This window comes from Rhizobium sp. 'Codium 1', from assembly GCF_020889605.1.
Classification (GTDB): domain Bacteria; phylum Pseudomonadota; class Alphaproteobacteria; order Rhizobiales; family Rhizobiaceae; genus Allorhizobium; species Allorhizobium algae.
In genome coordinates this window covers 56903-112507 of record NZ_JAJGPW010000006.1, presented here as the reverse complement: position 1 = coordinate 112507, position 55605 = coordinate 56903, and the positions used below count along the sequence as shown (strand labels likewise).

The 55605-nt window shown below is 61.0% G+C and carries 54 protein-coding genes (1 of these 54 running past the window's edge); 27 read left to right on the top strand and 27 right to left on the bottom strand.

Annotated elements, in window-relative coordinates; translation table 11 throughout:
- Positions 1-30: 30 nt before the first annotated feature.
- From LJE98_RS15465 to LJE98_RS15445, 5 genes are all read left to right on the top strand, one after another.
- Complete coding sequence (locus LJE98_RS15465; RefSeq protein WP_229576257.1) at positions 31-1263, top strand: ABC transporter substrate-binding protein; 1233 nt, start codon at positions 31-33, stop codon at positions 1261-1263.
- 42 nt (positions 1264-1305) lie between these two features.
- Entirely contained in the window at positions 1306-2991 is a 1686-nt protein-coding gene (locus LJE98_RS15460) for an ABC transporter permease (RefSeq protein ID WP_229576256.1), read from the top strand.
- Positions 2992-2993: 2 nt separating this feature from the next.
- Positions 2994-3656, top strand: coding sequence for an ATP-binding cassette domain-containing protein (locus LJE98_RS15455; protein ID WP_229576115.1), 663 nt, complete (start codon positions 2994-2996; stop codon positions 3654-3656).
- Positions 3649-4752 carry an FAD-dependent oxidoreductase gene (locus LJE98_RS15450; RefSeq protein ID WP_229576114.1) on the top strand — a complete coding sequence of 368 codons (1104 nt, stop codon included), beginning with the start codon at positions 3649-3651 and terminating at the stop codon, positions 4750-4752. The genes LJE98_RS15455 and LJE98_RS15450 overlap by 8 nt, the downstream gene beginning before the upstream one ends.
- A 263-nt stretch (positions 4753-5015) precedes the next feature.
- Positions 5016-5405, top strand: coding sequence for a RidA family protein (locus LJE98_RS15445; protein WP_229576113.1), 390 nt, complete (start codon positions 5016-5018; stop codon positions 5403-5405).
- A gap of 14 nt (positions 5406-5419) precedes the next feature.
- On the opposite strand, the gene LJE98_RS15440 is transcribed toward LJE98_RS15445, so the two are convergent.
- From LJE98_RS15440 to LJE98_RS15415, 6 genes are all read right to left on the bottom strand, one after another.
- Positions 5420-6001 carry an NAD(P)H-dependent oxidoreductase gene (locus LJE98_RS15440; protein ID WP_229576112.1) on the bottom strand — a complete coding sequence of 194 codons (582 nt, stop codon included), beginning with the start codon at positions 5999-6001 and terminating at the stop codon, positions 5420-5422.
- A 235-nt stretch (positions 6002-6236) separates the two neighbouring features.
- Positions 6237-7646, bottom strand: a complete 1410-nt coding sequence (locus tag LJE98_RS15435; RefSeq protein WP_229576111.1) for an FAD-binding oxidoreductase — start codon at positions 7644-7646, stop codon at positions 6237-6239.
- Between the two features lie 2 nt (positions 7647-7648).
- Entirely contained in the window at positions 7649-8962 is a 1314-nt protein-coding gene (locus tag LJE98_RS15430; protein ID WP_229576110.1) for a cytosine deaminase, read from the bottom strand.
- Complete coding sequence (locus LJE98_RS15425; protein WP_229576109.1) at positions 8962-9756, bottom strand: ABC transporter permease; 795 nt, start codon at positions 9754-9756, stop codon at positions 8962-8964. The genes LJE98_RS15430 and LJE98_RS15425 overlap by 1 nt, the downstream gene beginning before the upstream one ends.
- On the bottom strand, positions 9756-10577 hold the full coding sequence (locus LJE98_RS15420; protein ID WP_229576108.1) for an ABC transporter ATP-binding protein: 822 nt from the start codon (positions 10575-10577) through the stop codon (positions 9756-9758). The genes LJE98_RS15425 and LJE98_RS15420 overlap by 1 nt, the downstream gene beginning before the upstream one ends.
- A gap of 183 nt (positions 10578-10760) precedes the next feature.
- Positions 10761-11777 (bottom strand): ABC transporter substrate-binding protein, encoded by a 1017-nt coding sequence (locus LJE98_RS15415; RefSeq protein ID WP_229576107.1) that lies wholly within the window; start codon positions 11775-11777, stop codon positions 10761-10763.
- A gap of 176 nt (positions 11778-11953) precedes the next feature.
- Between LJE98_RS15415 and LJE98_RS15410 the strand changes: the two genes are divergently transcribed.
- Positions 11954-12907, top strand: a complete 954-nt coding sequence (locus tag LJE98_RS15410) for a LysR family transcriptional regulator (RefSeq protein WP_229576106.1) — start codon at positions 11954-11956, stop codon at positions 12905-12907.
- 16 nt (positions 12908-12923) lie between these two features.
- Here LJE98_RS15410 and LJE98_RS15405 read toward each other — a convergent pair whose 3' ends face one another.
- Positions 12924-13724, bottom strand: a complete 801-nt coding sequence (locus LJE98_RS15405) for a creatininase family protein (protein ID WP_229576105.1) — start codon at positions 13722-13724, stop codon at positions 12924-12926.
- Complete coding sequence (locus LJE98_RS15400; protein WP_229576104.1) at positions 13699-13887, bottom strand: hypothetical protein; 189 nt, start codon at positions 13885-13887, stop codon at positions 13699-13701. Before LJE98_RS15400 ends, LJE98_RS15405 begins: the two co-directional genes overlap by 26 nt.
- Positions 13888-14055: 168 nt before the next feature.
- Here LJE98_RS15400 and LJE98_RS15395 point away from each other — a divergent pair, with 168 nt between their 5' ends.
- Entirely contained in the window at positions 14056-14403 is a 348-nt protein-coding gene (locus tag LJE98_RS15395; RefSeq protein ID WP_229576103.1) for a thiol-disulfide oxidoreductase DCC family protein, read from the top strand.
- Between the two features lie 26 nt (positions 14404-14429).
- Here LJE98_RS15395 and bcsN read toward each other — a convergent pair whose 3' ends face one another.
- From bcsN to bcsA, 4 genes are read right to left on the bottom strand one after another with little or no spacing between them, the layout of a single operon-like run.
- On the bottom strand, positions 14430-15224 hold the full coding sequence (bcsN, locus tag LJE98_RS15390) for a cellulose biosynthesis protein BcsN (RefSeq protein ID WP_229576102.1): 795 nt from the start codon (positions 15222-15224) through the stop codon (positions 14430-14432).
- The gene (locus LJE98_RS15385; protein ID WP_229576101.1) at positions 15221-17272 is read right to left on the bottom strand and encodes a tetratricopeptide repeat protein; all 2052 of its coding nucleotides are present in this window, start codon (positions 17270-17272) and stop codon (positions 15221-15223) included. Before LJE98_RS15385 ends, bcsN begins: the two co-directional genes overlap by 4 nt.
- The gene (locus LJE98_RS15380; protein ID WP_229576100.1) at positions 17269-19551 is read right to left on the bottom strand and encodes a cellulose biosynthesis cyclic di-GMP-binding regulatory protein BcsB; all 2283 of its coding nucleotides are present in this window, start codon (positions 19549-19551) and stop codon (positions 17269-17271) included. The genes LJE98_RS15385 and LJE98_RS15380 overlap by 4 nt, the downstream gene beginning before the upstream one ends.
- Positions 19544-21793: a UDP-forming cellulose synthase catalytic subunit gene (bcsA, locus tag LJE98_RS15375; RefSeq protein WP_229576099.1), complete on the bottom strand. Its 2250-nt coding sequence runs from the start codon at positions 21791-21793 to the stop codon at positions 19544-19546. The genes LJE98_RS15380 and bcsA overlap by 8 nt, the downstream gene beginning before the upstream one ends.
- Before the next feature lie 479 nt (positions 21794-22272).
- On the opposite strand from bcsA, the gene LJE98_RS20240 reads away from it, so the two are divergent.
- The 9 genes from LJE98_RS20240 (at position 22273) to LJE98_RS15330 (ending at position 32354) form a co-directional block, all read left to right on the top strand.
- Positions 22273-22533, top strand: a complete 261-nt coding sequence (locus LJE98_RS20240; RefSeq protein ID WP_229576098.1) for a DUF4212 domain-containing protein — start codon at positions 22273-22275, stop codon at positions 22531-22533.
- A gap of 12 nt (positions 22534-22545) precedes the next feature.
- Positions 22546-24312, top strand: a complete 1767-nt coding sequence (locus LJE98_RS15365; protein WP_229576097.1) for a sodium:solute symporter family protein — start codon at positions 22546-22548, stop codon at positions 24310-24312.
- An 87-nt stretch (positions 24313-24399) separates the two neighbouring features.
- Positions 24400-26226 carry a DUF294 nucleotidyltransferase-like domain-containing protein gene (locus LJE98_RS15360; RefSeq protein ID WP_229576096.1) on the top strand — a complete coding sequence of 609 codons (1827 nt, stop codon included), beginning with the start codon at positions 24400-24402 and terminating at the stop codon, positions 26224-26226.
- Positions 26227-26237: 11 nt separating this feature from the next.
- Entirely contained in the window at positions 26238-26759 is a 522-nt protein-coding gene (locus LJE98_RS15355; RefSeq protein WP_229576095.1) for a hypothetical protein, read from the top strand.
- Between the two features lie 7 nt (positions 26760-26766).
- On the top strand, positions 26767-28836 hold the full coding sequence (locus tag LJE98_RS15350) for a 3'-5' exonuclease (RefSeq protein WP_229576094.1): 2070 nt from the start codon (positions 26767-26769) through the stop codon (positions 28834-28836).
- Between the two features lie 248 nt (positions 28837-29084).
- Complete coding sequence (locus LJE98_RS15345) at positions 29085-30029, top strand: Bug family tripartite tricarboxylate transporter substrate binding protein (protein ID WP_229576093.1); 945 nt, start codon at positions 29085-29087, stop codon at positions 30027-30029.
- A complete protein-coding gene (locus tag LJE98_RS15340) occupies positions 30026-30520 on the top strand; it encodes a tripartite tricarboxylate transporter TctB family protein (RefSeq protein ID WP_420710160.1) in 495 nt (164 codons plus the stop codon). The genes LJE98_RS15345 and LJE98_RS15340 overlap by 4 nt, the downstream gene beginning before the upstream one ends.
- A 10-nt stretch (positions 30521-30530) precedes the next feature.
- On the top strand, positions 30531-32048 hold the full coding sequence (locus tag LJE98_RS15335) for a tripartite tricarboxylate transporter permease (RefSeq protein WP_229576091.1): 1518 nt from the start codon (positions 30531-30533) through the stop codon (positions 32046-32048).
- Between the two features lie 141 nt (positions 32049-32189).
- Entirely contained in the window at positions 32190-32354 is a 165-nt protein-coding gene (locus tag LJE98_RS15330; RefSeq protein WP_172450246.1) for a hypothetical protein, read from the top strand.
- A 112-nt stretch (positions 32355-32466) separates the two neighbouring features.
- Here LJE98_RS15330 and LJE98_RS15325 read toward each other — a convergent pair whose 3' ends face one another.
- Positions 32467-34347, bottom strand: a complete 1881-nt coding sequence (locus tag LJE98_RS15325) for a sensor histidine kinase (RefSeq protein ID WP_229576090.1) — start codon at positions 34345-34347, stop codon at positions 32467-32469.
- A 207-nt stretch (positions 34348-34554) separates the two neighbouring features.
- On the opposite strand from LJE98_RS15325, the gene LJE98_RS15320 reads away from it, so the two are divergent.
- Positions 34555-35682 carry a PAS domain-containing protein gene (locus LJE98_RS15320; RefSeq protein WP_229576089.1) on the top strand — a complete coding sequence of 376 codons (1128 nt, stop codon included), beginning with the start codon at positions 34555-34557 and terminating at the stop codon, positions 35680-35682.
- Positions 35679-36089: a response regulator gene (locus LJE98_RS15315; RefSeq protein WP_229576088.1), complete on the top strand. Its 411-nt coding sequence runs from the start codon at positions 35679-35681 to the stop codon at positions 36087-36089. Before LJE98_RS15320 ends, LJE98_RS15315 begins: the two co-directional genes overlap by 4 nt.
- A gap of 76 nt (positions 36090-36165) precedes the next feature.
- Here the strand turns inward: LJE98_RS15315 and LJE98_RS15310 are convergent, their stop codons facing one another.
- The 4 genes from LJE98_RS15310 to denD all read right to left on the bottom strand — a co-directional run bounded on the left by LJE98_RS15310 (position 36166) and on the right by denD (position 40602).
- Positions 36166-36834: a BA14K family protein gene (locus LJE98_RS15310; RefSeq protein WP_229576087.1), complete on the bottom strand. Its 669-nt coding sequence runs from the start codon at positions 36832-36834 to the stop codon at positions 36166-36168.
- Between the two features lie 108 nt (positions 36835-36942).
- On the bottom strand, positions 36943-38727 hold the full coding sequence (locus LJE98_RS15305; protein ID WP_229576086.1) for an IlvD/Edd family dehydratase: 1785 nt from the start codon (positions 38725-38727) through the stop codon (positions 36943-36945).
- The gene (locus LJE98_RS15300) at positions 38714-39622 is read right to left on the bottom strand and encodes an NAD(P)-dependent oxidoreductase (RefSeq protein ID WP_324255851.1); all 909 of its coding nucleotides are present in this window, start codon (positions 39620-39622) and stop codon (positions 38714-38716) included. The genes LJE98_RS15305 and LJE98_RS15300 overlap by 14 nt, the downstream gene beginning before the upstream one ends.
- Positions 39619-40602, bottom strand: a complete 984-nt coding sequence (gene denD / locus LJE98_RS15295) for a D-erythronate dehydrogenase (RefSeq protein WP_229576084.1) — start codon at positions 40600-40602, stop codon at positions 39619-39621. Before denD ends, LJE98_RS15300 begins: the two co-directional genes overlap by 4 nt.
- Positions 40603-40765: 163 nt before the next feature.
- On the opposite strand from denD, the gene LJE98_RS15290 reads away from it, so the two are divergent.
- From LJE98_RS15290 to LJE98_RS15265, 6 genes are all read left to right on the top strand, one after another.
- A complete protein-coding gene (locus tag LJE98_RS15290; protein ID WP_420710159.1) occupies positions 40766-42223 on the top strand; it encodes an FAD-binding oxidoreductase in 1458 nt (485 codons plus the stop codon).
- 33 nt (positions 42224-42256) lie between these two features.
- Complete coding sequence (locus LJE98_RS15285) at positions 42257-42985, top strand: FadR/GntR family transcriptional regulator (RefSeq protein WP_229576083.1); 729 nt, start codon at positions 42257-42259, stop codon at positions 42983-42985.
- Positions 42986-43141: 156 nt separating this feature from the next.
- Positions 43142-44311 carry a fumarylacetoacetate hydrolase family protein gene (locus tag LJE98_RS15280; RefSeq protein ID WP_229576082.1) on the top strand — a complete coding sequence of 390 codons (1170 nt, stop codon included), beginning with the start codon at positions 43142-43144 and terminating at the stop codon, positions 44309-44311.
- A gap of 7 nt (positions 44312-44318) precedes the next feature.
- On the top strand, positions 44319-44852 hold the full coding sequence (locus tag LJE98_RS15275; protein WP_229576254.1) for a TRAP transporter small permease: 534 nt from the start codon (positions 44319-44321) through the stop codon (positions 44850-44852).
- Positions 44852-46129, top strand: a complete 1278-nt coding sequence (locus LJE98_RS15270; protein ID WP_229576081.1) for a TRAP transporter large permease — start codon at positions 44852-44854, stop codon at positions 46127-46129. The genes LJE98_RS15275 and LJE98_RS15270 overlap by 1 nt, the downstream gene beginning before the upstream one ends.
- Before the next feature lie 46 nt (positions 46130-46175).
- Complete coding sequence (locus tag LJE98_RS15265) at positions 46176-47180, top strand: TRAP transporter substrate-binding protein (protein ID WP_229576080.1); 1005 nt, start codon at positions 46176-46178, stop codon at positions 47178-47180.
- A gap of 85 nt (positions 47181-47265) precedes the next feature.
- On the opposite strand, the gene LJE98_RS15260 is transcribed toward LJE98_RS15265, so the two are convergent.
- Both LJE98_RS15260 and LJE98_RS15255 read right to left on the bottom strand, forming a co-directional pair.
- Positions 47266-48189: a DMT family transporter gene (locus tag LJE98_RS15260; RefSeq protein ID WP_420710158.1), complete on the bottom strand. Its 924-nt coding sequence runs from the start codon at positions 48187-48189 to the stop codon at positions 47266-47268.
- Positions 48176-48451, bottom strand: a complete 276-nt coding sequence (locus tag LJE98_RS15255; protein WP_229576079.1) for a hypothetical protein — start codon at positions 48449-48451, stop codon at positions 48176-48178. Before LJE98_RS15255 ends, LJE98_RS15260 begins: the two co-directional genes overlap by 14 nt.
- Before the next feature lie 238 nt (positions 48452-48689).
- Between LJE98_RS15255 and LJE98_RS20180 the strand changes: the two genes are divergently transcribed.
- Complete coding sequence (locus tag LJE98_RS20180) at positions 48690-48824, top strand: hypothetical protein (RefSeq protein ID WP_267499075.1); 135 nt, start codon at positions 48690-48692, stop codon at positions 48822-48824.
- A 180-nt stretch (positions 48825-49004) separates the two neighbouring features.
- Here the strand turns inward: LJE98_RS20180 and LJE98_RS15250 are convergent, their stop codons facing one another.
- The 4 genes from LJE98_RS15250 to LJE98_RS15235 form a co-directional block, all read right to left on the bottom strand.
- On the bottom strand, positions 49005-49163 hold the full coding sequence (locus LJE98_RS15250; protein ID WP_229576078.1) for a YqaE/Pmp3 family membrane protein: 159 nt from the start codon (positions 49161-49163) through the stop codon (positions 49005-49007).
- A gap of 168 nt (positions 49164-49331) precedes the next feature.
- The gene (locus tag LJE98_RS15245) at positions 49332-50051 is read right to left on the bottom strand and encodes a Bax inhibitor-1/YccA family protein (protein WP_229576077.1); all 720 of its coding nucleotides are present in this window, start codon (positions 50049-50051) and stop codon (positions 49332-49334) included.
- Positions 50052-50071: 20 nt separating this feature from the next.
- The gene (locus LJE98_RS15240; RefSeq protein WP_229576076.1) at positions 50072-50845 is read right to left on the bottom strand and encodes an anti-sigma factor family protein; all 774 of its coding nucleotides are present in this window, start codon (positions 50843-50845) and stop codon (positions 50072-50074) included.
- The gene (locus LJE98_RS15235) at positions 50832-51377 is read right to left on the bottom strand and encodes a sigma-70 family RNA polymerase sigma factor (RefSeq protein ID WP_229576075.1); all 546 of its coding nucleotides are present in this window, start codon (positions 51375-51377) and stop codon (positions 50832-50834) included. Before LJE98_RS15235 ends, LJE98_RS15240 begins: the two co-directional genes overlap by 14 nt.
- A gap of 302 nt (positions 51378-51679) precedes the next feature.
- Here LJE98_RS15235 and LJE98_RS15230 point away from each other — a divergent pair, with 302 nt between their 5' ends.
- Positions 51680-51859 carry a hypothetical protein gene (locus tag LJE98_RS15230; protein ID WP_229576074.1) on the top strand — a complete coding sequence of 60 codons (180 nt, stop codon included), beginning with the start codon at positions 51680-51682 and terminating at the stop codon, positions 51857-51859.
- A gap of 70 nt (positions 51860-51929) precedes the next feature.
- Here the strand turns inward: LJE98_RS15230 and LJE98_RS15225 are convergent, their stop codons facing one another.
- Positions 51930-53033: a DUF475 domain-containing protein gene (locus LJE98_RS15225; RefSeq protein WP_229576073.1), complete on the bottom strand. Its 1104-nt coding sequence runs from the start codon at positions 53031-53033 to the stop codon at positions 51930-51932.
- A 341-nt stretch (positions 53034-53374) separates the two neighbouring features.
- Between LJE98_RS15225 and LJE98_RS15220 the strand changes: the two genes are divergently transcribed.
- Entirely contained in the window at positions 53375-53812 is a 438-nt protein-coding gene (locus LJE98_RS15220; protein ID WP_229576252.1) for a DUF1810 domain-containing protein, read from the top strand.
- Here the strand turns inward: LJE98_RS15220 and LJE98_RS15215 are convergent.
- From LJE98_RS15215 to pbpC, 3 genes are all read right to left on the bottom strand, one after another.
- Positions 53809-54225, bottom strand: coding sequence for an OsmC family protein (locus tag LJE98_RS15215; RefSeq protein WP_229576072.1), 417 nt, complete (start codon positions 54223-54225; stop codon positions 53809-53811). The two genes, LJE98_RS15220 and LJE98_RS15215, sit on opposite strands and share 4 nt — an antisense overlap.
- A gap of 61 nt (positions 54226-54286) precedes the next feature.
- The gene (locus LJE98_RS15210) at positions 54287-54688 is read right to left on the bottom strand and encodes a hypothetical protein (protein WP_370660283.1); all 402 of its coding nucleotides are present in this window, start codon (positions 54686-54688) and stop codon (positions 54287-54289) included.
- 83 nt (positions 54689-54771) lie between these two features.
- Positions 54772-55605 carry the final stretch of a penicillin-binding protein 1C gene (pbpC, locus tag LJE98_RS15205; protein ID WP_229576071.1) on the bottom strand. 1254 nt of this gene lie beyond the right edge of the window, so 834 of the gene's 2088 nt are visible here — the last part of the coding sequence; its start codon lies off the right edge, out of view — the gene reads right to left on this strand; the stop codon is at positions 54772-54774.

Here is a 55605-nt window from a genome sequence, read left to right as displayed (position 1 = left end):
TCATCTGATCTCTATCAAGGGGAGTGGCAGATCATGCGTCTGATGAAACGAATTCTTGCTGCGGGCGTGATCGCCGGTGTCAGCGGCTTGCAGGCCATTGCGGCCGGGCAGGATTTGGCAGACTGGACTGCTGTCGAGAAGGCCGCCTCCGGCCAGACGGTCTATTTCAATGCCTGGGGCGGATCTGAGAACATCAACGCCTATCTCGAATGGGTCGGCGCCGAAATGCAGGCGCGCTACGGTGTCACTGTCGTTCAGGTCAAACTCGACGATACCGCGAGCGCCGTCGCCAAGGTGATTGCTGAAAAATCGGCCGGAAAGGATGAAGGCGGTTCTGTCGACCTCATCTGGATCAACGGCGAAAATTTTGCCTCGATGAAGAAGCAGGGCCTGCTTCTCGCACCGGGCTGGGCGACGTCACTGCCCAATTGGCGCTATGTCGACATCGAGAACCAGCCCACCATTCTGACCGATTTCACCGAGCCGACGGAAGGCCTCGAAAGCCCCTGGGGCGGTGCGAAAATGGTCTTCTTCTACGACAAGGCTCGTACTGATGCCACGGCACTGCCGGACAATGCCGCGCAACTGCTCGACTGGGTCAAGAAGAACCCCGGTCGCTTTTCCTATCCCGCTCCGCCGGATTTCGTCGGATCCTCTTTCTTGAAGCAGGTGCTGAGCGAGGTGATTGATGATCCGGCCAAGCTGGCAAAGCCGCTGAAGGAGGAGACGTTCGAGCGCGACGTCGAGCCGCTCTTTGCCTATCTTGATCAGTTGCATCCGGTCGCCTGGCGCTCGGCGAAAACCTTTCCGCAGAATTATCCGGACATGAAGCAGAAGCTGGCCGACGGCGAGCTGGACATCATCTTCGCATTCAATCCTTCGGAAGGTTCCGCAGGCATCAAGGCGGGGGAGCTGCCCGATACGGTGCGCTCGTTCACCTTCTCGGGTGGCACGCTCGGCAATACCCATTTCGTTGCCATTCCCTACAATGCCAATGCAAGGGAAGGAGCGCTGCTGACGGCGAACTTTCTGATCTCGCCGGAGGCACAGTTGCGCAAGCAAGACCCCGTTTCCTGGGGTGACCCGACCGTTCTTGCCATGTCAAAACTGCCGGAGCCGGATCGCGCGGCCTTTGCTGCCCTTGACCTCGGTGTCGCAACCCTTGCGCCGGACGAGCTCGGACCAGTGATTGCCGAACCGCATGCAAGCTGGATGGAGCGCATCGAAGTCGAGTGGCGTCGGCGCTACGCAAGCGGCAACTGATCCGTGGCAGCCCGACTGGCCGATCACGCCCTCGTCGACCGACTGACCGCACTCCTTCCCCGGAGTGTGGTCGTGCTCACGCTCGGGCTCTTGCTGCTGCCGATCACTTTCGGCCTCTTCGGTACGCTGCTGCCGGCCTTTGGATTTTTCCCGGCTCTCGGGGGGCATGCACTCAGCCTCGACCCGTTTCGTAATCTTCTGGCGACGCCGGGGCTTCCTACTGCCGTAGTCCTGAGTGTGGCAACGGGTCTTGGCGCCACGGTCATCTCTCTCGGCGTGACGCTGATCTTTGTTGCCAGCTACGCGGGCACGCCGACGCTGTCACGGCTGCAGCATCTGCTTTCGCCCCTGCTTGCGGTCCCTCATGCAGCCGCTGCCTTCGGTTTTGCCTTCCTGATTGCGCCGTCAGGCTTCCTTATCCGCCTCGTTGCCCCTCTCGTGGGCATCGACCGTCCACCGGACGTTCTCATCCCGCATGATCCCATGGGGCTCACGATGATTGCGGGTCTGGTGATCAAGGAAACGCCGTTCCTGTTTCTCGTAACGCTCGCGGCCCTGCCACAGGTCGACCTTCCTGCTGCCCGCAGGCTCGCGGCCTCCTTCGGTTATGGTCGGATCGCCGGCTTCGTCTATCTGCTCTGGCCGGCGCTCTACCGACAAATGCGTTTCGCGGTCTATGCCGTCATCGCCTATTCGTCTTCCGTCGTGGATGTCGCCTTGATCCTCGGTCCCAACCTGCCGGGCACACTCGCCACTCGCCTCGTTCAGTGGATGAACGATGCGGACCTTTCCGCGCGGTTCCTCGCCTCGGCTGGTGCTGTGCTGCAACTGGCCGTGACACTCGGGGTCCTGCTGGCTTGGTTCGGTCTCGAGCGGCTCTTTGCCATTCTGCTCCGTGTATCGAGGGAAACGGGGCGGCGGTTTGTCAGGGACCGTTTTCCGCGCCTTGCGTCAATCCTGGTGGTCGGTCTGATCGGTGCCGCCGTTTTCGCGGGTCTTGCGGTTCTGGCCATGTGGTCGCTCGCCGGCCTCTGGCAGTTTCCCGATCTCCTGCCACAGAGTTTTACGCTGCGGAGCTGGATGAATGCTCTGCCGCGTGTTGCCGATCCACTGGTGACGACACTGGTGACGGGATTTGCCTCGACGCTGCTCGCCGTCCTCCTCGCCGTGGGCTGTCTGGTGCGCGAGAACCAGACGGGACGGACCGGTGGGGAGAAGGCATTGCTCATGCTCTACCTGCCGCTGATTGTCCCACAGGTCACCTTCGTCTTCGGCCTGCAACTCCTCTTCATTGGTAGCGGCAGCGAGCAGCGCCTTGCGGCCCTCGTCCTCGTTCACCTGGTTTTTGTCTTGCCGTATGTCTTTCTATCGCTTGCCGATCCGTGGCGGGCGCTGGATCGCCGCTACGAGATCATCGCAACGGGGCTCGGTCGGTCTCGGTTTGCGGTGCTTGTCTCCATCCGCCTTCCCATGCTGCTCCGCCCGATCCTCACGGCCGCAGCCGTTGGCTTCGCCGTATCGGTCGGGCAGTATCTGCCCACGCTCCTGATTGGCGAGGGGCGTTTATCGACCATCACAACGGAGGCCGTCGCGCTCGCCTCCGGCAACAATCGCCGCGTTATCGGAGTTTATGCCCTGCTGCAAACGATCCTGCCTTTCCTCGCCTTCGCGCTCGCCATCCTTTTGCCCGCCGCGCTGCACCGCAATCGTCGGGACATGAGGGTTTGACAATGCTTCACCAGACCGTCGCAACCGGCCTGTCCCTTTCGAATGTCGTGATCCGTCTGGGCCGGAACAGCTTGATCGACCTTACGGCCGAGGTCCCTCCGGGTGCGGTCCTGACCGTCATGGGACCGTCGGGGTCTGGAAAGTCGACGTTGCTGTCCTTTGTCGGTGGGTTTCTCGATCCCGTTTTCGATGCGTCTGGGACGGTTTCCGTCGATGGTGCCAACCTTCTTTCTCTTCCTCCGGAAGCAAGAAGGGCTGGCATCCTCTTTCAGGATCCGCTTCTCTTTCCGCATATGACGGTCGGCGCCAATGTCGCCTTCGCAATCCCGGCGGAGATTTCCGACCGGTCACAGCGCCGACGGATCTCTGCCGAGATCCTCGCCGAGATGGATCTCGGAGGCTTCGAAGGCCGCGACCCGGCAACGCTTTCCGGTGGACAGAAGGCACGGGTCGCACTCGCCCGCGTTCTCGTTTCCCGGCCCCGACTGCTGTTGCTGGACGAACCCTTTTCCAAGCTCGACATGGATTTGCGCGCCCAGATGCGGTCCCTCGTCTTCGAGCGCGCGCGGGGAGCCGGCCTGCCGGTCATTCTCGTGACTCATGACGAGGCTGATGCCGAGGCCGCTGGCGGGTTCGTGCATCGGATCGGAGCAGCCAATGGCTGACGCCGGCACAATGGGGCAATCCGTGATCCTTCTCGGAGGTGGGCACGCGCATGTGGAGGTCGTGCGCCGGCTGGGGCGGCTTGGCCTCGGTGCGCAGATCTCGCTCGTCTCGCCGTCACGCCATGCGCCCTATTCCGGCATGTTGCCGGGTCATGTTGCCGGCGAATACGAATTCGACGACTTCCACATCGATCTCGCTCACCTCTGCGCGCGCAACGGTGTCACCTTTATCGAGACCGCAGCGATTGGCATCGATGCCCACCTCAAAAAGGTGTCGCTCGCATGCGGCGGCGACCTCGCCTATGACCTGCTTTCGATCGATATCGGCTCGACGCCCTCGCTTCCGGAAGGGATCTCCGGCGGCCTTTCCGTAAAGCCGATCTCGAGCTTCACGGACCGCCTGTCGCGCCTCGATGCCCTGGTTGCGGAGGGGCGCCCCCTTTGCCTCGCCGTGATCGGACAGGGGGTCGCAGGCGTGGAGATCGCCTTTGCGCTCAGGCGTCGTTTCGAGGGGCGGGATATCCGGATCGCCCTCGCCGGCCGGGCGGCCGGGCCGGTTCCAGAACGCAGCCGGCGGGCAAGGCTGCTCGTGGAACGGGCGCTGCATGCGGCGGATATCGCCCATTATCCCGCTTTCGATGTCATTGCCTTCGAGGATAACGTACTGACAGCCCGCGACGGGCGCCAACTGGCTGTGGACGCGGTCGTCTGGACCACCTCAAGCGGCGCGCCCGCATGGTTGCGTCAGACAGGGCTTGCCCTCGACGCAGGCGGCTTCATCAAGGTCGATCACATGCTGCAGTCAGTGTCCCAACCGCATGTCTTTGCCGCTGGCGATGTCGCCTCGCTGCCGGATCCTCGCCCGAAGGCGGGCGTATTTGCCGTCCGGCAGGGACCCGTTCTGGCGGAGAACATTCATCGGTACCTGTTGGGAAGGCCGCTGACGGTCTATCGCCCACAACGGTTCTGGCTGGTGCTGATCTCGCTCGGATACGGGCGTGCCATTGCAGACAAATGGGGCATGGCGATCTCCGGAAACTGGGTGGCCCGGTGGAAACATCGGACCGACAGCCGTTTCATGCAGCGCTATCGCTGAGGCGGGGGGACGGCTGATTGCGATCCGGTGTTTGCGAGAGATTGTCGGTAACGCAAGAGCAGTTTGCATTCGCAGGCGTGGTTCCCATCCGTGAAGGCTCCTGCCCGACAGCGACGCATACCAAACCGTTTCAATGAACCTGGGGGTGGCCTCGAGATATGGCGAATTCGGTGGAGCGACGTGAGTGTTTCTGTTGTTCGCAAAGGGCTGCGGACCCATGGATTACCCTTCCGCGGCGGGCGTTGCCGCGCTAGGCTCTCGCCATGAAAAAGATCTTAAATCCTGCCTCCGTCCGCCGTCCTTTCGGGCATTACAATCACGGTCTGCTCGTGCCGCCGGGTGCGAGCCTGCTCGTAACCTCCGGCCAGCTCGGCATTGGCCCTGATGATACGATCCCGCCCGATGTGACCGCGCAGGCCGAGCTGTGTTTCGAGGCGGTCAAGGCCATTCTCGAAGCGGCAGACATGACGTTCGCGGATGTGATCCGCGTCTCCGGCTTCGTCACGCGACGGGAAGATTTTCCAGCCTATATGGCGGTGCGCGATCGCTACACGCTCGATCCGAAGCCGGTCTCGACGCTCCTGGTGGTCGGTGGCTTCACGCGACCGGAATTCCTGGTCGAAGTCGAGGTGACAGCGGCCAAGGTCGTCTGACCGCCAGTCTTCTCTCAGAAGTTTTCCATTTCCCGGCGCACCTTCGCCATGAAGGCAGCGCGGGTTTCTTCCGTGCAGTTGTTCATGTCGTAATGGGCGAGGTATTTCACCGGTGCGCCGATCCCGATCTGGGCACGGAGCACCCGCTTGACGATTTTCTTCGGCGGGTTTCCGGCGAGGAAGGCGCGCATGGGGGTGGCGCCATAGGTCATGACGGCAGTGAGCTTCCTGATGTGGCGCAGCGTCGGCGTCAGCTTGCCGTCCACCAGATCAAAGGAAACTCCGGGCAGCCAGACGCGGTCGAAATAGCCTTTCAGCATCGCCGGAAAGCCGAAATTCCAGACGGGGGTGACGATGACAAGCGCTTCCGCCTTCTTCAGTCGATCGACATAGGGCTGAACCAGCGAAAGGTTGTCGGGAATGTCGTGATAGACGCGGCGATCATGGGCCGAGAGCACCGGGTCGAAACCCTCCTCATAGAGATTGCAGCCGTCGACTTCATGGCCGGCCTTTTCCAGGCTTTCGCAGGTGAGTTTGTAAAGCGCCCGGCCGAAGCTTTCATCAAGGGGATGAGAGTGGAGAACGAGTACGCGCATGTCAAAAGCTCCAAGTCGTTGCCCGCCGCTTTCGCAGTCGGGGTCCAGTTGAAAACTTCCGCGCCGTTTGTCCCAGAATCCCAGTCCTTCGCCGCCTGATGCCGAGGGATGGGGGATGCCATGTCGTGTGTCGCATGAGCCGGTGGGCCGGCCGGGAGTACCTTCGGAATGGGGTCGTTCCGGCGGTTATTCGCTGCGGCTCCGGAACGGGAAGCCGCAACGCATCTCGTGATCCCTATGAGGCTTCGGAAAGAACCTCCAGCCCGGGGAACAGGTAGTTCTTGCCGGCGGAGAAATCGAAGTCCGGGTTCTCCCAGGCGATCATCTTGCCGGGGTTGAGGAGGCCCTTCGGATCGGTTTCCTTCTTGAAGGCCAACTGGACCTGGTCGGTCTGCTTCATTCCCCCTTCCTCCAACGTGTAGCGGTGCGGGTTGAAGATCGGGCAGCCGTTTTCTTCGTGAATGCGGATAATCTCTTCCAGCCGCTCCTTGGTGGTGTAGCGCACCAGCGGCAGGCCGGCACACTGGATGTGGCCGTCAAACTTGATGAATTCCAGATGGCCGATCACCTCGTCTGGAAAGAGTTCGGTCATTACGCGGACCTTCTCGACATGGTCCGGGCCCGGATACTGCACCTGCAGATAGGTGATGTTGGTGTCGAGCTTCAGGGCGCGGAGCGTCGTGTGATTCCAGGCCAGCTCATAGGCATGCGGGATGCCCTTCATGCTCTCGACCGTGTCGGAACGGAAACGCACGTTCCCCTTCATCTTGTCGGCGAGCGCCAGGAAGGCTTCCATCGAATGGGGTGCCACCATGAGCACGACAACCGACTGACCTTCCTTCAGCCAGGGCTTGTGGCGGGTAAAGTAGTCGTAGGGAATGGGGGCGGCGATCGGGGCGACTTCCTTCAAGAGGATGCCGTTCTTGTGGGCGAGCGTATCCGCAAATTTCACCGCGTCCATGAAGTCGTCATAGCCGACGATGACGTCGACCCACTCGTAAGCCGGGGCGAGCGGCATCTCGACCTCGGTGATGATACCGTTGGTGCCATAGGCGTGGGAAACCTTCTGCAGGTCCCAAGCGGACAGTTCAAGCACGCGCGGTTCGGCTTCCATCGTGACGACGCGAAGGCGCAGGATATTTCCGAGGTCGCGCAAGCCGCCCCAGGTGATCGAGCCGACACCGCCGGAGCCGCCTGCGATGAATCCGGCAATGCTTGCTGTCTGCTTGGTCGAGGGGTGGAAGCGCAGTTCCTGGCCGGAATGTTCCTTGGTCTGGCGGTCAAGCTCGGAGATGATGATGCCGGGTTCGCATATGACGCGACCGGGCAGGATCTCCTTCACCTTGTTCATGTTGATGAGGTTGAGCACGATGCCGCCTGACAGGGGCATGGCCTGGCCGTAATTGCCGGTGCCACCGCCGCGCGGGGTAACAGGGACGCCATGGGCAAAGGCGACCTTCAAGGTGCGGATGACCTCTTCCTCGGTGGTCGCTGAAACGACGAGGTCACCGACGACATTGTCGAGTTCTTCCTTCAGGATCGGCGAATACCAATAGAAGTCACGGCTCTTCTGTTTGACCAGCGCCGGATTGTCCTCGACGGCGATGCCTTCCAGCTCTTCGATGATTTTGGCGTAGTCAGCCATGTCTAAACTCCAAGCAACGGGTCAAGTTCGCGGTAATCCGGCAGGCTGCGGTCGATGCCCATGCCATTCCGCATCACGATGCGGTCGGCCTGCGGACGGGAAAGAAATTCGCTCCAGCGGCGGGCACTGAAGAGGACGAGATCGGCGCGGCCGCCGACCGCAATGCGGCCGTGGTCAGGGCGCTTGAGGATGTCGGCCGGCGTGCGGGTGACGACCCTTGCTGCGGTGTCGAGCGGATGATCGAGATGGATGATGCGCACCGCTTCGCGGAAGACCTCGACGGGATCGAGATCACCATAGGCGTAGAAGGGATCACGGGTGTTGTCGGAGGAAACGGCGGTTGCCACACCCGCAGCTGACAGCTCGTGGAAGAGGGTAACGCCGCGTTGGCGGGGTGTGCGCCCGGACACGCGGTCCTGCAGATACATGTTGCACATCGGCAGTGACACGACCGCGAGGCCAGCTTCCGCCACCAGATCGATGGTGCGTTTCGCCAAATCCTCGTCCTGCCGGGCGAGCGAGCAGCAATGGCCGACGGTGACCGAACCCTCGAAACGGTTGCGGAGCTTGGCCTCGGCGATTGTCTTCAGTGTCAGAGTTTCCTTGTCCTGCGTCTCGTCTACATGCAGGTCGATATCGAGGCTGTTTTCCGAGGCTGTGCGGAAAAGGATGTCGAGCTTCTGGTCGAGGTCCGGCATCAGATAGGTGACGCCGCCGAGCAGGCCTCTATGCGCGACGATCACGTCGATGAGGTCCTTGAAGAAGGCCTCGTCGGTGATCTGGTCGAAGGGGAAAAGGGCTGAGGCCTGCAGGTCGATTTTGCCGGCCCAGGCGTCGCGGACTTCCGCGAAGACCTCGAAGGAGATGCGGTGCTGGGGCGCCAGGCTGTCGAGATGGGTGCGGATCAGGCTGGTGCCATGGGCGTAGGCCGTGCGCAGCGAGAATTCCATGCGGGCCTTGACGTCGGAAGCCGTCCAGTTGGCCTCCCGGTCGGATTTTACGGCTTCCAGCGCGCCCATGAAGTCGCCTGACGGGTTCGGACGGCGCTCCCAGATATGGCCCTTGTCGAGATGGGTGTGCATGTCGACGAAGGTCGGCCAGACCATGCCGTTCCTGAGATCGGTGGAAGGCAGGCCGGCAGGGGCTTCTCCCGGTCTCAGGATCGCCTCGACCTTGCCGTCTGCGACGACGATGTCGGCGTTGATCAGGCCCTCGCAGGCGGGGGCCTCCAGCCCGTCGACACAAATCTCGGGCAGTGTCGCATTGGCGAGAACGAAGCGCTTGGCGGCAGGGAGGGCGGTAATCGGACTCGACATCAGTTTTCTCGTTTCAGGCTGCTCTCGTGCCAGCGATGCAGCGCCAGCCAGGAAATGAAGGAGGTGATGGCAAAGATCACGACGCCAAGGCAGGAGAGCAGGAAGAGGGCGGCAAACAGGCGCGGAATGTTCAGACGGAACTGTGCCTCAAGCAGGCGGAAGGCAAGCCCCGAACCGGCGCCGGCCGAGCCTGCCGCGAATTCGGCGACGACGGCGGCGATGAGCGCGAGGCCGCCGCCGATCCGGAGACCCGTCATGAAATAGGGGAGCGAGGCCGGCAGCTTCAGATAGAGCAGCGTCTGCCAGCGCGAGGCGCCGTAGAGGTCAAAGAGATTGAGCAGGTTATGATCGACGCTCTTCAGGCCCTGGATCATGTTGGAAAGGATCGGGAAGAAGGCGACGAGAAAGGCGCAGATCAGCAGTGCCACCTGGGTCGAGGGCGAGTAGATCAGGATCAACGGCGCAATGGCGACGATCGGCGTGACCTGCAGGATGACGGTGATCGGGTAAAAGGCGATCTCGATCCATTTCGACTGCACGAGCGCGACAGCGATGCCGACGCCGCCCAGAAGTGCCAGCCCCAGCGACATCAGGGTGATCTTGGTGGTGACCCAAAGTGCCGGCGACAGCGTGCCCCAGTCTTTGAACAGGGCGCCGGCGACCACAATCGGGCCGGGCAGGATGTATTGCGGAACGCCGCTCACCCAGACGCCGACTTGCCAGACCACGATCAGCAGACAGACGACGATGATGGGGACGAGGATTTTCAGTAGCGTTTCGGCCGGCCCGGTCATCAGTGATGCTCCCCGTCCATGGCTTCGATGAGTGTTTTGGATACGGTTTCACAGGCCTGGCGATAGTCTTCCGAGGTCCGATAGAAGGCATCGCGGTCGAGGCTGGTCTGCAGCGGGAAATCCGCGTGCACGCGGCCGGGGCGCGCCTTCATCACCACGATGCGGCTCGAAAGGTAAGCGCTTTCGAACACCGAATGGGTGACGAAGATGACGGTGATGCCGGTTTCCTTCCAGAGCTTGAGCACATCATCGTTCAGCTTCTGGCGGGTGATTTCATCCAGTGCGGCAAAAGGTTCGTCCATGAGGAGGAGTTTCGGCTTGGTCACAAGCGCGCGGGCGATCGAAACGCGCATCTTCATGCCGCCGGAGAGTTCGCGCGGATAGGCGCCGGTGAAATCCTTCAGACCAACGCGGTCGAGTGCTGCCAGGATGTCTGCCGTGGCGGCGGCCTTCGAGATGCCGCGGAGCTTCAGCGGCAGGTAGACATTGCCGAAGACGGTTGCCCAGGGCATCAGCGTCGGCTCCTGGAAGACGAAGGAAACATCGCCTTCGGGCAGGCCCTTGGAGTTGATGCGTGAGCTTGGCCAATCGATCGTGCCGGTTGTTGTATCGCCCAGGCCGGCGATGATCCGGAGCGCGGTCGACTTGCCGCAGCCGGAGGGGCCGAGAAGGCTGACGAATTCACCACCGTTGACGGTGAGCGACATGCCCGTGAGTGCCGCCGTACCGTTGGAGAAGACCTTGGACACGTCCTTCATCACTACGAGCGCCCGGCGCTGTTCGGGAGGGGGCGGGGTGAAGGGGGATTCGGAACGTGACATTGACAGCCTTGGTATCTGAATGAACAGGAGTGCTCGGAATTTGCCCCTCACCTTACCGTCTCTCCGCATGCGGGGAGAGGGATGTCACCACATGCCGGCCCGGAACTCCTTCTCCCCGCAAGCGGGGAGAAGGTGGCGGCAATTCAGGCGCAACGCGTTGCGCCCGGGATGAGGGGCTGCCCCTTACTTCTTCAGCGCCATGCCAACGCCCTTGCAGACGAACTGCGTGGTGTAGGCCTTCTTGTAATCGAGGTCGGCCGGCTGGACACCGATCTGGACCATGGAGTCGAAGAAGGCCTTGTATTTCTCATCGGTCATGCACCCGATGCCCTTGTCCATCGCCTCACCGGACTCGACGATGCCGTATTCCTTCATCTTGGCGATCGAGTACTCGATCTGCCCATCGGTCATTTCCGGGTTGTCGACCTTGATCAGATCGTTGGCAGCCTTGTTGTCGCCGTAGAGGTAGTTGTACCAGCCTTCAGCCGAGGCATCGATGAAGCGCTGCACGACATCGGCCTTGGTTTCGACCATGGTCGTCGTGGTCGTGATCATGGTGGAATAGGGGTTGTAGCCGTTGTCGGCGAGAAGGAAGACCTTCGGCGCCCAGCCGGCCTGCTTCTCGATCTCATAGGGTTCCGACGTCAGGTAGCCCTGCTGGGCGGACTTCGGATCTGCAATGAAGGGGGCCGGGTTGAAGGTGTAGGGCTTGTACTTCTCGTCGGTGAAGCCCTCGAAATTCTTCTTCATCCACTCGTAATAGGTGACGTAGCCGTCCTTGCCCATGAAGATGCTGTCGAGCTTGGCGAGGTCCGCGAACGTCTCGATGCCCTGGTCGGGATGGGCGAGCAGGACTTGCGGGTCCTTCTGGAAGATTGCCGCGACATCGATCAGCGGGATGCCTTCCTTCACCGCGTCCATTTCGCCGAGCGGGCTGCCCATGTAGAAATCCACCTTGCCGGCGATCAGAAGTGCGCGGTTGGCTGCCTGCGGGCCGCCCTGGATAACCTTGACCTTCAGGCCGTACTTCTCATAGGTGCCGTCTGCCACGGCCTGATAGAATCCGCCGTGTTCCGCCTGGGCCAGCCAGTTGGTGCCGTAGGTGACCTCATCGAGGGCCAGCGCTGCGGAGGTGGAGCCAAGCGAAGCGGCAAGGCCCATCAGGGCAAAGAGGCTGGTCTTGGTGAGCATGTCGCGCATTGATTGTTCCCCTGTTCGTTGGAGGGCCCGTTCCGGGCTCCTTTTTAATCATTTGATCGAGTGTCATGCGCCTTGAAAAGCATCAAAATTCGCCCGCATCGATGCTTTTTTTGCACTGGTCGCATGAATGCTGCATAGTGATGCGGCATGGCTAAATTTTACGCAGCGGAGGTCCCGTGCTGCACTCCAGAAAGCTTCTCTACATCAATGAAATCGTGCGCTGTGGCTCAATCCGCAAAGCCGCCGCGCGCCTCAATGTCGCATCATCAGCAGTCAACCGCCAGATCCTCGCATTCGAAGAGGAGCTGGGTGCGCCGATCTTCGAACGCCTTCCCAAAGGTCTGCGCCTCACGGCCGCTGGCGAGCTCTGCGTAGAGCATATTCGTGACGTGCTGAAGAACTACGAGCGCCTGGAGGGGCGCATCCGGGGCCTCAAGACACCGCATGCCGGCAAGGTTTCGCTCGTGACGACCGTTGGCCTCGCCTCAGGCCCTCTGCCGGCAATTCTCGCGGGCTTCATTGCCGAACATCCCCGCGTGCAGATCAAGCTGCGCAATGACGGCGGCTCGACGACAATCAACCCGGTCCTGACCGGCGAGGTGGATCTCGGTCTCGGCTTCAACATCCCGGCAACGCCCGGCATTCGCACGCTTGCCAATTTCGATGTGCCCGTCGGCGTCGTGCTGCCGCCCGGGCATCGGCTGGCACGCGAAGAGGGGCCGGTCGATCTCGTTGAGGTGGTGCAAGAGCCGTTGATCCTCGCGCAGTCCGGTACCAGCCTTCGCAACATCATCGATCTCGCGCTCGCGCCGCTGCCGCTGCTGGTCGAGCCTGTGGTGGAGACGAACTCATCGGAGCTCATGAAACAGCTGGTGAAGGCTGGGACGGGCCTCACCTTGCTCAATCCGCTCGATGCTGTGGCGGAGTGTCGGCGCGGTGAGCTGATCTTCCGGCCGCTGACCGAGGCGCATATCCGCCATCAGCCAATGAAGCTGTTTGCCCGGGCGCGGGCGCCACTCGATTCTGCGACCAGTCTCTTTGTCGAGTATCTGATGCAGGAGCTGCTGGCACAGGTTCAGGATCTGAAAGCGCAGGGGCACATCCCCGAGACCATTCGCGGTCAAGGCTGAGGTTCGCTGGGGCGCCTTAGTCGGGAGCGTAGAGACTGGAGAGCGGGTATTCCGCGAGATCGCGCAGGAGCTCGATGAAGCCTGCGACCTGGTGCTTGCAGATCGCTTCGCCCTTTGCCGCCGTGCCCTTCGAGGCATCGCCGACCACGCCCTGCGGGTTGAGGTCATGGGCGATCCAGGCGAGGGAATGTGGCGGGAGGGGCGTGAGGAACTTTGAATTTGCTCTCATCTCCTCGGCCCTGGAGACAAAATTCTGAGCCTTGTCCATGCGCACCAGTTCGGGACGAAAATGCAGCATCAGCGAGGTCTCTACCTCCCCACCATGAATGCCATAGCGGCTTTCATGCTCGGAGATCATGCCGTCCGGATTGCCGAAGCGGCCCCATTGGGTGGAGACGACGGCCATCTGGTGGCGGACGCGCAATTCGCGGGCGACGATGCTCATGACATCGACATTGCCGCCATGGGAGTTGACGATGACAAGCTTGCGGATGCCAGCTTCTGCGACCTTGGTGCCGATCGCGGTCCAGGCGGGGATCAGGATTTCCGGACCGAAGGAAAGGCTGCCGGGGCCGTAGACGTGTTCATTGGCCTTGCCAATTTCCTGTGTGGGCAGGACGAGAAAGTCGAGGTCATCGGGACGTTGAACCATCAGTTCGGCCAGCATGCCGTTCGCAATCGCGACATCGGTTGCGATCGGCAGATGGGGGCCATGCTGCTCGGTCGAGGCGATCGGCAAAATGGCGATCGTAGTATCCGCAGGCAGAGTGGCGAAATCCGTCGTGGTCAGTTCATTCCAGAAAAAGGGTTTCGCCATGGCCGTGCCTCGCTGTCTCGTTCTTCCGATCGATAAGACAAAACAGCGGGCTGCGAAAAGCATCATATTCAGTGCGGGCCGTTGCCTTATTGCGCTCGCAGACGAGTGCGCTGGCCTCCCTGACGCTGCGCATGGCGTCAAAAGACGAAACCGGGATGTTCATTCCCGGTGCTTCCTTTTTGTCTCGCCCTGTCGCGCTGTCGCCCTGAATGCGCAGCGCTCACGCTGGAGCACGCTTGCGAGGGAATCGCGACGCGAAGACGCATTGTCGATGTGCCTGCTCCGCCCCAGATAACGATCGCGTCTGTACTTCAACTGTGGAAAGCCGATCATGCACCCCGAGGTCACCGTCTGGTTCGACAGCAGTTGCCCGCTGTGTCAGCGCGAGATTGCATTCATGCGACGCCTCGACCGGCGCGGGGCGATCCAATTCCTGGATGCCTGCGATCCTACGGTCGGCTGTCCGGTCGATCGTGCCGAGATCCTCACTCGCTTCCATGCGGAGGAGAATGGCCGGCTTTTGTCCGGGGCCGCGGCCTTCGCCGCGATGTGGCGGGCCATTCCCGTGCTCCGTCCGCTTGGGATCGCGGCCGGCTGGCCAGCTCTCACACCGGCCTTCGACGCGGCTTATCGCGGTTTCCTTCGGATCCGGCCTCGGCTTCAACGACTGTTGCGCTGAAGCCTGAGAGGCCGGGGACAATTCTTTCACTGAGGCATTGGAATTGCCGTGGCCGTTGACGGTAGTGCTTGCTCGCTCGAAGCCACGGCCTGCTGAGGCTGGTCGCGAGATGGCTCACTGCGTGAGACGGAGGCTGGTGTTCTTGTGGGTGCCGCGTCGGCAGCCGGGGCCGAATAGGCATAGGTGGTTGTGGTCTGGTGAAGCGATCCCAGTGCCAGTCCGGGCTGTGCCCCTGCACCTCCAAGTGTCAGTCCGCCGAGAAGGCCTGCCAATATCTCCGGCCCGATGTCGGGGTGACAGTAGCGGAGGCGGATTGTGATGGGTTCCGCGAGCGCAACGGAGGCAGTCTTGTCGAGGGCCTGCCAAGCATAGACACAGCCGCCCTTGTTGCCGAGTTTTCCGGTAGCCGTGCCATATGGCCCATAGCTGTTTCGTCCGACGACGGGGTCGATGCTCATGCGGACGCCGGGAAAGTCGGCCTGAAGCGCCTTGGCGATTTCATTCCGGCCTGGCCCGCGTGGGCCATATCGGGTCGATGCCGATGCTGCAATCAGAGTGAGCCTGTTGTCGCCGGGCACGGTCGTCCTGTTGACATAGATGATGTCCTGCGTGGTTCCGTCGCTGCCCATGTATTGCCGCACACTGAGCGGGGCTTCGCCGAGGCTGGTGAGGCTCGCGCGGGCCATGTGAGCAGGTAGCTCGCGGTTGCCGGTTTGCGCCGTTCCGGCAGCCGACGTCATGCCCTCGAGAAAGGGATCTTCGACGGTGGTGCAACCGTGAAGCCCAAGGAGTGCCAGGATAAGGAGACCGGGTGCCTTCATCGGGTTATCCCCATGCGCTCGTTGATTGCCGCTATGCCGCGGCTATTGGCCGGGTCCGCCATAACCTGGTTGAGCTGCGCGAATATTGATCGGGACTGGGCGAGATTGCCGAGATGGTAGTGGCTCCAGGCACGCATCTGGCTGATGCCCACTGGTTCCGGCACGAGCTGAAGGCGTACATTGAGCGCTTCGAGAGTCTGGCGATATTGCTTGCGGTCGAAAGCGCTCCGTGCCTTCTGCCACAGGAGTTCGGCCCGCAGTTCACGTTCGCGCAGGGGCGTCAGGGGCTGTCTCATCAAGAGGGCTTCGGCATCATCGGTAAGCTTGGCGCGGAGCAATGTGAGCCCCAAGCCGTAAGCTGCATCATCCGCCTTGCCGCCGCCGCGGGCCAGGCCGTCCGTGAATGCCTGGCGGGCTTCGGCCAGATGATTGAGCCCGAGCAGGCACCAGCCCTTGGACACCTGCACGTCCGGCCTGAGCTGCCCTCTTGCCTCGAGTTTCCTGAGGTCTGCAATGCAGGCGCCATAGTCCTTCTTCTGCAGGCTGGAGAGATAGCGCGCTTCGATCCCGCCCGGAGCGTTCACGGCTTTGCCACCCTTGCCTTTGGGCTCGGCAGCAGACTTGATTTCGGCGAAAACGGTAAAATAGACCTCCCCGTACTGCGCGCGAAGTTCGTTGATCTCGGCCTTCTGACCAAGCCGCGTCATTGACAGGAGCATCCCCTTCAGGCTGTCCGCTTCCGGCTGCCAGTCGAATGCCTTGGCGAACCAGGCGCTGGCCGGCTGGAACTGCCGGGAGTTGTAGGCATACCAGCCGAGAAGGCGGGCATGGTCTGCCGACTCCGTCTTCTGGATGGCCTCCGAATAGCGGGTAACAACCCGGTCTTCGATCTTCGTCTTGCCTTCGCCCTTGAAGGCGAACGACAATTGATCCGCGAGAAATGCGTCTTCCGCACTCAAGAGATCGAGATGCTCGGACACGAAGGCAAAGGCCTCCGCATCCTCCGAGAGATGGACATGGCTCAGCGCGAGGCCGCGCACGGCTTCCGGCGTCGGATGATCCTCCATCAAGCGCTCAAACCACGACGATGCCTCTTTCGGCTGCTCGATCTTGAGCAGATACCAGCCCATCAGTGCGAGATCCTTCGGGGACCCGGACGTTTCGGCCACCTGCCGGACTGCAGCCAGGACCTCGTCACCGGGGCGCGGTGCGCCCGGGACACTCGCGGCATAGTCCCCGATCTCCCGACGCATCAGGTCGAGTTGCAGGGGACCCATGCCGAGTGCGAGGTCGGGATCGGCCGACAGGACCTGCATGGCTTCGCGAAGGCCCGCGGCCGGAACGTCTTCGATCGCCTTCTGCAGGGTCGTCAGCACGAGCTCCTTGGAGAAGGCCTTGTCCTGCCCGCGAAACAGGATGCCGCGGTAGAGGTTTGTCAGGGCGTCGCGCATATCGTTTGCCCTGTAGGCATCGATCATCATCCAGAGCAGGTCGATCTCGGTCTCCTGCATCGGATCGAGGCCAGCGCCAATTCGAACGAGTGTCGCAAAATCCTTGGCCTCATGGGCGGCTGTGATTGTGTTGCGCAGCTTTCGGCGTTCGAGCTTCATGCGGAAGTCGTCAGACGGTTCCCAACCGGGATTTGCGGCCGCGATCCGGCTGATCTCCTGGTCGATCCCGGCATAGTCGTCACGCTCGTACAGCTGCCAGAGGCTGCTTTCATCCACCGTGTTGCCGGCGTCCGGGGCGTAAAGATCTTCGGGAAGAACGAAGTCGGGAAACCTCACTTCCAGGCGGCGGGTTTCAGCCTCGACCCGATCGGCCTCGCCGTTCTTCGCATAGAAGTAGAGTGCGGCAAGATCGACGCTATCGGGTGCTGACTTGAGTTCCGGCTTCGCCGCCTCGTTCACCGCTTCCATGGATGGTGGCGCCATGGTCGATGCGGCCTGACGAACGACCAATGGCGCCGCCGTGAGGGGCATGGCCAAGGCGAATGTGGTGAGGATCGTGCCGGCACACAGTGCGGCGGCTCTGCTGTTCTTGTTCATTCGACTGTCCTCACGCCCTTGCGCGGCACCGTGTAGCCAATCCACCAGCCAAACCCGCCCATCAAGAAAACGACGAGCGCAACGTAGATCATGAAGTTGTCCGAGAGCCAGGCTGCCGCGAGGCGTCTGAGATTGGCGGGGCTCGTGTCCGTGATCGGGAAAAAGCTGTAGGCCTGGGGTTTGCGGTTGACGAGTTCCAGATCGGAACGGCGGATAATGGACTCCTCGCCCTCAAGCGCAGTCCATGTTCCGGGCCTTGTCAGGGCGGCCACACCCAGAGAAAGCGAGACTTCATCGGTTGCGCTGACAATGGTCCAGACGGCATCGCTGTCCGGCACTTTAGACTGCCTCAAGCTCACCAGACGGTCCTGTGTCTCGATGTGGACATCGTCGCCGATCTCTCTGTAGGTCAGCCAGCGGTTTACTGTGGTTGCCGCCGCAGACAGCCAAGCCGTGATCCGGCTTTTCGCGGACAGTTTGTCCTCTTCCAGTTGGGTCTCCACCTGAAAAGCGTTGAGCAGTGCCTCGGAGTGGGACGACGGACCAGTTCCGCCGATGGACGCCGTGACCAATGCGTCGGTCGCCGCCATATGAAGGCGGTTTCCCTTGGGGACCACCAATTCAGCGCTTTCCGTGGCGCCTCCGTCGGCGTTCACGACGAGAACGTTCCCCGTCGTCTTGGCCGGGTCCGGGCGACCGATCTTCACCTCGGCAGGCAAGGGGTGGCCTGCCGAAATCGCCATGCGAGCAAGGACGGTCAGTGCCGAGCCCAGGCGCGCCGGGGTTGGGGCATCGACGTAGATGTCGAATGCGCCGGCGCCGGCGAAGGGGAATGATTTTCCGGCGAATGCTGCGAGATCCGGCAAGCGCCCTGCGCGTGCCAGTGGCGGGATCTTGACGGTGGTCTCCTGCAGCAGCAGGAAACGGGAGCGGCTTTCATCGCGTGCCGCCGGATCGCAGGCGAGATCGCCTGATGTCGGCAGTTCCGCGAGGATGCGGACATGATTGACGCCAGGATGGAAGGCCCGCAGCGGCAGTTCGAGGGGTTTGTTCTCGAGCCTTACGCCTTCCGGATCGTGGAGAATCTGGCTTGCCGCCGCGCGCTCGTTGACGCGCACGAGGATCTGGGTTCCCGCAGCAAGGCCCGGTGCCGTTGCCGCATTCAGATGCAGGTCTACCGTCGCGTAGTCACCCGGGTAGAGGTCGGCCGGCATCACGATGTCGAAACTCGTCTGGAACAGGCGCCCGGAAAACGGGGTGGTACGGTAGCCCACCTCGGAGAGTTCGTGGGTGCCCGGCTGGTTGCCGTCAATGATGCCGCGCGCGGCCGCCAACTTGTTAGCCCGAATCAGGGGTTGGAGCGGACCATTCACGGCGGCCAGCAGGAATGCCTGGGTCTCAGCTATGCCGGAGGCGCGCAGGGTGACGGCGTACCGACCGGCATCGCCCCGGCGCACGGAAAGTCCGCGCGGCGCCCCCGCCAGCGCATCGTGCGCCGATTGCGGCAGATCGGCATCATCCAGGTCCCCCACGTAGACGTCGATGCCCGGCCCCGTGCCTTCGAGTTCACCAAGGCTGACGACAATGTCTTTGCGCCCGAGGACCAGAGCAAGCGTCTGCATCAGTGGGAGACTATCCCGGAGGGCGGTGTTTGCCGTTTCCGACTTTGCAATCAGTCGGATTTCGGTTGCTGCATCTCCGTTGCGTCCGACCGAAAGCAGGTTCGCAAGATCGCCGTCCTTTGCCGGGACTCCGGCCACGAAGCCGCTCACGAGGGTGTCAAACTGGCTCCACAATTCGTAGCTCGCTTCGATGCTGCAATCGATGCGGTGGTGCTGGCGAGCACGGATCCGAACAGTGTTCCAACCGGTCACGAGGTCTTTGGCCGCAACCGGCAAATCACGGGTTGTCGGACCGTGCGGTGAGCGGATCGGGAAGCTCGAAAGCGGCTTGCCGTTCAGTTCGACATCGACAGTTGCATCGTCGGGTAGGACCGATACCGCATTCGTATAGCTGAGGCGCAATGCGCCGCTGGTCGCTGCCTGGTCGGGCGAGAGGTAGAATGTGAGTTCACGGACGGCATCTTCGCCCTCCATCCGCATCTCGCTTGCCGATTGGCGGAACGACACCAATTGGGATTGGCCACCGGAAACCGGTGCGGTTGAGCCGGAGGAGATCGTCGGAGGTGTGAGCTCGCTCGCGACGGTCGAAAGGTTCGGTGCCACCAGCCAGAGTGCGGTTGCGGCAGACAAAAGAACGGTCAGTTTTCGCTTACGCATATGCCGTTCCTCTCTGTGTCGCCGACACGGCGGCGGGAGTGTCCCGGCGTAAGCCCGGAGCATGGATGACCATCGGCGCATCCGGATGCGATACTTCCGTGGTTTCCCGCACCAGACGGAGCGCATAGGTGAAGCCGCGAAGCGTCTCGGTGACCGTCCACAGGGCAAACCGGATCGTGCCGGTAAAAAAGCCCTTGTGCTTCTGGACACGGTTCCAGCGATCCTGCAGCGGCTGCTGGTCGCAGTACATCATCTCGGCAATGGCGACGAAGGTTTCGGGGGTCCGTTCGGCAAAGGCGAAGCCGAAGTCCGTCTCGTCGGGGCGTCGGATCACGCTTCTGCAGATGAGTGGGACCTCCATGCTGCGACCGTGGCGACGCACTTCGATGACGGCTTCATGCCCCTTGTCGATCCCATCGACCGGCTTGCCATCGATGAACTGGAGGGCAAGGCCACCGCTCGAGACGTCCCCGATGATGACGGCGTATCCGGTGCCGTCGAGATGCAGGATCGCGTGGCGGCGCACGTGGAGACGCGGGTTGCGTCGGCGCTCCCGGCGCTCGGAGACCGACCCCAATGCCGCACCGGCGACACCCATGTTGATGATGTTCCAGCCGGCAACGATCAGCAGCAGTTCCGATGGCATGGCCTCGGTGGTGTAGCGCCAGATGGCATAGCAGGTGGCCGCAAGCAGCAGGAAGAAGACCAGGAAATAGGGGCGGGCGAGGGGAGACAGTTTGCTCTCGTCGAGTGTCTGTCCCTTCGAGGTGACGTTGAAGGTCGGCTTGCGCGGATTGCGCACGACGCTGAGGATCGCGCCGAAGAGCATGACCGACTGTACATATTCATAGAGTTCCGACACCCAGGGCCAGCGCACGCGGCCGAAAAGATAGCTCTGCATGGCGAAGGACGAGATGAGGTAGGTGACCGAATAGCATACGAATTCGGTGATGTTGGCTTCGAAGATCTGCAGCGAGAAGAATATGTAGAGCAACGGCGAGAACATGAAGGTCAGCCGTGTGAGCGGAAAGAGCCAGAAGAGGTTCGTGCCGGCGTAGCAGATGCGCTGCGCCGTGGTCAGGCCGCGTTGCAGAAAGGGACGGTTGAGTGTCAGGATCTGGAGCATGCCCTGCGCCCAGCGCACACGCTGGCCGATGAAGGAGACCAGGGTTTCCGGCTGCAGACCGGCAATCAGCGGCTTGTCGACATAGAGGCTGTGCCAGCCGCGGCAATGAAGCGCCAGCGCGCTTTCGCAATCCTCGGTGATGGATTGACCTGAAAAGCCATCGGTTTCCTTCAGGGCTTTACGGCGCAACACGGCTGCAGAACCGCAGAAGAAGGAGGCATTCCATTTGTCCAGTCCGCGCTGCACGACAGAGTAGAACATCTCGTTCTCCGACGGCATCTTGCCGAAGGTCTGAAGGTTCTTTTCCACCGGGTCCGGATTGAGGAAGTAGTGCGGGGTTTGCACCAGGAAGAGCTTCTCATCCTTGGAGAAATAGCCGACCGTTTCGTTTAGGAATTCGCGCACCGGTGCATGGTCGGCATCGAAGACGACCACCAGTTCCCCTGATGAGATCTGAAGCCCGGCATTCAGATTGCCGGCTTTGGCATGGCTGTTTTCGGCACGGGCGTGGTAGTGAACGCCCAGGGCCGCGGCGAGCGCCTGCAGTTCCTCCCGGCGCCGTCGGGCAGCGATCGCGGCGCGCGGATCGGACTGGCTGCATTTGGCGTCCGTGCCGCCGTCGTCCAGAAGATAGACATTCAGCTTGTCTGCCGGATAGTTCATCGACTTCGCCGCTGCAAGTGTCAGCGCGAGCAGGTCGGCAGATTCGTTGTAGGATGGAACGAAGACGTCGACCGTCGGCTTTTCGCTGTCCTGCAGCCGTGGTGCCGGGTTGCGCTGTAGGGGATCGGCGACGATGAAGAAGTTGATCGCCAACATCACCAGGCAATACATTTCCGCCGCGTAGAGAATGATGCCGGGAATGAAGTTCAACGGCTCGTGGATGTCCGGCAGTGTCTCCGTCGTGCGCCAGAAAGCATAGCGCAACGCGAGGACGGCCGAGAAGACGAAGGTCATCAGACGGAAAGTCTTGTTCTGCGGGCGCATCATGAACAGGAGCATCAGCCCCAAAATGGCCAGACTGAGAACCAGTTGCGCCTGGAGGCTGATTGGCAGCCAGAGCAGGAACACACCAAGAAGGCCCGCAAAGATCGCGGGCAACGCAACGCACATCATGTGCCAAACCCCATGTTTCACCCCACCGCAGCGTCATCTGCGGCGATCCCTCGCAAGGAACATCCGGCATAAAGGGGGGTATTTCTTAGTAAATTGCTAAGGTCACGGGGCTCTCCCGTGACGCAAATTTGGGATTCTGACCCTATGAAATTTAGCGTAATATGCTGATTTCAAACACTATTGTTCATTGGAATTTCCGGGTTTTCGGATGTTTGGGTTTATGAAAGTCCTAAGCCTGATCTAATCGACATGGTTGACGTCAGCTTAAGATGCGGCACCCGCGGTTCGTCTCGTTTCGTTGCGGCACAGCTTGTTGTGGGCAACGGTCTGCCCTGCGACTAACGGAGAATGTACGATCTGCACCGGATTCGTTACTCCTAGACAATTGTCTATTCCGCCTTGGGACAAGGATTGGCGGAAAAGACGTGGAGGACGAGGGGTCTTGGAGGACGTCTCGTCGAGGAAAGGGAGGAGCACTCGTGACGGATAAATCTTCGTCTAACGCTTACTGGTCAGCGAACATTCGCATCATCTACATCTGCCTGGCGATCTGGGGCATCGTATCCTACGGATTCGGCATCCTGCTTCGCCCCGCTCTGTCGGGTATTGCCGTCGGTGGAACCGATCTCGGCTTCTGGTTCGCCCAGCAAGGCTCGATCGTGGTCTTCATCGCTCTGATTTTCGGCTACGCGATTTACATGAACAAGATCGACCGCGAATTCGGCGTCGATGAGCAGTAAGGCGGACCAATAATGGATCAGTATACACTCAATCTGCTGATCGTAGGCGCGTCCTTTGCGCTTTACGTCGGCATCGCCATCTGGGCTCGAGCCGGAACCACGGCCGAGTTTTATGCCGCAAACCGTGGTGTCAACCCGGTCTTGAACGGCATGGCAACCGCGGCCGACTGGATGTCGGCGGCTTCGTTCATCTCCATGGCCGGCCTCATCGCCACCGTCGGCTACGGCAACTCGACCTACCTCATGGGTTGGACCGGCGGCTATGTGCTGCTCGCACTGCTGCTCGCGCCCTACCTGCGCAAGTTTGGCAAGTACACGGTTCCGCAGTTCATCGGTGACCGCTTCTACAGCCAGGGCGCTCGCCTGACGGCTGTCGTCTGCCTGATTGTCATTTCGGTGACCTACGTCATCGGTCAGATGACGGGTGCCGGCGTTGCCTTCTCGCGCTTCCTGGAAGTTGATGTGTCGACGGGTCTGTGGATCGCGTCTGCGGTCGTCTTCGTCTATGCCGTTCTCGGCGGCATGAAGGGCATCACCTACACGCAGGTCGCACAGTACATCGTTCTGATCATCGCCTATACCATCCCGGCGATCTTCATCTCGCTGCAGCTCACCGGCAATCCGATCCCGTGGTTCGGCCTCTTCGGCACGCATACGGAATCCGCGCTTCCGCTCCTGCAGAAGCTCGATCAGGTGGTTACCGACCTCGGCTTCAATGCCTACACCGCTCAAGGCTCCATGCTGAACATGACCCTGTTCACGCTGTCGCTGATGATCGGTACGGCTGGTCTGCCGCACGTCATCATCCGCTTCTTCACTGTTCCGAAGGTGTCTGATGCGCGTTGGTCCGCCGGTTGGGCTCTTGTGTTCATCGCGCTGCTCTATCTGACGGCTCCGGCTGTCGGCGCCATGGCACGCCTGAATATCATCGACACCATCTATCCGGGTGGCACGCAGCAGGAAGCGGTACTCTACGAAGAGCGCCCGGACTGGATGCGTAACTGGGAAGTTACGGGTCTGTTGAAGTTCGAGGACAAGAACGGCGACGGCCGCATGCAGTATTACAATGATGCTGCCGCCGGCTTCACCGACACGGCCACTCAGCGTGGCTGGACGGGCAACGAGCTGACGATCAACAACGACATCCTCGTTCTCGCCAATCCGGAAATCGCACAGCTTCCGGGCTGGGTCATCGCCCTCATTGCTGCCGGTGGTCTCGCAGCCGCTCTGTCGACCGCAGCCGGCCTGCTTCTCGCCATCTCGTCGGCGATCAGCCACGATTTGATCAAGGACTTCCTGAAGCCGGACATTTCGGAAAAGGGAGAACTCATGGCGGCACGTATCGCCATGGCAGGCGCAATCCTGGTCGCAACGCTCCTGGGTCTCAACCCGCCCGGCTTTGCTGCCCAGACCGTTGCACTGGCCTTCGGCCTTGCCGCTGCAACGATCTTCCCGGCTCTGATGATGGGCATCTTCTCGAAGCGCATCAACTCGCTCGGCGCCACGCTCGGCATGATCGTCGGCCTGGTGGTCACCTGCTTGTACCTGTTCACCTATCTGGGCTGGTTCTTCGTCGCAGGGACCAACATGCTCGAAAACGTTCCGGCCAACTACCTGTTCGGCATTCCGCCGACGGCGTTCGGCCCGATCGGTGCGCTGCTCAACTTCGCCACGGCCTACGTCGTGTCGATGATGACGCAAGCTCCGCCGCAGCATGTCCAGGATCTCGTCGAATCCATCCGCGTTCCGCGCGGTGCGGGTCAGGCGACCGGTCACTAATATCAACCTATCGGGAGGGGCGGCACAGTCGCCCCTCCTGTCCCTCAAACAAACAAGGCGCCAGGGCGCCCAATGAGGGCGAGGCACATGGTCCAGTTGCAGTCCGCCGTGCTGGCTTTTCTCGAGACGGTCCATCCCTATGACAGTCTCCCGAAAGATGAGATCGAGCGGGTCTCTACCCGCTTTCAAGAGATTTCCGTTTCAGCTGGTGCAGAAATCTATCACCGCGGAAATCCTCTGCCGGGCATCTACCTGATCATGGACGGTGCGGTCGAAATCATGGATGTCACCAATACGGTGGTCTCCGAACTCGCCCCGCGCAACTCGTTCGGCGAACGTGGCCTTCTGGCCGACGGTTTTGCAGCCACCACGGCCACGGCGCGGAGCGCCTGCACGCTTCTGATCCTGCCGAAAGATGAATTTCATCGACTGATGCAGGAGCAGCCGGTCTTTTCCCGCTTTTTCACGCGCGGCAGATTTGCCGACAGCCGTCGCGGCGACATGACGATCCAGAAGGTCAGCGAGCTCATGTCGCGACCGCCGATCGTCTGTTCGCCGTCCGACACCGTCCGGTCTGCTGCGACACTCATGCGGGAGCGGCATGTCTCCAGTCTCGGTGTCGTCGAGGACGGACGTTTTCAGGGGATCTTGACGACCCGCGACCTGACCGGACGGGTGCTCGCGGAAGGGCTCGATCCCGAGACGACGCCGGTGTCGGCGGTCATGACACCCCATCCCGTCGGTCTGCGTGGCGAGGCGCTTGGCTCGGACATCCTGCATCTGATGCTGGAGCGCCGCGTCGGTCATCTTCCTGTCGTGGAGGGGGACCGGCTGATCGGCATGATCACGCAGACGGATCTCATTCGCTTCCACGCCATCAGTTCGGCCCAGTTGATCAGGGACATCGCGTCTGCCGATCGCGCCGAGGACATGCGCGCGATCACCGCGCGGATCCCGCAACTGCTGGTTCAGCTCGTGGGCAGCAACAATGCGCATGAGGTCGTGACCCGCCTCATCACCGACATCGCCGACAGTGTGACACGCAGATTGATCATGCTCGCCGAGCGCGAGCTGGGCCCACCACCGGTGCCATACGTCTGGCTCGCCTGCGGCAGCCAGGGCCGCCAGGAGCAGAGTGGGGTCAGCGATCAGGACAATTGCATCTTCATCGAGGATGGCGTCGAGCCCGAGGAGATGCCCTGGTACCAGCAACTGGCTGCCAAGGTGAGCAGAGGGCTCGATATCTGCGGCTATTTCTATTGCCCGGGGGACATGATGGCGAGCAATCCGCGCTGGTGCCAACCGGTCTCCGTCTGGCGCAGCTATTTCCGCGACTGGATCTACAAGCCGGACCCGACTGCGCAGATGCTGGCCAGCGTGATGTTCGATCTTCGGCCGATCTGCGGTGCGTCTTCGCTTTACCAGGATCTGCAGGCGGAAACACTGGAAGAGGCGAGCCGCAACTCGATCTTTACCGCCCACATGATCAGCAATTCCCTGAAGCACGCGCCGCCGCTCGGGCTGCTCCGTGGCTTTGCGACCATCCGCAGTGGCGAGCATCGCAACCAGATCGACATGAAGCACAATGGCGTCGTTCCGGTGGTGGATCTGGGACGGGTCTATGCCCTGATGGGGCGGCTCCCTCCCGTCAACACCCGCGCGCGATTGCTGGCGGCGGAGGAGGCGGGGATCATCTCGGGCGCCGGCGCGCGTGATCTGATTGCGGCCTATGACCTCATCGCAGACATGCGGCTGCGAAATCAGTTTCGCCAAGTGCGTGACGGCAAAAAGCCGGATAACTTTCTTGCGCCCTATGATTTCGGCGATTTCGAGCGCTCTCATCTGCGCGACGCCTTCGTTGTCGTCAGGACCATGCAATCGGCGCTCGCCAATGGCGGACGGGCGCCTGTCTAGAGGAATGAAGAATGCTGTTTGAGTTGATTGCCGCAGTGGTTGCCGGCGTTGCCCTGGCCGGATTGGCGATGCTGCTGCGCTGGTTGAGCCGTGGCCGGTTGCCCAAGTGGATCATCCCGGCCATGGCTGGCGTCGGCATGTTGAGCTATTCGATCTGGAGCGAATACAGCTGGTTCGATCGCATGAACATTGCTCTGCCTGGCATTGCGGTTTCGTGGAAGAACGAGCAGACGGCGTTCTGGCGGCCCTGGTCCTATATCGAGCCCGTCACCACACGTTTCACCGCGGTCGATCTGAAAGGTGCCAAGCGGCATCCGGCCCAGCCGGGCCTGGTCATGGTCGACATCCTGCTTGCGGCGCGGTGGCAACCGGTGAAGCCGGTCAAGGTGGTCTATGATTGCCAGAATGCCCGGCGCGCGGATCTCATCGATTCCAGCATGAACATCGCCGACGACGGCAGTCTGGTGGGCGCCGAATGGATCAAGGTCGAGCCGGACGATGCTGCCTTGAAGATTGCATGTTCGAGCGGGTGAGGGAGAGATGACCAGGATCAGCTTGCGCGGACGTATCCTGATGTTCTTCGTGGCCTTGGCTGCGGGGACGGTCGTCGCCCTGGCTTTGGGTCTGTGGTTCGGCTACCACCGCGACGGCAGTCAGGACATGCTCAATGCCTTCATGCAGAGCGCGATCGCGGCCGGCTTTCTGATTCTGGCGCTGGTGACCTGGGTCTGGTTTCTCTTCGACACACATCTTGCACGGCCGATCGACAAGGTCGCCTCCGCAATGCGGGCCCGTGCGCATGCCGACGTCGCGCATGATTTCGAGGCCGAGGATGCGCGGTACCTGGGCGATCTTGCCGCCGCCGCCTCCGCCACGGCAACCACGCTTGCCCAGACCCGCGGCGCGCTGGCAGAGCAGGTTCAGCGGGAAACCACACGCCTGTCTTCCGACAAAAACAAGCTCGAACAGTTGCTGGCCGATGTTCCACCTGCGGTTCTTCTCTGCACGGGCCGGCATCATCTGGTCTTCTACAACGGTGTTGCGCAGCAATTCCTGGCCGGATCCCAGCGGCCGGTCTGCCTCGACCGCAACATCTTCGACTATCTGACCGAAGGGCCGATCCGCGACGCGCATCACCGATTGCTCGAGGGGGCCGTTCCCGATGCTGTGGTCGAATTCATCTGTCTGAGCCCGTGCGGGCGTCGCCGTCTTGCCGGTCGCATGCGGCTCGCCGGTGACAATGGCGGGGACCATGCGGCTTACGTGATGACCCTGCGGGATGTCACCAACGACTTCGAAGCCTATGCAAGGCGCGACGCATTGCTCGGTGACGTCTTCCAGCAGGTTCGCCCGGCCTTGTCGGATCTGCGACGGGCTGCGGAGACAAAAGCGGTGTCAGGTCTCGCGAATGACCCTGTCGTGCAGCAATTGCAGGCTTTGGATGAGATGCTCGCCGAACTCGAAGGGCGCTTCGAGACCTGTCGCTCCGATGGTTGGCCGATGGCCGCGACGGACACACGGGAGCTTGCCGGGCAAGTGAGGAGGGCAGTCGAAGGTCAAGGGCTCATGCTCGACTTCGACGTCGGCGAGTTTGCCGTGCGATGCAACGTGTTCGATATCGTCAACCTGCTGTCTCACCTCGTTTCGCATATCCATGGCGTGACCTCAGCCACACAATTTCGTCTGGTCATATCGGATGCTGGAGGGGCTGCAGATGTCGTCCTTTCCTGGGCCGGTTCGATGATCCCGCCTGAGGCCCTGAATGCCTGGCTCGGCGAGGCTGTCTTCGACGGCGGAATGACATGCGAGACGATCCTGAAGGCGCATGGCAATGTTCTCGTCGTCGATCGTGCCGATGATAGGCCGGCGATCTTGACGCGGTTGCGCTCGGTCGAGCGACTGCGTTCGATCGGAGCAGACCTTTCCCGTCATGTGGTTTACGACTTCGATCTCTTGTCTCGCCTCAACTACGAGAAGATATCGGACGCACAGATTGATGCCCTGACCTATGTCGTCTTCGACACGGAGACCACGGGCCTGCTGCCCGAGCAGGGGGATGAGATGGTGCAGATTGCAGCCGTGCGGATCGTCAACGGCAAGCGCGTCAAGAGCGAGGTTTTCAACCTGTTCGTCAATCCGGGCCGGCCCATTCCGCCGTCATCCTCGGCCATTCACGGGGTGACAGATGCGATGGTCGCCGATGCCGTCAGCGTTCAGGAGGCCGTTCGGCAGTTTCATCGCTTCGCCGAGGGGGCAGTTCTCGTGGCGCATAATGCGCCCTTCGACATGGAATTCCTCTCCCGTCGCGAAAAGGAACTGGGCCTGCGTTTCCTCAACCCGATCCTGGATACCGTGCTTGTGTCGGCGACGGTCTTCGGTCGCGCCGAGACCCATACCCTCGATGCTCTCGCCGAAAGGCTCGGTGTCTGCATCGACGAGGAGGACAGGCACACGGCCCTCGGTGACGCCATTGCCACTGCGGATGTGTTCATCAAGCTGAAGGACATGCTGGCCGGGCGCGGCCTGTCACGCTTCGGTGACGTTCTGGCCAGTCTTCGCAGCCACCAGAGACTGGTCCGGGACCTGAATGATCAGGCCCGGGTTTCCTGAGGCGAAGCATCGACAAGGCTTGCTATCCGGGCTTTCCACATCTCGCACAGCTGCCATCGGCCGGTGACAGGTGGGTGACAGGTTCTGCTGCTAGGCGTATGGTCACATCGTCCCGTGGAGGCGGGACAGATGGGACATGGGAGGAGCGGGCATAGCCTGAAGCGGTTCTATCCGCAGTGAGCAAACCTGCGTTCTCCCCACAGATCAGTTGAAAGCGGCAAGAGCCGCATTGATGGTGGAGGACTATCTTGAAGCACTTTTTCCTGGCATCTATTCTCGCAGGCGCCCTGGCCCTTCCGGCCGTTGCTGCCGATTACACGATCATGGCTCCGGCAGCGCCTGGCGGCGGCTGGGACCAGACGGCCCGCTCGCTTCAGCAAGTCATGCAGTCCGAAGGCATTTCCGGCAATGTTCAGGTCGTGAACGTCCCCGGCGCCGGTGGCACGATCGGTATCGCCCAGTTCGCCAGCCAGCAGAAGGGCAATCCGAACGCCCTGATCGTGGGTGGTTACGTCATGGTCGGCGCGATCCTGACAAACCAGTCTCCGGTCACTCTCGCCGATGTCACGCCGATTGCGCGCCTGACCGGCGAGTACGAAGCCATCGTGGTTCCTGCCAATTCCGAAGTTCAGAACATCGGCCAGCTGGTCGAGATGCTGAAGGACGATCCGGGTTCCGTCTCCTGGGCTGGTGGCTCGGCGGGTGGTACCGACCACATCGGTGCCGGCCTGATTGCCAAGGCTGCCGGTGTTGACCCGACCAAGATCAACTACATCGCCTATTCGGGCGGTGGTGAAGCGCTTGCGGCCATTCTCGGCGGTCAGGTCACGGTCGGCATTTCCAGCTACGGCGAATTCCAGGCCCAGATTGCTGCCGGCACCCTGCGCCTTCTCGCCGTCTCCAGCGCCGAGCGCATTGAAGGCGCCGATGCTCCAACGCTCAAGGAGAGCGGTCTCGATGTCGTGCTGCAGAACTGGCGCATGGTTGCCGCTGCTCCGGGCCTGAGCGACGAGCAGAAGGCTGCGGTCATGGCTGACGTCGAAAAGCTCGCCAAATCGGCTGCCTGGCAGGAAACGCTGAAGACCAAGAACTGGCAGGATACATACCTTGCCGGCCCTGCCTTTGAAGAGCAGCTGGCCAAGGACATTGCTGCCACAGAGACGATCCTCAAAGACATCGGTCTCGTGAAATGAGCATGGAAGAGCGTTCTTCCGAGCATCGCACGCGCCGCCCTGATTGGGCGGCGCTGGCCATCGCGATCGTGATGTTCGCGGTTGCCGGCCTGATCTTCTTCGATGTCGCGCGCCTCCAGGGTGGCAACATCTATTCCGGTCTTGGTCCAGCCACCGTGCCGAAGGGTATCGCCATCGGGTTGATCGTGCTTGGCATATGGACTGTCTTCGCTGCGATGCGCCGTGACTTCCCCGACAGGGAGCATCAGGAGCTTCCGCCCGTCCTGTTCATCGTCGCGGGGCTCGCCGCGCAGATGCTGCTTTTGAAGACTGCCGGGTTTTCGCTCGCCACCGGGGTGCTGTTTGCCATGACGGCCGCCGGATTTGGCAAAAAGAAGTTCTGGATCTCGCTACCTGCGGGCATCGCACTCTCGTTTGTCGTGTGGATCATTTTCGCGCGCTTCCTGCAACTGTCCTTGCCAGCCGGCCCACTTGAACGGCTGTTCTTCTGAGGGGAACCCCGTGAATACGTTTGATTTCCTTCTCCAGGGGCTGGCGATCGCCGCACAGCCGATGAATCTCTTTTATGCGCTGATCGGGGTCACGCTCGGGACCCTTGTCGGCGTCCTGCCGGGCATCGGCCCGGCGCTGACCGTCGCGCTATTGCTGCCCGTGACCTATCAGCTCGATCCTGCGGGTTCGCTGATCATGTTCGCCGGCATTTATTACGGCGGCATGTATGGTGGCTCGACCACGTCTATTCTGCTCAATACGCCCGGCGAGAGCGCCTCCATCGTCACGGCGCTCGAGGGTAACAAGATGGCCCGCGCGGGTCGTGGCGGCCCGGCACTCGCAACGGCGGCTATCGGTTCGTTCGTCGCCGGCTTGCTGGCCACGATCTCGCTTGCCTTCATCGCGCCGTTTGTCGTCAAGTTCGCCTTGTCCTTCGGGCCGCGTGAATATTTCGCGCTGATGGTGCTGGCTTTCGTCACGGTCTCGGCTGCCTTCGGCGATTCCACGCTGCGTGGTCTCACCGCGCTCTTCGTCGGTCTCGCTTTCTCGATTGTCGGCATCGACCAGCTGACGGGTCAGACACGCCTGAGCTTCGGTGTTCCGGATCTTCTCGACGGCCTCGAGGTGACGACACTCGCCGTCGCCATGTTTGCCATCGGAGAGACGCTCTACGTCGCTGCGCAAGGCGATCGGGCTCCGGAAAAGGTCGAAGCCGTCAAGGGTTCGCTGTGGATGGACAAGTCCGACTGGAAGCGCTCCTGGATGCCCTGGCTGCGGGGGTCGGCGATCGGCTTTCCGATCGGTGCCATGCCGGCCGGCGGCGCTGACGTGGCGAGCTTCCTGTCCTATTCCGCGGAGAAGAGCTTTTCCAAACATCCCGAGGAATTCGGCCACGGCGCCATCGAGGGTGTTGCCGGACCGGAGGCGGCCAACAATGCTTCGGCCGCGGGTACGCTCGTTCCGCTGCTGACGCTTGGCCTGCCGACGACGGCGACGGCTGCGATCATGCTTGCAGGCTTCCAGCAATTCGGTCTCCAGCCTGGACCGCTTCTGTTTGCCACCAATCCGCAGCTCGTCTGGGGCCTTATCGCTTCGCTCTTGATCGCAAACTTCATGTTGCTGGTGCTCAATCTGCCTCTGATCGGCCTCTGGGTGCGTCTGTTGACCATTCCGAAGCCTTGGCTCTATGCAGGCATCCTGGTGTTCGCAACGCTCGGGACAATCGGTGCCAATCCGTCCGTGTTCGAGCTCGGGCTGTTGCTCACCTTCGGCGTGCTCGGCTATTTCATGCGTGTCTTCGGCTATCCGATCGCGCCTGTCATCGTCGGCCTGATCCTCGGGCCGATGGCCGAGCAACAGCTCCGCCGTGCGCTGTCGATCAGCCAGGGTGACGCGACCGTCCTTTTCACCTCGCCGATTGCGGGCGTGCTGCTGATACTTGCAGCGGTCGCGCTTTTCCTCCCCCTGATCCTCCGAGCACGGGGCAAGGGCCAGGTCCTGGCGCAAGTCGCCGGCAGCGAGGACTGAGCCTTATCACGCCTGCTGCCGATGCAGGGCCTCGTTCGCAGGGTCTGCATCGGCTGCATGGCTGGCGTGACTTCCCGTGCATTGTATTTCTACCATCGGAGGACCATCTTCTGCTTGCAAACAAAGAAAGCGAGCAAAGAAATGTCTAGCCTCCGCAAGTCCATCCAGCAGGGTTTCCTCGGTCGTGCGATCGCCGTTATCGGCGCTGCAAGTTCCGCAGCGGCCGCTGTCGAGGGACACCGTCGTCCGAAGGATCATCACCTCAAGACGCTCGGCATCAACCCGGCAGATTTTCCGCGTTACTAATCCTCATGGGGATGAACTCTCGGGCGCTCGTCGAGCGCCCTCAGGGACGATCAAACGGGCCGAGAGGCCCGTTTTGCGTTTTGGCGGACGCTTTGACGGGGATGTCATCGTCTCATGTGTTCAGGCGATCGCTCGCTGCCGTCAACGCAATGCTGACACCACCGGGCAACCACTGAAAATCGATGCTGCCGCCCAGTTGGTGGGTCGCGCTCGTGCGTGCGAGTTTACTGCCGAACCCTTCCATTGTGGGCGCGGTAATCTGAGACTGAGATCGTGCGACCATTTCCCGCCATTCCAGATTGAATGACGAGCCATCCATGTGCCATCTCACGTCGAGGCGGCCATCGGCATCTCGGAACGGTCCGTATTTCGCCGCGTTGGTGGCAAGCTCATGGAATATCAGGGCGAAGCTTGTCGATGCATGCGGGCCGAGATGAAGGTCCGGTCCTGCAAGCGATAGCTGAGCAGCCCGGTCGGCAAGATGCGGCGAGAGGATTTCTTCGATCAGCGAGCGGAAAGCGACTGTTTCGCCGCGTTGAGAGCCGGAGATGATGGCGGGCTGGATCAGCTGGTGCGCCTTGGCCAGAGCCTGCAGCCGGCCCTGCAAGGCTTCGGCCATCGCAGCCACGGACGCAGAGGAGCGGGCGGTCATCGTGATCATGCCTGCAGTGATCGCAAACAGGTTCTTCACGCGATGATTGAGCTCGCGCAACAATAGCTGGCGCTCTTCCTCGGCGACCTTGAGATCATGAATGTCGGTGCAGGTCCCATACCACCGGGTGATCTCGCCGTTTCCGTCGCGCACACACTGGGCACGGCCGATCACCCAGCGGTACACGCCGGTGTGATGCAGCAGGCGGTATTCGACGTGATAGGGCTCACCCGTCGCCAGACTGTGTTTCCATCTCTCCCAGGCCTCGGGCCTGTCGTCCGGATGAAAGACCTTCTCCCATTCCACTCCATGGGTTTGACCTGCCGGTACACCGGTATATTCGTACCAACGCTGGTTGAAATAGTCGTGGTAGCCGTCGGGCAATGTCGACCAGATCATCTGGTCGATGGAGTTAACGATCGCTTCGAAACGTTGCTCGCTGTCCCTGAGGGCAGCCATGGCATTGGCCGCCTCGGTGACATCCGTGGCCTGAACGAAGATCCCGACGCGTTCGCCGGAGGTGTCCGTAATCGGCTGGAAGACAAAATCGACATGACGCAGTTGTCGTTCGCCGTCCGGACGCAGGAATTCGACCGGGACAGCCTTGCCCTGGTAGGGCTCTCCGCTTGAATAAACGGCATCGAGAATGTTGATAAAGCCCTGCGATTGCACTTCAGGCAGTGCCTGCGACACGGTCTTCCCGACAAGATCCGTGCGCTGTACGAGCGCCTCGTAGGCTGGATTCACGAGTTTGAAGGTGTGAGATGAGCCCTCGAGAATGGCAATCGCCGCTGGGGCCTGAGCAAAGAGCCGCCCCAGACGGGCGATCTCTTCCTGTGCCTCACGCCTCGCCAACACCGCGGCTGTCGTTTCGTTGCCCTGATTGAAAACGCCGACAACCTCACCAAGCTCGTCGCGGATGGCGGTGAAGCTGTAATTCCAGTAGCTTTCGGTCTGGACCCCCTGGCGTATCATGGGAAGCATCTGATCGTAGGTGGACAAGCCCTCGCCGGTCAGCATCACCTTTTCGAACTGAGGCCCGACCACTTCCCATATGTCCGACCAGACTTCGGCTCCGGGTCTTCCCAGGGCCCATGGGTGGCGCTCTCCAGGGATATGCGACCAACTGTCGTTGTAAAGCAATCGGAGTTCCGGACCCCAATAGATGGCGGTGGGAAAGCTCGAGTTCAGACAAATCGAGAGAGCAGACCGCAGTGCTGCAGGCCACTCCTCCAACGGACCAAGGCCATCGGACCAGTCGCGATTGCGGATCAGCTCCGCCATCGCTCCGCCATTCTTCAGAAAGCCGGGTGTGGCGTTTCGTTGCGGGTCGGTGGACATTCGTTCCTGCTGCGTGAGCTGCGCTTTTCGGCTTTACTCTCGTGAGATAGGGGAAATAAGGATGCAAGTCCATTCCCTTAACTGGCTAGGTGTGGGCCTGGATCGTCTGCTTCGCAAGTGGGCCTAGGCTGAGAATCCTTGAGTGGGCCTGGAACTTTTTTCGGAATACATCATTTAGTCAGCGGCCTGATCCAAGGCAGGGTGTGAATGACCGAACAAAAATCCTCACGACGCGGCGCACAGGATGCTGGCGACAGACTGCTTGCCTCGCATCTGGCCGAAGATCCGTTTCCTGCGGCCTTCAAGGCCACGCGCATGCCCATGCTGATCACTGATCCAAGGCAGCCCGACAATCCTATCATCTTCTGCAATCAGGCTTTCGTGACACTCACGGGCTACTCCTTCGACGAACTGATCGGGCGGAATTGCCGCCTCCTGCAGGGACCGGATACCTCTCCCGAGGCCGTAGACACACTGCGTAAAGCGATCGCGGCAGAGGAGGATGTCGCGCTGGATATCCTCAACTACCGAAAGGATGGAACGTCCTTCTGGAACGCTCTGTTTGTCAGTCCTGTTCGTAATGTCGATGGAGACGTCATCTATTTCTTCGCATCGCAACTCGACTTCACGACGATCAAGAGCAAGGAACGCGAGCTCGCCGAGGCCCGCAACCTCGCCGAGGAGGAAGTGGCCAGGCGTACTCATGACCTGTCGGAGGCCTTGAAGGCGCAAACGATTCTTGTCCATGAAGTCGATCATCGCGTGAAGAACAATCTCCTGACGATCGCCTCCATCGTGAAGCTTCAGGCACGCATGTCGGATAGCGAAGTCGTCAAACGGACGCTTTTCTCGGTGCTTAACCGGGTAGAGGCGCTGAGCACTGTCCAGCGCAAGCTGTTCACCAGCAGTGATCTCGGACGGTTCGATGTTTCCGAATTTGCCAAGGACCTGATCGAGGATCTCGTCGGCGCCCTTAAGCGCGACGACATTCGTGTCGTGACCGATCTCTCTCCGGTTCTCGTTCCTGCGGTGAAGGCCTCGCCACTTGCGCTCATCATCAATGAGTTGGTGCTCGATGCCGTCCGCCGCGGGTTGAGCGACGGGGGTGGCGACATCCATCTGCAGGTGAAGCGGACGAACGGACATTTCCTGATCCGGGTCACCGACACCACCACACCGGTGTCGGTCAATCCGGAGGAAGATGCATTCGGCAAGCTGATGCTGGAAACCTGTGCCCGGCAATTGGGTGCCGAAATCCGTCGGGAGGTGGACGGGCATCGTACGGATGTGTTGGTCACCATGCTGGTCGAAGAGAAAGAGGATACGAACACTTGAAGATCATGATCGTCGAAGATGAGGCGCTGCTGGCTCTGGAGCTGGAACTCGAAGTGGAATCGGCTGGCCATGTGGTCGTTGGGACCGCAGCATCGCGAAAGGCTGCCTTCGACATCATAGAAACAAGCGTTCCCGAATTCGCCTTCGTGGACGTCCACCTGAGTGACGGCCCATCGGGCATCGACATCGGCCGGCGTCTGGCCGAGCGTGAGATCCCCTTTGTGTTCGTGACGGGCAACGTCAAACGGATTCCAGATGATTTCGTCGGTGCGCTCGGTGCGATCGAGAAGCCCTATACAATGAACGGTCTGCAGAACGCTCTGACATACATCGCGGCAACGGTCGCCGGCCTTGAGGCCGCCGCTCCATCCGGCCTCATCCTCTGCGAGCGGGTGCCAGCGTCCTGACGCATTTCCAGCAGGACTGCGAACCGAGCATCAAGGCGCGGAATTTTTAGAACGATATTCTGGAGCTGGCATCTCTCTAGAAGGAGACGATCTGGCATTGCCTGCGGGGACCGGACCCGTAAGGCTGATATGTATTGTCCTCCACACGGTACGAGCGGTAGCGTTCCATGCAGGCCCGAATGTTCCGGTTGTCAGCCATGGAAGGGGCAACCTCGGTCTGATCGCTGCTGACGGCGATCAATCGACCTTCGCCCGCTTCCTCAGGTGCATTGTACATCTCATAAGGCGAGGCGCAGTCACGCAACTCACCGCTGAAACTGCGATAGGTGTTGCTGGCAGGATCATAGGAACGGTATCGTTCCTCGCACCATGAGACATGCTGAGGCGCCAGGGCGGCAGACGTTGTGTCGGTTGAGGCGTCCATAACGGAACTGGTCGAGGCAAAATCGAGGCCGTCGGCGCCTGATCCGACTTTCCCATGCTTTGCCTGATCCGCAAGTTCTGTCGGCTGCGGGTCCGTCATCACAACATGGCTGGCATAACGCGGGGGCAGGCGCTCCAAATTCTGCTGGCTGCGATCGACGCGAACCGGTTCAGACGTCCACAGGTCGGCGATGTCGAGGCCGGTGAAGTGGTGCTGTTGTTTCTCGTCAGGCGCGAATGCTGCCGAGGCAACCACCACGCCGCCGATCACCATCCCGACCGAGAGGGCCGAAGCTGCAAGCAGTTCCAGAACGGGTTTCATCGGGATCTCCCTCTGTCATATCATGACAGGAGAATGAAAATCTCGGCATGCGGTTCCCGGTGAAACTGATTGCAGCTTGTTTTTGCGGGTCGTTTGGTAAACGCACTTTCAGTGATTGTGGCGAGGTGGAACCTTTGAGATCTGCCTGAACTCGTGCGCGTCTCGGATCGTGGCTCCATCGGAGAGCTGTGTCACAGTCTGACGATACAGCCTTTGCCACGGTGTCGCGTCTGCGGGCACCGGCGGAATCCCTTCCGCTTTTCTCCGCGCGATCTCGGCATCATCCACGACCATGTCGCAGAGACCCTGATTGAGATCAATCCGGATGAGGTCGCCGGTCCGCACCCATGCGAGGCCGCCACCGGCCGCACTTTCGGGCGAGGCGTTGAGGATGGAGGGGCTGTCCGCCGTGCCCGATTGCCGGCCATCGCCAATCGTCGGCAAGCTCAGTATCCCGCGCTTGATGAGGTGGTCCGGTGGCTGCATGTTCACCACTTCGGCGGAACCCGGCCAGCCGAGCGGACCGGCACCGCGAATGACCAGAACGCAGTTCTCGTCGATGTCGAGACCGTGGTCGTTGATCCGCCGATGATAATCCTCGGAACCGTCGAAGACGATCGCGCGGCCTTCGAAGATGCCCTCGCGTCCCTTCTCCTGAAGGTAGCGCATGCGGAAACCTTCCGAAATGACGCTTGTCTTCATGATGGCGAAATCGAAGAGATTGCCCTTCAACACGACGAAGCCCGCTCGTTCGCGCATGGGTTCGCCGTAGGGTTTGATCACCTCGCGGTCTGTCGCCTCGCGGCCCTCGAGGTTTTCTCCCATGGTGCGCCCGGTCACTGTCGAGCAATCCCCGTCGATCTTGCCGGCCTGCATCAGTTCCCACATGATCGCTGGCACACCGCCCGCCCGGTGGAACCGCTCACCGAGATAGGCGCCAGCGGGCTGGACATTGGCCAGAAGGGGGATGTCATATCCGTGGACCTGCCAATCTTCGGGCAGCAGTTCCACGCCGGCATGTTTTGCCATGGCCATCAGATGGGGCTGGGCATTGGTCGAGCCGCCAATCGCGGAATTGACCCGTATGGCGTTGAGGAAGGCCTCTCGTGTCAGGATGTCAGAGGGGCGAACATCCTCCAGGACCAGTTCCACTGCCCGTCTGCCGGTGCGGTAGGCCATCTGGCCACGTTCCCGATAGGCGGCCGGGATAGCGGCGCAGCCTGTCAGCGACATGCCGAGTGCCTCCGCGATCGCATTCATGGTCGAGGCCGTGCCCATGGTGTTGCAATGGCCAATGGAGGGGGCGGAATCGAGCGCGCGTTCGAGGAACTCTTCCCGAGTGATTTCACCGGCGGCGTATTTGCGCCGTGACCGCCAGATCACGGTGCCGGATCCGACCAGTTCGCCGTCGTGCCAACCGTCGAGCATTGGTCCGCCGGACAGGACGATAGCCGGCAGATCGACGGTCGAGGCGGCCATCAGGGCGGATGGTGTGGTCTTGTCGCAGCCCGTGGTCAAAACGACGCCATCGAAGGGATAGCCATAGAGCAGTTCGACAAGGCCGAGATAGGCAAGGTTCCGGTCGAGGGCCGCAGTTGGGCGCTTGCAGTTCTCGAAAAGGGGATGCGAAGGAAATTCGATCGGGATGCCGCCGGCATCGCGGATGCCGTCGCGTACCCGCTTGGCGAGATCGAGGTGATGCCGGTTGCAGGGGTTGATGTCGGAGCCTGACTGGGCGATGCCGATGATCGGCTTGCCGGAACGCAACTCCTCTGGCGTGGTGCCATAGTTCATGAAGCGCTCGAGATAGAGCGCTGTCATGTCGAGATGATCAGGATTGTCGAACCAGTCCTGCGAGCGCAGCCGGCGTTTCGGCTTTTCAGTCTCGGTCATCGGTGGCACCTTTGCGGTGGTTGATCTTTTCAAGGTGGAGAAGAAGCGCGCTGTGATCCAGTTCGCCGTTTCCTTCGGCCACGAATGTCTCGAAGGCCTGTCGGATGTCGGCGGTGAGTGGCAGCTCCAATTTGAATACTTCGGCCATGGCCGCAACGGCATTCAAATCCTTCAGCTGCAGGCGTGAAAGGCCTCCCGGCTTGAAGTTCCGATCGACCATGCGCTGACCGTGCAAGTCGAGGATGCGGCTCTCGGCAAACCCGCCCCGGATCGCTTCCCGGAATTTTTCGCGGGATGCGCCACCCGCTTCGACCAGCATCATGGCTTCAGCAACCGCACCGATGGTGATGGCGACGATCTGCTGGTTGGCAAGCTTGCAGATCTGTCCTGCGCCCGAGCCGCCGACATGCGTCACTCGGCCCAGCGGGGCGAAGACCTCGGCAAGCTCAGCGACGATGTCCGCATCCCCGCCGGCCATGATTGCGAGCGTGCCGGCGTCGGCGCCCACGACCCCACCGGAGACGGGAGCGTCGATGTGGACGACCCCGCGATCGGCGAGTTTTGATGCATGCTCCCTTGCGATGGGAGGTGCAATCGACGAGGTGTCGACGACGACGGCGCCCTGTTTCAGGGCATCGGCAACGCCTTGCGCGAACAGCACGTCCGTGACGGCCGCGCCGTCCGACAGCATGGTGAAGACGATGTCGGCGCCATTGACTGCTTCGGCCGGGCTCTGTGCGACCGCGCCGCCGAAGGCCGCCAATATTTCTGCCTTGCGGAGATCACGGTTCCACACGGTTACCGGAAAGCCGGCGGCGAGCAAACGTTTCGCCATCGGGGCGCCCATCAGCCCCGTGCCGAGAAAAGCTATCTGTCGAGTGGCTCTTGCTGTCACAGGCTTCCTCCCAGCTCGTCCTCGATGTGAACGCGGATGATCTCGTCGAAGGAGTTCTCCGCAGTGAAGCCGAGTGCGCGTGCGCGGGTCGCCTCGAAACCGGGAGCCCAGCCAGCGCAGATGCGCATGATTGTCTCGTCCGGCTCGCGGCGGATGAGCTTGACGGCTTTTTCACCGGCAACACGCCGCAGGGCCTCGATCTGTTCGCCGACGGTCGCGCTCAACCCCGGCATGGAGAGATTGCGTCTCGGGCCGACCTCCTCGAGATCGATGGTGGCGCCATGGATGAGGAAGCCTACCGCCGAGCGCGGCGAAGCATGCCAATGGCGCACATCTTCATTCACCGGTAGGATGGCTTCCTGGCCAACGAGAGGTTCTCGCAGGATGTTGGAAAAGAAGCCGGATGCGGCCTTGTTCGGTCTGCCGGGGCGAATGCAGACCGTGGGCAGCCGGATGCCGATGCCGTCGAAATAACCCTTCCGCGAATAGTCCGACAGCAACAGTTCGCAGATCGCCTTTTGCGTTCCGTAGCTGGTCAGCGGCGTCGTGTGGAAATCGTCAGGGATCGGGTAGGGCAGTGGGGCGCCGACGACCGCGATGGAGGAGGTGAAGACAAGCCTCGGGCGATAACCATCGGCCAGATGGGCCAATCGGATCGCTTCGAACAGGTGGCGCGTGCCGTCGAGATTGATCAGGTAGCCCTTTTCAAAATCGAGTTCGGCTTCCCCGGAGACGATGGCGGCTAGGTGGAAGATCACATCGGGGCGAGACGCGATCAGGGTCTCGGCGGAGCCCGGATTGGACAGGTCCAGCGTCTGAAGCGACACTTTCCCCGTGAACGAAGCGGGTGCTTCCGGCGCCACGACATCCACGAGCGTCATGGCCTCGACGGTCTGGCCGGCCAGGGTGCGATCCCTGGTGAGGCGTTCTGCTAGCTTGCGACCGACCATGCCGGCCGCGCCGATGATGAGCACGTGCATTTTGTGATTTCCTCCCTTGGCATTCATCCGCCCGGCCAAACAATGAGGCAAGGGCGGAAACTCAAAAAATCAATTGTAAGGTTGTCTGATAACCTTATATCATCAGTTTGAAAACCCAAATCTTGGATATTCGCCCGGTCCCAAGTGTCGAGGAGCAAGAGTGATGCAGGCTGCAAATGGCCAGATGAAAATCAGCGGTTCGTCCAGCGAGATGGTCGCTGCCCTTGCCACAGCATTGGGGGACGATCTCGTCCTGAGCGGTCAGGACATAGAGCGCTACTGCCGCGACTGGCACGGTGACGTGACGACCGGAGCGGTCGCGGTGGTCCGGCCCCGCTCGACAGCGGAGGTTTGTGCCGCCGTTCGCGCCATCCGTGCCCTCGGCCTTTCGATCGTTCCTCAAGGGGGGAATACCGGGCTTGTGCTCGGCTGCACACCCGACGATCCAAGTCGCCAGGTGATTGTCAGCCTGGAGCGCATGACGGCCATCCGGCGGATCGACGAGGATGATTTTTCCGCCGTCGTCGAGGCAGGCGTGATCCTATCGGAATTCAAGGACCGGGTGGAGGAAGCGGGTCTCTACTTCCCGCTGGCGCTCGGAGCGCAGGGGTCGTGCCGGATCGGCGGCAATGTCTCGACCAATGCCGGCGGTATCAACGTGTTGCGCTACGGCATGACGCGTGAACTGGTTCTGGGCCTTGAAGTCGTGCTGCCGGATGGCTCGGTCTTCGAAGGCCTGTCGACGCTCAGGAAGGATAATCGCGGGATAGATCTGAAGCAGTTGTTCATCGGCGCTGAGGGGACACTGGGGATCATCACGGCCGTTTCCGTGAAGCTCATGCCTCCGGCCGAGAAGGTTGCGACGGCACTTCTGGGTCTGGGTACGCTGTCGGATGCGATCGCGCTCTATCGTCGGGCGCGCCGCGATTGCTGCGATCTGATGTCCGCCTTCGAGTTCATGCCTCCGATCGCCTTCACTCTGGCGCAAGAGGCGATACCCGATCTCGCAATGCCCATGAGCGCTGACTATCCGGCATATGTGTTGATGGAGATCTCGGGCTCCGGGCTCGTCGATATCGAAGACCTCATGCATCGCTTCCTGGAAGGCGTGATGGAGGATGGTCTGGTGCTGGACGGGGTGATTGCCGCCTCCCGAAGCCAGGCGAAGAACCTCTGGTTGTTCCGGGAGGGGATGAACGAAGGGCAGGCAAGGCGTGGGCCCCATTTGCGAACCGATATCTCTGTCCCGCTGTCGCGTCTGGCTACTTTCGTCGAGGCGGCAGAGGCTGCGGTCATGGTGCGTCTGCCCGACTGCATCTGTGTCTCCTATGGCCATGTCGGTGACGGGAACGTGCATCTCAATGTGCTCCCCCATGGGGGGCTCTCTGGTGAGGAGGTTCAGCAGCAGATCTATGAGGCGAAAGGCGTGATCAATGCGGTGCTCGATGATTTTGATGGGTCGATCAGCGCCGAACACGGGATTGGTCGCCTGAAGAAGGCCGATTTCCTCCAGCGCCTGCCACCCGTCCAGCGGCGGTTGTTGACCGCCGTCAAGCAGGCAATCGATCCGGACTGGATCATGAACCCGGGTTGCCAATTGAATTCCGATACGGATTCATGAAATACCGGAGCGGTGGCAAGGAGAGGAGCAGGTATGGCGATCGACCTCGGGCAGATCAACTTCGGACAAATCAGGCGCAGCGAGCACCTGCCTGCTCGCATCGCCGCCCAATTGGCCGATGAGATAAGCCAGGGGCGGCTGAAGCCAGGCGAGCGTTTGCCCACGGAGCATGTTCTCGCCAAGACGCTTGCCGTCAGCCGTTCGGTCGTCCGTGAAGCGATTGCGCAATTGCGTAGTGAAGGGCTCGTCGAAACCCGCCAGGGTGTGGGCGCGTTCGTCAGCGAACCCTCCGCCCGGCCGATCCGGATAAAGGATGGCGAACTGTTCGAGCCGCAGAGTTTCCGGGCGCTCTTCCAGTTGCGCGTGCCGCTCGAAATCGAGGCGGCGGGTCTGGCGGCTGTTCACCATACGCCAGATGATCTCGCCAGGATCGACGACGCCCTGTCGCATATGACCGGGGCCGCCAAGTGGACGGAGCAGGGGATTGTTGCGGATCTCGCCTTTCACCGGGCGGTCGCCGAGGCGACGCACAACGAATATTTTGCACTTTTCATCGGTTTCATTGCGGAGCGGATCAGCCTCGCAATCAATGCCGCCCGGTCCCGTGCTGTTCTCGAGGAGATCGTGGAGGTGACGATCGCCGAGCATGTTCGCTTGAGGGACGCGATTGCAAGTGGCAATGCGGTTGAGGCACGCGAGGCGATGCGGGCCCATCTGCATGGCGCCGCGAGCCGTATCGACCTCAGTCTCGAGCAGTTCTGACCGCCGAACCGGTGGGCGGGTTGTCAACAAGGTGCTTCTACGGGGTAGACAGCCTGAAATTCTGACCTTAAGAATGCACATGAAGAGTTGTCAGACATCCTGACAATAGGGCAAGGCGACGTCAGTCCCGGCCCAAGGACAGGGAGGAGGTCCGTCTTGCAGTCTGGAGTACGCCTGGAATCCGCATATATTCTGCCGGAAGATGCATCGGAAGCGCTGCTGGTTGGTCGCGTCTGGTCCAATGTCGCCGGCGGTCCCTGCGTGGTTCTCGTTCGCCACGGCGAAGTGCTCGACCTGACGGCCATCGCGCCGACGGCTTCCGGCCTGTTCGAGATCGAAGACCTGGCAGAACGCCTCTCGTCGCAGGACGACCTTCCCATACTCGGTACGCTCGACGATTTTCTTTCCGGTCAGGCAGGACGTCTGCTTGCGCCGATCGATCTGCAGGCCGTGAAGGCTGCCGGCGTGACCTTCGCTGACAGCATGTTGGAGCGTGTGATCGAAGAGCAGGCAAAGGGTGATGCGGCCCGCGCCCAAGCCATCCGCAAGGAGCTGGCCCCAGTATTGGGCGACAGTCTTCGTGGGCTTGTCGCAGGCTCGGAGCAGGCAGCCAAGGTCAAGGCGCTGTTGCAGGACATGGGGCTATGGTCGCAATATCTGGAAGTCGGTATCGGGCCAGACGCCGAGATCTTCACCAAGGCGCAGCCGATGTCCTCGGTCACCTGCGGTGACGCCGTCGGAATTCATCCGATTTCGCAGTGGAACAATCCGGAGCCCGAAATCGTTCTTGCAGTTCGTTCCGACGGCAAGATCATCGGCGCGACGCTCGGCAACGACGTGAATTTGCGGGATGTCGAAGGCCGGTCGGCACTGCTTCTCGGAAAAGCGAAGGACAATAACGCGTCCTGCTCGATCGGGCCCTTCATCCGGCTCTTCCACGGCAGCTTCACGATGGAAGTGTTGCGCAAGGTTCGTGTCTCGCTGCTCGTGCGCGGAGAAGACGGCTTCGAGATGACGGGGGAAAGTCCGATGGAAGCGATCAGTCGCACGCCGGAAAATCTGGCTTCCCAATTGCGCAACCGAAACCATCAATATCCCGACGGCGCGGTTCTGTTTCTCGGGACCATGTTTGCCCCGGTCAAGGACCGACGTGGCGCCGGTCTCGGCTTTACCCACGAAGTGGGAGATCGCGTCGAGATCGCCACGCCGAAGCTGGGACGTCTGGTCAACTGGGTCGATCGCACGGATTCCTGTCCGGAATGGGTCTTCGGGACACGTGCCCTTTTCCGCAACCTGGCCCAGCGCGGCCTGCTCGACAAGGCGTGAGATGCGTATGACCAGAGCTGTCGATCTTTTCTACAAGTTCCTTGAATTGCTCTTGATCCTGCTCCTGTCGGGCATGGCAATCATGGTGTTTGTCAACGTCATCTTGCGCTACGGCTTCAATTCCGGCCTCACGGTTTCGGATGAGATGGCCCGATACTTCTTTGTCTGGTTGACCTTCGTCGGCGCTGTCGTCGGATTTCGCGAATATGGACATATGGGTGTTGAAAGTCTGGTCGCGACCTTCGGTCGACGCGGACGCGTCACCTGCATGATCTTGTCCAATCTTCTGATTTTCGGCGTTTCGGCGATCTTCTTCTGGGGGACCTGGAAGCAGTTGCCGATCAATGCCAGCATGAGTGCGCCCGTGACGGGCCTCTCCATGGGATGGGTCTATGGTATCGGCTTCTTCACTGGCGCCGGCTGCAGCCTCATCGCACTCGAACGCCTCTTCCGTCTGGTCACCGGGCGTGTCACCGAAAGTGAAATCGCCGCCTTTGCAGGCGAACACCACGGCATCGAGAAGCTGGTGGAGCGCGCCTGATGACCCTCGTCGTCTTTATTGTCTCTCTCCTCGGCGCCATGGCCATCGGCGTTCCCGTCGCCTTTGCGCTGATGTTCTGCGGCGTCACGCTCATGTGGTACATGGGCATGTTCAACAGCCAGATCATCGCTCAGAACATGATCGCGGGCGCCGACACGTTCACGCTGCTCGCAATCCCGTTCTTCGTCCTGGCAGGTGAACTGATGAATTCCGGCGGTTTGTCTCGCCGCATCATCGAATTCGCCATTGCCTGTGTCGGGCATATCAGGGGCGGCCTCGGCATCGTTGCCATCATGGCTGCCGTGATCATGGCCAGCATCTCCGGCTCGGCCGCAGCCGATACGGCAGCTCTTGCCGCGATCCTCATTCCGATGATGGCCAAGGCCGGATACAACGTGCCGCGCTCCGCTGGTCTCATCGCATCCGGCGGCATCATCGCGCCCGTCATCCCGCCGTCAATGGCATTCATCGTCTTCGGTGTGGCGGCGAATGTCTCGATTACGCAGCTCTTCATGGCGGGAATCGTTCCTGGCATGTTGATGGGGATCGCGCTTGTCATTGCCTGGCAGGTCGTGGTGCGGAAGGACAAAGTTCTGCCCTTGCCAAAGGCGCCGGCAAAAGATCGACTGCGCGCGACAGGGCGTGCCGCATGGGCACTCGGCATGCCGGTGATCATCCTCGGGGGCATCAAGGCCGGTGTGGTCACGCCTACGGAAGCGGCAGTCATCGCGGCGGCCTATGCCATGTTCGTCGGTATGGTGATCTATCGCGAGCTGAAGCCCAAGGATCTACCACGGGTCATTCTCCAGGCAGCCAAGACAACCTCGATCATCATGTTCCTGGTCTGCGCTGCTCTCGTGTCCGCATGGCTGATTACCGCCGCGAACATTCCCGGTGAGATCACGCGTTACATCGAGCCCCTGATCGATCGTCCCATGCTTCTGATGTTCGTCATCATGGCGCTGGTTCTTGTGGTCGGCACAGCACTCGATCTGACGCCAACCATCCTGATCCTGACACCCGTACTGATGCCGATCATCAAGCAGGCAGGCATCGACCCGGTCTACTTCGGTGTCATGTTCATCATGAACTGCTGCATCGGCCTGATCACGCCGCCCGTCGGCGTCGTGCTCAACGTGGTCAGCGGGGTCGGGCGCGTACCGCTCGGCAAGGTCGTGACGGGTATCGTTCCTTTCCTGCTGGCGCAGGTTCTGGTTCTGGTCCTGCTCGTCATATTCCCCGACATCGTCATCGTGCCGGCGCAATGGCTCCGGTAACGACCCAAGCTCAACCCACTCATTTCAATCCAAGGGAGGATACACTATGAGAAAGATACTACTCGCAACGACAGCAATGGCATTTGCCGTTTCCGGAGCCGCTCCGGCCTTCGCCGAATTCAACGAGCGCACCATTCGCGTCTCGAACGGCATCAATGCCGACCACCCGGTCGGCAACGGAATTGAAGCCATGCAGAAATGCCTGGATGACAAGTCCGGCGGCAAGCTGAAGCTGCAGGCTTTCTGGGGCGGTGCCCTCGGCGGCGACCTTCAGGCAACGCAGGCCCTGCGTTCCGGCGTTCAGGAAGCCGTGGTGACATCGTCATCGCCGCTGGTCGGCATCGAGCCGGCGCTCGGCGTCTTCGATCTGCCGTTCCTCTTCGCCAACGCCCAGGAAGCCTACACGGTGCTGGACGGCGACTTCGGCACGATGATGAACGAGAAAATGGCGGCCGTCGGCCTGGTCAATCTGGGTTACTGGGAAAACGGCTTCCGCAACCTTTCCAACTCGGTTCGTCCGGTGACGAAGTGGGAAGACTTCGAGGGCATGAAGGTTCGCGTCATGCAGAATAACATCTTCCTCGACACTTTCCAGAACCTCGGCGCCAATGCAACGCCAATGGCGTTCGGTGAAGTGTTCTCGGCGCTCGAGACCAAGACCATCGATGCGCAGGAAAACCCCTATGTGACGATCGACACCTCGAAGTTCTTCGAAGTGCAGAAGTATGTCACGGAGACCAACCACGCCTACACGCCGTTCCTGTTCCTCTTCTCCAAGGCGATCTTCGACACCTACACGCCGGAAGAGCAGGCAGCCTTGCGCGAATGCGCGACGGTCGGCCGTGACGTCGAGCGCAGTGTCATCGCCGACCTCAACAAGCAGTCCCTCGAGAAGATCAAGGCTGCCGGCCTTGAAGTGAACGCGCTGTCAGACGAGGAACAGGCACGTATTCGCGAGAAGTCGATGGTGGTCTACGAGAAGCACAAGGACGCGATTGGCGCTGACGTAGTCGACAGCATCATGGCTCAGCTCGCCGAAATCCGGAAGTAAAACCTCCCTGGTCGCGGCTCTCCTTAAGGAGCCGCACCAGAAAGAGCCCGCAGCGGACATGCCGCTGCGGGCTTTTTCATTGTTGCTATTCCGGAATGGCGGGCAGAACCTTGTCCCTCTTCTTCAATTGCTGTTCACGGAAGAAGATGAAAAGACCGGACCCGACGATCAGCGATGCGCCCATCAGCATGGTCAGCCGGGGGACTTCGTTGAAGAAGGCGTATCCGAACACCACGGCCCACAGCAGAAGCGTGTACTGCAGCGGAGCGACCGTCGCTGCGTCCGAAATCTTCAGCGCCCGGTTGACCAGCATATGCGCACTCATCGCGACGATGCCGAGCAGGCCAAGCAGAAGCACTTCCGTCCCGGAATTGAGCGGAGCCCAGCCAAAGGGGGCAGCGATCAGTCCGACAACGGCCGCGCCGCCTGTCTGAAACAGCACCAGGGTCTTGTCGGGTGTGCCCCTGAGGCTGCGCCCGGTGAGCATCATGAGTGCGAAGGCAGCCGTGCCGATGATGGAAATCAATGCTGGTGCCGTGAACATTGCACTCGACGGTTCGAGCGTGATGACGACACCGATAAAGCCTACGGCAATTGCGCCCCAACGCCGCCAGCCGACCTTTTCACCCAAGAGGAATGGCGCTGCCGCAGCCACGTAGATCGGGGCCGCCAGCCAGTACGTCATGACATCGGCAAGCGGCAGGTACATGACCGCATAGTAGAAGCAGAACAGCTCGAGGGTCGAGAAGACGACCCGCATCAGCTGCAGTCCCGATCTCTCCGCCTCGACGACCGGTTTGAGGCCGGCCATCCAGAGGAAGGGCGCAAGGATGAGCAGAGCCGCGATACTCCGGATCAGAATGACCTGCCCGATGCCGTAACTCGCGACGAGCCACTTTCCCATGGCGTCGTTCATGGCGAAGAGCAGCATACCGAGCAGCATGACGGCCGGGCCTGCCATGCCGGCAAAACGCAAGGCGCTTTGCCCGCGGTCATCAGTCGTGCGCATTGTCATCACTCCTCCCAAGTCGATCCCAGCCGGGTTTCATTTTTGTCATGTTGCCTGACAAATTTGATTGTTTTTCTCCGATCATTCGAAAATTGGCAAGTCGGAAACGAGGCTGTCGCTGCACTTCGCGAGCAAGCGCTGAGGCAGCTTTCACCAAGTCGATGGCCTGAAGCCGCCTAGCGACCTCGCCTGAAATCGTCAGCGCCGTCGATGTTCTCCCTGCCGAAATCGACGTCGACCAGGCGACAAACTCACGCACCATCGTCTCATTTCTCGCCAAACCGATCGCTGCTCAGATGAAAACGCTGTTCAAAGGGTATTGAGGCCGGGCAGGCGCTGAAATTTTCATGGCTGGGGGGGAAGTTGGGTGCTGTTTTTCCGACGCGTGGAATCTTTAGAATACCAATCTAGTCGTGATTGTTGACCTCGGCTCAATTATGACGAAAATGTGTCGATATAAGCCGGGGCCAATGAATGGCCGGGTGTCGTCGGAGACTGCCATGTCAGATGCGATCGCAAAGATTTTCGGTGAATCCAAATCCACACACTCACTCGACATCTGTCGGCAGCGAGTGGCAATGGCGGCCGTTGCGATCTCGATCCTGTTCCTGGCCGCACTGGTCGTTACGCTCTAACGGCGCACGGAACCTGGCAATTCCTGCTTGCCAGAAGCGTCGCGTAGGCGGCCAGGCATTCCCAATGTTGTGCCCGTGATGGGGCGCTGGACGCGGCCGGCTGTTCTCATGGAGCGCGCCGATGCGAAAGAGCGGGCGTTCGTTCCCGCTCTGCCTGCAAGCCTCGGTATATCCGACGGGTTATTTCCGAATGATGACCCAGATCGCGTGGATGATGCCCGGCAGGTAGCCGAAGAGCGTCAGCAAAATGTTCAGCCAGAAGTGCAGTCCGATGCCCACCTGGAGGAAAACGCCGACCGGCGGCAGGAGGATTGCGAGAAGAATGCGAACGACGTCCATGGAAACTCCGATTGGGTTTGTGTCGCCCGTATAACGCGGTACAGGCTGGATCGTTCGATCAAGATAAAGCCATAGCTAGAGAAAGTTCTGCTGCGCCTCGAACACGGACGTGCCCGGGCCTGCGACCCGGGCACGTCTTCTTTCGTCGTTCTCCCGACGCGTTTATTGTTATTCCTCGCGCTGGCCCGTCAGGCTCAGCAACAGCTGGAACAGGTTGACGAAGTTGAGGTAGAGCGACAGCGCACCAAAGACGGCGAGCTTTTGCTGGCTCTCCTGGTCGACGTTCTCGGCATACTGTTCCTTGATGTTCTGTGTATCCCAGGCGGTCAGGCCGACGAAGACGACGACGCCAATCACGGAAATCGCAAACTGCAGGGCGCTTGAGCCCAGGAACATGTTGACGACCGAGGCGATGATGACGCCGATCAGACCCATGACCAGGAAGGAGCCGAACTTCGAGAGGTCACGCTTGGTCGTGTAGCCGTAGAGGCTCATCGTGCCGAACATGGTGGCGGTGATGAAGAAGGTGCGGGCGATCGAGGTTCCGGTGAAGACCAGGAACACGGACGACAGCGACAGACCCATCACGGCCGCAAACGCCCAGAAGGCCATCTGCGCGGTGGCGGCTGACATGGCGTGGATGCGGAACGAGAAGAAGAAGACGAAGGCGAGCGGTGCCAGCATCACGACCCACTTCAGCGGGGTCGAGAAGATCGGCACATAGAGAGCCGGTGTCTGGCTGACGAAGAAGGCGACGATGCCGGTGATGACCAGCCCGAGGCCCATATAGTTGTAGACGCGCAGCATGTGCTTGCGCAGACCTTCGTCGAAGAGTGCCGCGGACTGGGCCTGAGCGCCGTAGCCGAAGCGGTTCTGGATGGGATCCATAGTCAGTTTCCTCCTTGGGATCAGTAAAGGGTGCGGGCAAGCTTGCGGGCCTGTTCGGCCAGCTTGTCCGCGTTTTCAGTTTCGGAGATCAGCGCGTAGGCTACCTCGCCGATCTGCCAGTAGGCGGCGTTGGTCTGACCCTCCTGCTTCAGCAGCACCTGCTGAACAGAAAAATTGCCAGGCCGGACGGCAAAAAGGGACATCCTTTCACCGGATTGGGGCTCGACTTCGAGCTCAACGCTCGGGCCATAGGTCGAGGGGAAAACCTGCGCATCCCGCACGGACCATTCCGTCGGCATGGCAGGAAGCACGATCGCTGTCGCCGCTCGGATTTCTGCGGGATCGAAGCGGCCTGCCTCGATTTGCGATGGCATCTGCTTGCGCAGTTCCGCCGTTTGGTGGGCGCGCATGGCTTCTTCGACAAATTGCGGCGGCGGCACCGAGGCCACCACCTCGCCGATACTGCCGGGGTCGATCCAGCCATGGGCAACCCAGCCGGCGCCGACGAGCAGAGCGACGGCCGCCGCACGACGCATCACGTCGACGGTGCGCGGGCGGTTCATGGCGTTTTCGAGGACCCGTGCCGCATCGCGTGTCTCCTGGCGCACCGCTGTCGGCATGCCCGCCAATGCCAGACGCAATTCATCACGGACCCGGAGATCTGCCATGACCTTGGCAGCGATGGATGGGTTCTCCGACAGATAGGCTTCGACCTCGATGCGACGACCGACATCCAGCTGGTCGTCGACATAGGCGTGCAGGTCGGCCTCGATCACGGGGTCATGGCTGGTCATCGGGGTTTCCTCCAACAATTCTGAGGTGGGAAACGGGGTTCGCATCCTCGCCGCCTTCCATGGCCCGAAGCCGGGCACGGGCACGCGATATGCGGGACATCAGCGTTCCCACAGGTATGTTCAGGACATCCGCGGCCTCCTGATAGGAAAGCTCTTCGATGGCCACGAGATGCAGTGCTTCGCGCTGCTCTTCCGGCAGGGCGAGAAAGGCGTCTCGCACCTGTGAGAGGCGCACGGTGTGTTCCTGTCCTGCTGGAGCCACCGTCTCGGACAGCTCGCGGGCTGCGTCGTGACGGCGATTGACAGAACGGTCGCGGCGGAGCCGGTCGATATGGGTATTGTGCAGGATCGACATCAGCCAGTTGCGGATGCTGCCGTCACTCCTGAAGGTCGACCTGCGCTCCAGCGCCCGTACGAGGGCGTCGTGAACCAGATCTTCCGCCTCGTCCGAATTTCTGACGAGCGAACGGGCGTAGCGTCGCAGGGCTGCGAGCTGGCCAATCACGTTGAACGGGTTCGAATTCGTCGTCATGCTCCAGTATACGGAGCTGGACGCGATGCTATTCCATCGTCAGCCAATTTTTTTCGCATATGGTTTCGGAGGCAGTGGTCTGGACAAGATTGCCGGCGGCGACGATTGCAAGTTCATACCGGTGACGAGGACATTGTAGCTACTTGGGTGGGGTTCATCAGCGGTCTCATGACGTTCTTGCTTTGCTGCCATAGGCAGCGACTGTTCTCCAGATTTAAAAATTAGCGGGGTTCTCGAAGGATGAACCCGGAACCATGAAGGTTCGGCGCATGTTTCTCCTGTCCCAGGAACGGAGATATCCCATGAGCGAAGAGAGCGAGAAGCCGCGCGAGCACCGGGCGGAGAAAGACAAGTCCAAGGCTGAGGGCATGCCGGCCGCCGGGCCCCATGACAAGCCGGAGCTTCAGGATCCCATGAAGACACCGGGAACGGGGTCGCTGCCCAAAGTCGGCTCCCGCGGTACCGATGTGGGCCCCGATTGAGCAGCCATCACTGCAACGTAAAAAGGCCGGCGAAAACGCCGGCCTTCTGATGTGTCTCGATCGCACGTGATCAGATGTTCTCGGCGACGGCTTCGTGGGCGAGACGTTCTTCCTCTGCCCGTTCCTCGCGATTGTATTTAATGGAGGACCAGAGCGAGATACCGATGAGGGCCGCGCCACCAAGGCCGGTGATCACTTCCGGGATATGGAAGAGAGTCTGGACATACATGATCACGGAGAGGATCAGGATGGCGTAGAATGCTCCATGTTCGAGATAGCGGTACTCGGCCAGCGTGCCCCTCTCCACCAGCATGATGGTCATCGAGCGCACATACATGGCGCCGATGCCGAGGCCGATCGCGATGATGAACAAGTTCTGCGTCAGCGCGAAGGCGCCGATGACGCCATCGAAGGAGAAGCTGGCGTCGAGTACTTCAAGGTAGATGAAGGCGCCGAGGCCACCCTTGGCCGCTTCACTCATGGTCTTCTGCGAGGCGTCAAGCAGGCCCCCCAGCACTTCGACGGCCAGGAAGGTCACGAGCCCGTAAATGGCCGAATAGACAAAGGTTGTCGCTTCTTCGCCGTCGAGAAGGTAGGAGAACAACAGGATCAGGAGCAAGACGAGCGCAATCTCGATACCCTTGATGGAGGCCGAGCGTGCCATGTGCTTCTCGAGCCACTCGATCCAGTGCACATCCTTCTCATGGTTGAAGAAATAGGTGAGGCCGACCATCATCAGGAAGGTGCCGCCGAAGGCCGCGATCGGAAGATGCGCATCGTTCATGATGCGTGCGTATTCGGCCGGCTCGCGAGCTGCGAGAATGATCGCCTCGATCGGGCCGATCTGGGCGGCAATGACCACAATCAGCAGCGGGAAGACGATGCGCATGCCGAATACGGCGATGATGATGCCCCAGGTCAGGAAGCGATGCTGCCAGACCGGTGTCATGTCCTTGAGTTTGTTGGCGTTGACAATCGCGTTGTCAAAGGAGAGCGAAATCTCCAGGACGGCCAGAACCGCGCAGATGAAGAAGACAGTCGCCATGCCGCCCAAGGTGCCGGTCGATTGCCAGCCGAGGACGCCGCCGAGGATGAGGCCAATGACCGTGACGATGAAGGCCCAGCGGAAATAACCGAGGGTGGACTTTGCACCCGTTGCTGATGATGTGCTCACGAGCGGACCTCCAGGCGAAAGGAGGTGGCAAGAGTAGAGATGCGAAGTGCCCTGCACGCCTTCGCATGAAGCATGATCCAAGTGTTCATTGTTTTAGAATCCGCCGGCTCAAATTGCTGGCGGTACCGACATCACGAGAGCGCCGTAAACTCTCGCCAGAGGGGCCCGGCACCAGGTTTGGACGCGGTGATGCTGAAACCACGGCGCCTCACGTTCTTGTTAACGAACATTGCTCAAAGGTCAAGATTTAACGCGGGGAGGGCGGCGCGGTGGATCTGGTGGGCAAAGTCAGCGCAACGTCTCAACGGGGCGCCGCCTCGGATCAGAAGGAGGATTTGATGATGGACGGCGATCCGGAGCTGGATCTAGGGCGTTTCCTCGCTGCACAGGCAGAGGGCTATGCGCAAGCGCTCAAGGAGTTGCGGAGCGGGCAAAAGCGTAGCCACTGGATGTGGTACATTTTTCCGCAGCTCGAGGGCCTTGGGAATTCTGCGACAGCGCGGCACTTTGCGCTCCGCTCGGCAGATGAGGCACGTGCCTACCTCGCGCATCCCTTGCTCGGCAAAGGGTTGGTGGAGGCGACGGAAGCTGTTCTCGCCCATGCGGACCGCCGTCTGGTGGAGATATTCGGTCATCCCGACGATCTGAAATTTCGGTCGTCCATGACCTTGTTTGCGGCCGTGGCTCTCAACGAGGAAGGCGCGATTTTTCGTCGGGCACTGGATGTCTTCTGCGATGGTGTTCCCGATGCCGTCACCCTGAGGCTGCTCGGCGACTAGGCGGTTGCAACACGCACAGTCGGACGGACCGCCAGACTGTTGCTGACGGTGCATATCGCTTCCGCCCGGTGTGCAAGCGCCACGCGCTGATCGTGATCCAGGGCGCCGTCGATGGCCAGGACGACTGTGAAACCGGCAAAACGCAGTGGCTCATCTGCGGCTTTCTCTCCGCTGACGGTTGCCGTAACCCTTTCGACGACCTCATGCAGCCCCATTTCGCGCGCCGCGATCCGCGCACTCATGCTCATGCAGGCGGCAAGTGAGGCGAGGAGGAGATCCAGCGGGTTGAAGCCTGGCTGGGAAGGGCCTGTGACGACGTCGAGTTCCCCGCCGGTGGCCGATCGAATGGCAGGATAGCCCGTCTTGCCCAGCGTTGCCGTCGCACCGATCGGCCGGCTTCTCAGATCTGCCATTGCGGTCCCCGTTCTGCGGAAAATGCAAAATAGAGACCCGGTCCATGCGGTGCAAGCAGCGTCAGATGCTGCTGCCGATCCGGGCCGTCCCCGTCTGGCCGTTGTCACGGATCCATTTCAGTTTCTTGTCGCCGGTTCGCAGGAGTTCGAAGCACATGGGCGCACCCTTGTACCAGCTGGTGAACTGCTGACAGAGTTTGTCGCCCGCAATCCACCAACGCCCCTTGTCGTTCGGCTTGGCGAACCGACCGAGCCCGAGTGCCTCACCGGAACCATCGACCTGACCGTTGGTGCGATAGTTCAGCGGGAACTCGCCGCCCAGGGGCACGGCAAGGTAAATGCGTTTGCCAATGATTTCGCCTTTGATGTCACTGGCGGTGAAGCGCTCATTGGCCAAACCAGGGGAAGCCGACAAAGCGAACGTCATGAACATGATCAATCCGGCGCGGAAGCTGCTGGTCATAACGAAGATCTCCCATTTGAAAGACTATATGACTTTCTACGGCGGGTATGTTCGTTTGGATCACGGCCAGACTTGCAGGATACTCAGTTCCTGATGAAGACGTTGACCGTCGCGGCTCGTCCCTCCGCATCGATGACCGTCAGGGTCGACTGGCCTGCACCCAAGGGCCTCCATTCGCCGGTTCGCCTGCGGGTGGATTCGGACATTGGCTTGCCGTCTACCAGCCAACGGAAGGGTGCGCGGCCTGCCTGCATTTTCATGACGACGGGCAGTGCTTCACCATCGGGTCCCTTGCCGAGTTCAAGAATGGAGCCTTCGAGCGGATAGATGATCCGGGGTGGACGCTCGCGCGCTGAAACGGAGATCAGGCCGTTTGGATCGATCGAGAAGCGGCGCAGCGACTGGGGCAGTTCGGAGGCCGGGATGCGATTGGCGCCTGTCGGGGCGCGGGGCAAGGCCGTTCCAGCCAAGCCTGATTTGGCGAATGCCTCGAACAGGACCGGTGCCGCAGTCTTGTAGCCCGAAATGCCGGGGACTGCCGCATTGTCCGGACGGCCGATCCAGACGCCGAGCACATAGCGGCCATCGTAGCCGACAGACCAGGCATCGCGATAGCCGTAGCTGGTGCCGGTCTTGTAGGCGATGCCTGCGGGAGGGCTGCCCATTGGGGGAAGAACGGCGCCCAGTGCGTCGGCGACAGTCCAGGCGGCTGCCGGTTCGAAGAGCGGCTGTTCATCGATCAGGCCGGCCATGTCGCGAATGCCGTCGCCGAGCCGGACGGGTTGTTCGCGGTTCGCGAGGCCCGCATAGAGCTGTACGAGATCCTTCAGCGTGATGCCTGCACCGCCGAGCGCAATCGCCAGGCCCGGGGCTTCATTCGGCGGCAGCTTCAACCTGATGCCGGCGTGACGCAGTCG

What these genes read in the sequence shown, in the direction of transcription:
- bcsN (WP_229576102.1), bottom strand. Translation starts at nt 15,224, where the DNA reads ATGAAGGCACCCGGTCTCCTTATCCTGGCACTCCTTGGGCTTCACGGT.
- LJE98_RS15255 (WP_229576079.1), bottom strand. Translation starts at nt 48,451, where the DNA reads ATGGTGCGTGAGTTTGTCGCCTGGTCGACGTCGATTTCGGCAGGGAGA.
- LJE98_RS15395 (WP_229576103.1), top strand. Translation starts at nt 14,056, where the DNA reads ATGCACCCCGAGGTCACCGTCTGGTTCGACAGCAGTTGCCCGCTGTGT.
- LJE98_RS15250 (WP_229576078.1), bottom strand. Translation starts at nt 49,163, where the DNA reads ATGGACGTCGTTCGCATTCTTCTCGCAATCCTCCTGCCGCCGGTCGGC.
- LJE98_RS15340 (WP_420710160.1), top strand. Translation starts at nt 30,026, where the DNA reads ATGAGCATGGAAGAGCGTTCTTCCGAGCATCGCACGCGCCGCCCTGAT.
- LJE98_RS15265 (WP_229576080.1), top strand. Translation starts at nt 46,176, where the DNA reads ATGAGAAAGATACTACTCGCAACGACAGCAATGGCATTTGCCGTTTCC.
- LJE98_RS15430 (WP_229576110.1), bottom strand. Translation starts at nt 8,962, where the DNA reads ATGTCGAGTCCGATTACCGCCCTCCCTGCCGCCAAGCGCTTCGTTCTC.
- LJE98_RS15455 (WP_229576115.1), top strand. Translation starts at nt 2,994, where the DNA reads ATGCTTCACCAGACCGTCGCAACCGGCCTGTCCCTTTCGAATGTCGTG.
- LJE98_RS15245 (WP_229576077.1), bottom strand. Translation starts at nt 50,051, where the DNA reads ATGGATCCCATCCAGAACCGCTTCGGCTACGGCGCTCAGGCCCAGTCC.
- LJE98_RS15210 (WP_370660283.1), bottom strand. Translation starts at nt 54,688, where the DNA reads ATGACCAGCAGCTTCCGCGCCGGATTGATCATGTTCATGACGTTCGCT.
- LJE98_RS15285 (WP_229576083.1), top strand. Translation starts at nt 42,257, where the DNA reads ATGGCGATCGACCTCGGGCAGATCAACTTCGGACAAATCAGGCGCAGC.
- LJE98_RS15440 (WP_229576112.1), bottom strand. Translation starts at nt 6,001, where the DNA reads ATGCGCGTACTCGTTCTCCACTCTCATCCCCTTGATGAAAGCTTCGGC.
- LJE98_RS15330 (WP_172450246.1), top strand. Translation starts at nt 32,190, where the DNA reads ATGTCTAGCCTCCGCAAGTCCATCCAGCAGGGTTTCCTCGGTCGTGCG.
- LJE98_RS15240 (WP_229576076.1), bottom strand. Translation starts at nt 50,845, where the DNA reads ATGACCAGCCATGACCCCGTGATCGAGGCCGACCTGCACGCCTATGTC.
- LJE98_RS15230 (WP_229576074.1), top strand. Translation starts at nt 51,680, where the DNA reads ATGAGCGAAGAGAGCGAGAAGCCGCGCGAGCACCGGGCGGAGAAAGAC.
- LJE98_RS15405 (WP_229576105.1), bottom strand. Translation starts at nt 13,724, where the DNA reads ATGGCGAAACCCTTTTTCTGGAATGAACTGACCACGACGGATTTCGCC.
- LJE98_RS15270 (WP_229576081.1), top strand. Translation starts at nt 44,852, where the DNA reads ATGACCCTCGTCGTCTTTATTGTCTCTCTCCTCGGCGCCATGGCCATC.
- LJE98_RS15425 (WP_229576109.1), bottom strand. Translation starts at nt 9,756, where the DNA reads ATGACCGGGCCGGCCGAAACGCTACTGAAAATCCTCGTCCCCATCATC.
- bcsA (WP_229576099.1), bottom strand. Translation starts at nt 21,793, where the DNA reads ATGATGTGCGTTGCGTTGCCCGCGATCTTTGCGGGCCTTCTTGGTGTG.
- LJE98_RS15380 (WP_229576100.1), bottom strand. Translation starts at nt 19,551, where the DNA reads ATGCGTAAGCGAAAACTGACCGTTCTTTTGTCTGCCGCAACCGCACTC.
- LJE98_RS15290 (WP_420710159.1), top strand. Translation starts at nt 40,766, where the DNA reads ATGCAGGCTGCAAATGGCCAGATGAAAATCAGCGGTTCGTCCAGCGAG.
- LJE98_RS15415 (WP_229576107.1), bottom strand. Translation starts at nt 11,777, where the DNA reads ATGCGCGACATGCTCACCAAGACCAGCCTCTTTGCCCTGATGGGCCTT.
- LJE98_RS15360 (WP_229576096.1), top strand. Translation starts at nt 24,400, where the DNA reads ATGGTCCAGTTGCAGTCCGCCGTGCTGGCTTTTCTCGAGACGGTCCAT.
- denD (WP_229576084.1), bottom strand. Translation starts at nt 40,602, where the DNA reads ATGCACGTGCTCATCATCGGCGCGGCCGGCATGGTCGGTCGCAAGCTA.
- LJE98_RS15310 (WP_229576087.1), bottom strand. Translation starts at nt 36,834, where the DNA reads ATGAAACCCGTTCTGGAACTGCTTGCAGCTTCGGCCCTCTCGGTCGGG.
- LJE98_RS15215 (WP_229576072.1), bottom strand. Translation starts at nt 54,225, where the DNA reads ATGGCAGATCTGAGAAGCCGGCCGATCGGTGCGACGGCAACGCTGGGC.
- LJE98_RS15275 (WP_229576254.1), top strand. Translation starts at nt 44,319, where the DNA reads ATGACCAGAGCTGTCGATCTTTTCTACAAGTTCCTTGAATTGCTCTTG.
- LJE98_RS15420 (WP_229576108.1), bottom strand. Translation starts at nt 10,577, where the DNA reads ATGTCACGTTCCGAATCCCCCTTCACCCCGCCCCCTCCCGAACAGCGC.
- LJE98_RS15355 (WP_229576095.1), top strand. Translation starts at nt 26,238, where the DNA reads ATGCTGTTTGAGTTGATTGCCGCAGTGGTTGCCGGCGTTGCCCTGGCC.
- LJE98_RS15320 (WP_229576089.1), top strand. Translation starts at nt 34,555, where the DNA reads ATGACCGAACAAAAATCCTCACGACGCGGCGCACAGGATGCTGGCGAC.
- LJE98_RS15385 (WP_229576101.1), bottom strand. Translation starts at nt 17,272, where the DNA reads ATGAACAAGAACAGCAGAGCCGCCGCACTGTGTGCCGGCACGATCCTC.
- LJE98_RS15260 (WP_420710158.1), bottom strand. Translation starts at nt 48,189, where the DNA reads ATGCGCACGACTGATGACCGCGGGCAAAGCGCCTTGCGTTTTGCCGGC.
- LJE98_RS15305 (WP_229576086.1), bottom strand. Translation starts at nt 38,727, where the DNA reads ATGACCGAGACTGAAAAGCCGAAACGCCGGCTGCGCTCGCAGGACTGG.
- LJE98_RS15365 (WP_229576097.1), top strand. Translation starts at nt 22,546, where the DNA reads ATGGATCAGTATACACTCAATCTGCTGATCGTAGGCGCGTCCTTTGCG.
- LJE98_RS15325 (WP_229576090.1), bottom strand. Translation starts at nt 34,347, where the DNA reads ATGTCCACCGACCCGCAACGAAACGCCACACCCGGCTTTCTGAAGAAT.
- LJE98_RS15450 (WP_229576114.1), top strand. Translation starts at nt 3,649, where the DNA reads ATGGCTGACGCCGGCACAATGGGGCAATCCGTGATCCTTCTCGGAGGT.
- LJE98_RS15400 (WP_229576104.1), bottom strand. Translation starts at nt 13,887, where the DNA reads ATGAACATCCCGGTTTCGTCTTTTGACGCCATGCGCAGCGTCAGGGAG.
- LJE98_RS15445 (WP_229576113.1), top strand. Translation starts at nt 5,016, where the DNA reads ATGAAAAAGATCTTAAATCCTGCCTCCGTCCGCCGTCCTTTCGGGCAT.
- LJE98_RS15235 (WP_229576075.1), bottom strand. Translation starts at nt 51,377, where the DNA reads ATGACGACGAATTCGAACCCGTTCAACGTGATTGGCCAGCTCGCAGCC.
- LJE98_RS15220 (WP_229576252.1), top strand. Translation starts at nt 53,375, where the DNA reads ATGGACGGCGATCCGGAGCTGGATCTAGGGCGTTTCCTCGCTGCACAG.
- LJE98_RS15350 (WP_229576094.1), top strand. Translation starts at nt 26,767, where the DNA reads ATGACCAGGATCAGCTTGCGCGGACGTATCCTGATGTTCTTCGTGGCC.
- LJE98_RS20180 (WP_267499075.1), top strand. Translation starts at nt 48,690, where the DNA reads ATGTCAGATGCGATCGCAAAGATTTTCGGTGAATCCAAATCCACACAC.
- LJE98_RS15435 (WP_229576111.1), bottom strand. Translation starts at nt 7,646, where the DNA reads ATGGCTGACTACGCCAAAATCATCGAAGAGCTGGAAGGCATCGCCGTC.